56 protein-coding genes and 1 pseudogene (2 of these 57 running past the window's edge) are annotated in these 55,541 nt (G+C 68.3%); 27 read left to right on the top strand and 30 right to left on the bottom strand.

Annotation, left to right across the window (positions count from 1 at the left end):
* The 3 genes in view from GJG85_RS33525 to GJG85_RS33515 are tightly spaced (each overlapping or abutting the next) and all read right to left on the bottom strand, a layout consistent with a single transcriptional unit that may run on beyond the window.
* Positions 1-1,373, bottom strand: the 5' portion of a protein-coding gene (locus GJG85_RS33525) for a VTT domain-containing protein (RefSeq protein ID WP_089490353.1). Its footprint begins 826 nt before the window's first position; the window shows 1,373 of its 2,199 coding nt (coding positions 1-1,373); the start codon lies at positions 1,371-1,373; its stop codon lies beyond the left edge, outside the window.
* Complete coding sequence (locus GJG85_RS33520) at positions 1,370-1,708, bottom strand: hypothetical protein (RefSeq protein WP_089490354.1); 339 nt, start codon at positions 1,706-1,708, stop codon at positions 1,370-1,372. Before GJG85_RS33520 ends, GJG85_RS33525 begins: the two co-directional genes overlap by 4 nt.
* Positions 1,705-2,400, bottom strand: a complete 696-nt coding sequence (locus GJG85_RS33515; protein ID WP_050013960.1) for an MgtC/SapB family protein — start codon at positions 2,398-2,400, stop codon at positions 1,705-1,707. The genes GJG85_RS33520 and GJG85_RS33515 overlap by 4 nt, the downstream gene beginning before the upstream one ends.
* Positions 2,401-2,577: 177 nt before the next feature.
* Between GJG85_RS33515 and GJG85_RS33510 the strand changes: the two genes are divergently transcribed.
* Together GJG85_RS33510 and GJG85_RS33505 are read left to right on the top strand one after the other, a co-directional pair.
* The gene (locus GJG85_RS33510; RefSeq protein WP_089490355.1) at positions 2,578-2,820 is read left to right on the top strand and encodes a DUF6566 family protein; all 243 of its coding nucleotides are present in this window, start codon (positions 2,578-2,580) and stop codon (positions 2,818-2,820) included.
* Between the two features lie 91 nt (positions 2,821-2,911).
* Positions 2,912-3,619: a succinate dehydrogenase/fumarate reductase iron-sulfur subunit gene (locus tag GJG85_RS33505; RefSeq protein ID WP_050013958.1), complete on the top strand. Its 708-nt coding sequence runs from the start codon at positions 2,912-2,914 to the stop codon at positions 3,617-3,619.
* A gap of 35 nt (positions 3,620-3,654) precedes the next feature.
* Here the strand turns inward: GJG85_RS33505 and GJG85_RS33500 are convergent, their stop codons facing one another.
* From GJG85_RS33500 to GJG85_RS33480, 5 genes are all read right to left on the bottom strand, one after another.
* On the bottom strand, positions 3,655-4,707 hold the full coding sequence (locus GJG85_RS33500) for a Rieske 2Fe-2S domain-containing protein (protein ID WP_204384557.1): 1,053 nt from the start codon (positions 4,705-4,707) through the stop codon (positions 3,655-3,657).
* Positions 4,704-5,759: a Rieske 2Fe-2S domain-containing protein gene (locus GJG85_RS33495; RefSeq protein WP_204384556.1), complete on the bottom strand. Its 1,056-nt coding sequence runs from the start codon at positions 5,757-5,759 to the stop codon at positions 4,704-4,706. The genes GJG85_RS33500 and GJG85_RS33495 overlap by 4 nt, the downstream gene beginning before the upstream one ends.
* 12 nt (positions 5,760-5,771) lie before the next feature.
* Positions 5,772-6,866 carry a methyltransferase type 12 gene (locus tag GJG85_RS33490; protein WP_050013955.1) on the bottom strand — a complete coding sequence of 365 codons (1,095 nt, stop codon included), beginning with the start codon at positions 6,864-6,866 and terminating at the stop codon, positions 5,772-5,774.
* 13 nt (positions 6,867-6,879) lie between these two features.
* The gene (locus GJG85_RS33485) at positions 6,880-7,842 is read right to left on the bottom strand and encodes a class I SAM-dependent methyltransferase (protein WP_204384550.1); all 963 of its coding nucleotides are present in this window, start codon (positions 7,840-7,842) and stop codon (positions 6,880-6,882) included.
* A 580-nt stretch (positions 7,843-8,422) separates the two neighbouring features.
* A complete protein-coding gene (locus GJG85_RS33480) occupies positions 8,423-9,097 on the bottom strand; it encodes an HAD family hydrolase (RefSeq protein WP_050013954.1) in 675 nt (224 codons plus the stop codon).
* A 202-nt stretch (positions 9,098-9,299) separates the two neighbouring features.
* Here GJG85_RS33480 and GJG85_RS33475 point away from each other — a divergent pair, with 202 nt between their 5' ends.
* On the top strand, positions 9,300-10,484 hold the full coding sequence (locus GJG85_RS33475; protein WP_050013953.1) for a sugar transporter: 1,185 nt from the start codon (positions 9,300-9,302) through the stop codon (positions 10,482-10,484).
* 34 nt (positions 10,485-10,518) lie between these two features.
* Here the strand turns inward: GJG85_RS33475 and GJG85_RS33470 are convergent, their stop codons facing one another.
* The 5 genes from GJG85_RS33470 to GJG85_RS33450 all read right to left on the bottom strand — a co-directional run bounded on the left by GJG85_RS33470 (position 10,519) and on the right by GJG85_RS33450 (position 15,675).
* Entirely contained in the window at positions 10,519-11,688 is a 1,170-nt protein-coding gene (locus tag GJG85_RS33470; protein ID WP_235356223.1) for a helix-turn-helix domain-containing protein, read from the bottom strand.
* A gap of 167 nt (positions 11,689-11,855) precedes the next feature.
* The gene (locus GJG85_RS33465; RefSeq protein WP_089490360.1) at positions 11,856-12,983 is read right to left on the bottom strand and encodes an NAD(P)-dependent alcohol dehydrogenase; all 1,128 of its coding nucleotides are present in this window, start codon (positions 12,981-12,983) and stop codon (positions 11,856-11,858) included.
* 13 nt (positions 12,984-12,996) lie between these two features.
* On the bottom strand, positions 12,997-14,466 hold the full coding sequence (locus tag GJG85_RS33460) for a benzaldehyde dehydrogenase (protein WP_204384549.1): 1,470 nt from the start codon (positions 14,464-14,466) through the stop codon (positions 12,997-12,999).
* 298 nt (positions 14,467-14,764) lie between these two features.
* Complete coding sequence (locus GJG85_RS33455; protein WP_089490477.1) at positions 14,765-15,397, bottom strand: TetR/AcrR family transcriptional regulator; 633 nt, start codon at positions 15,395-15,397, stop codon at positions 14,765-14,767.
* An 83-nt stretch (positions 15,398-15,480) separates the two neighbouring features.
* Positions 15,481-15,675, bottom strand: a complete 195-nt coding sequence (locus GJG85_RS33450) for a hypothetical protein (RefSeq protein WP_050013949.1) — start codon at positions 15,673-15,675, stop codon at positions 15,481-15,483.
* On the opposite strand from GJG85_RS33450, the gene GJG85_RS33445 reads away from it, so the two are divergent.
* From GJG85_RS33445 to GJG85_RS33400, 10 genes are all read left to right on the top strand, one after another.
* Positions 15,674-16,567 (top strand): NAD(P)/FAD-dependent oxidoreductase, encoded by an 894-nt coding sequence (locus GJG85_RS33445; RefSeq protein ID WP_204384548.1) that lies wholly within the window; start codon positions 15,674-15,676, stop codon positions 16,565-16,567. The two genes, GJG85_RS33450 and GJG85_RS33445, sit on opposite strands and share 2 nt — an antisense overlap.
* A 96-nt stretch (positions 16,568-16,663) precedes the next feature.
* Complete coding sequence (locus tag GJG85_RS33440; RefSeq protein WP_050013947.1) at positions 16,664-17,527, top strand: class I SAM-dependent methyltransferase; 864 nt, start codon at positions 16,664-16,666, stop codon at positions 17,525-17,527.
* 257 nt (positions 17,528-17,784) lie between these two features.
* Positions 17,785-18,534, top strand: a complete 750-nt coding sequence (locus tag GJG85_RS33435; RefSeq protein WP_050013946.1) for a hypothetical protein — start codon at positions 17,785-17,787, stop codon at positions 18,532-18,534.
* 407 nt (positions 18,535-18,941) lie between these two features.
* Entirely contained in the window at positions 18,942-20,078 is a 1,137-nt protein-coding gene (locus GJG85_RS33430; protein ID WP_050013945.1) for a muconate/chloromuconate family cycloisomerase, read from the top strand.
* 51 nt (positions 20,079-20,129) lie between these two features.
* A complete protein-coding gene (gene catA, locus GJG85_RS33425) occupies positions 20,130-21,080 on the top strand; it encodes a catechol 1,2-dioxygenase (protein WP_050013944.1) in 951 nt (316 codons plus the stop codon).
* Positions 21,081-21,202: 122 nt separating this feature from the next.
* Positions 21,203-22,561, top strand: a complete 1,359-nt coding sequence (locus tag GJG85_RS33420) for a Rieske 2Fe-2S domain-containing protein (RefSeq protein WP_050013943.1) — start codon at positions 21,203-21,205, stop codon at positions 22,559-22,561.
* A complete protein-coding gene (benB, locus tag GJG85_RS33415) occupies positions 22,558-23,046 on the top strand; it encodes a benzoate 1,2-dioxygenase small subunit (protein WP_204384547.1) in 489 nt (162 codons plus the stop codon). Before GJG85_RS33420 ends, benB begins: the two co-directional genes overlap by 4 nt.
* Positions 23,047-23,086: 40 nt before the next feature.
* Positions 23,087-24,109 carry a benzoate 1,2-dioxygenase electron transfer component BenC gene (gene benC / locus GJG85_RS33410; RefSeq protein WP_089490365.1) on the top strand — a complete coding sequence of 341 codons (1,023 nt, stop codon included), beginning with the start codon at positions 23,087-23,089 and terminating at the stop codon, positions 24,107-24,109.
* Complete coding sequence (gene benD / locus GJG85_RS33405; RefSeq protein WP_089490366.1) at positions 24,106-24,882, top strand: benzoate diol dehydrogenase BenD; 777 nt, start codon at positions 24,106-24,108, stop codon at positions 24,880-24,882. Before benC ends, benD begins: the two co-directional genes overlap by 4 nt.
* A 109-nt stretch (positions 24,883-24,991) precedes the next feature.
* Positions 24,992-25,390, top strand: a complete 399-nt coding sequence (locus GJG85_RS33400) for a RidA family protein (protein ID WP_089490480.1) — start codon at positions 24,992-24,994, stop codon at positions 25,388-25,390.
* Positions 25,391-25,465: 75 nt separating this feature from the next.
* Here the strand turns inward: GJG85_RS33400 and GJG85_RS33395 are convergent, their stop codons facing one another.
* The 4 genes from GJG85_RS33395 to GJG85_RS33380 all read right to left on the bottom strand — a co-directional run bounded on the left by GJG85_RS33395 (position 25,466) and on the right by GJG85_RS33380 (position 31,267).
* Positions 25,466-26,272: an oxidoreductase gene (locus GJG85_RS33395; RefSeq protein WP_204384546.1), complete on the bottom strand. Its 807-nt coding sequence runs from the start codon at positions 26,270-26,272 to the stop codon at positions 25,466-25,468.
* Between the two features lie 33 nt (positions 26,273-26,305).
* Positions 26,306-29,446, bottom strand: a complete 3,141-nt coding sequence (locus tag GJG85_RS33390) for an efflux RND transporter permease subunit (RefSeq protein WP_204384545.1) — start codon at positions 29,444-29,446, stop codon at positions 26,306-26,308.
* Positions 29,443-30,567 (bottom strand): efflux RND transporter periplasmic adaptor subunit, encoded by a 1,125-nt coding sequence (locus tag GJG85_RS33385; protein WP_204384544.1) that lies wholly within the window; start codon positions 30,565-30,567, stop codon positions 29,443-29,445. The genes GJG85_RS33390 and GJG85_RS33385 overlap by 4 nt, the downstream gene beginning before the upstream one ends.
* A gap of 82 nt (positions 30,568-30,649) precedes the next feature.
* The gene (locus GJG85_RS33380) at positions 30,650-31,267 is read right to left on the bottom strand and encodes a TetR/AcrR family transcriptional regulator (RefSeq protein WP_050013935.1); all 618 of its coding nucleotides are present in this window, start codon (positions 31,265-31,267) and stop codon (positions 30,650-30,652) included.
* A 77-nt stretch (positions 31,268-31,344) separates the two neighbouring features.
* On the opposite strand from GJG85_RS33380, the gene GJG85_RS33375 reads away from it, so the two are divergent.
* Positions 31,345-32,805 (top strand): efflux transporter outer membrane subunit, encoded by a 1,461-nt coding sequence (locus tag GJG85_RS33375; RefSeq protein ID WP_204384542.1) that lies wholly within the window; start codon positions 31,345-31,347, stop codon positions 32,803-32,805.
* A 63-nt stretch (positions 32,806-32,868) separates the two neighbouring features.
* Positions 32,869-33,065, top strand: a pseudogene (locus GJG85_RS33370) (addiction module antidote protein); the annotation flags it as partial.
* Between the two features lie 107 nt (positions 33,066-33,172).
* Here GJG85_RS33370 and GJG85_RS33365 read toward each other — a convergent pair.
* The 5 genes from GJG85_RS33365 to GJG85_RS33345 form a co-directional block, all read right to left on the bottom strand.
* Positions 33,173-34,762: a cytochrome c gene (locus GJG85_RS33365; RefSeq protein ID WP_204384540.1), complete on the bottom strand. Its 1,590-nt coding sequence runs from the start codon at positions 34,760-34,762 to the stop codon at positions 33,173-33,175.
* Positions 34,753-35,154 carry a cytochrome C oxidase subunit I gene (locus GJG85_RS33360; protein WP_204384538.1) on the bottom strand — a complete coding sequence of 134 codons (402 nt, stop codon included), beginning with the start codon at positions 35,152-35,154 and terminating at the stop codon, positions 34,753-34,755. Before GJG85_RS33360 ends, GJG85_RS33365 begins: the two co-directional genes overlap by 10 nt.
* Positions 35,151-37,790, bottom strand: a complete 2,640-nt coding sequence (gene ctaD / locus GJG85_RS33355; protein WP_204384536.1) for a cytochrome c oxidase subunit I — start codon at positions 37,788-37,790, stop codon at positions 35,151-35,153. Before ctaD ends, GJG85_RS33360 begins: the two co-directional genes overlap by 4 nt.
* A gap of 13 nt (positions 37,791-37,803) precedes the next feature.
* Positions 37,804-38,865 (bottom strand): cytochrome c oxidase subunit II, encoded by a 1,062-nt coding sequence (coxB, locus tag GJG85_RS33350; protein WP_176016229.1) that lies wholly within the window; start codon positions 38,863-38,865, stop codon positions 37,804-37,806.
* A 300-nt stretch (positions 38,866-39,165) separates the two neighbouring features.
* Positions 39,166-41,004, bottom strand: a complete 1,839-nt coding sequence (locus GJG85_RS33345; protein ID WP_204384534.1) for a thiamine pyrophosphate-requiring protein — start codon at positions 41,002-41,004, stop codon at positions 39,166-39,168.
* Positions 41,005-41,173: 169 nt separating this feature from the next.
* On the opposite strand from GJG85_RS33345, the gene GJG85_RS33340 reads away from it, so the two are divergent.
* The 5 genes from GJG85_RS33340 to GJG85_RS33320 all read left to right on the top strand — a co-directional run bounded on the left by GJG85_RS33340 (position 41,174) and on the right by GJG85_RS33320 (position 44,379).
* Positions 41,174-41,557, top strand: a complete 384-nt coding sequence (locus tag GJG85_RS33340; RefSeq protein WP_050013928.1) for a DUF305 domain-containing protein — start codon at positions 41,174-41,176, stop codon at positions 41,555-41,557.
* Between the two features lie 151 nt (positions 41,558-41,708).
* The gene (locus GJG85_RS33335) at positions 41,709-42,449 is read left to right on the top strand and encodes an FRG domain-containing protein (RefSeq protein ID WP_050013927.1); all 741 of its coding nucleotides are present in this window, start codon (positions 41,709-41,711) and stop codon (positions 42,447-42,449) included.
* A 157-nt stretch (positions 42,450-42,606) separates the two neighbouring features.
* Positions 42,607-43,113 carry a low affinity iron permease family protein gene (locus GJG85_RS33330; protein WP_204384533.1) on the top strand — a complete coding sequence of 169 codons (507 nt, stop codon included), beginning with the start codon at positions 42,607-42,609 and terminating at the stop codon, positions 43,111-43,113.
* A 189-nt stretch (positions 43,114-43,302) separates the two neighbouring features.
* On the top strand, positions 43,303-43,782 hold the full coding sequence (locus GJG85_RS33325) for a BON domain-containing protein (RefSeq protein ID WP_050013925.1): 480 nt from the start codon (positions 43,303-43,305) through the stop codon (positions 43,780-43,782).
* Positions 43,783-43,896: 114 nt separating this feature from the next.
* Positions 43,897-44,379 (top strand): hypothetical protein, encoded by a 483-nt coding sequence (locus GJG85_RS33320; RefSeq protein WP_089490373.1) that lies wholly within the window; start codon positions 43,897-43,899, stop codon positions 44,377-44,379.
* Here the strand turns inward: GJG85_RS33320 and GJG85_RS33315 are convergent.
* Positions 44,354-44,827: an NUDIX hydrolase gene (locus GJG85_RS33315; protein ID WP_089490374.1), complete on the bottom strand. Its 474-nt coding sequence runs from the start codon at positions 44,825-44,827 to the stop codon at positions 44,354-44,356. The two genes, GJG85_RS33320 and GJG85_RS33315, sit on opposite strands and share 26 nt — an antisense overlap.
* 203 nt (positions 44,828-45,030) lie before the next feature.
* Complete coding sequence (locus GJG85_RS33310) at positions 45,031-45,231, bottom strand: hypothetical protein (RefSeq protein ID WP_089490375.1); 201 nt, start codon at positions 45,229-45,231, stop codon at positions 45,031-45,033.
* Positions 45,232-45,390: 159 nt separating this feature from the next.
* Here GJG85_RS33310 and GJG85_RS33305 point away from each other — a divergent pair, with 159 nt between their 5' ends.
* The 3 genes from GJG85_RS33305 (at position 45,391) to GJG85_RS33295 (ending at position 50,108) form a co-directional block, all read left to right on the top strand.
* On the top strand, positions 45,391-46,791 hold the full coding sequence (locus GJG85_RS33305) for an HlyD family secretion protein (RefSeq protein WP_089490376.1): 1,401 nt from the start codon (positions 45,391-45,393) through the stop codon (positions 46,789-46,791).
* Positions 46,792-46,876: 85 nt separating this feature from the next.
* A complete protein-coding gene (locus tag GJG85_RS33300) occupies positions 46,877-48,469 on the top strand; it encodes a DHA2 family efflux MFS transporter permease subunit (RefSeq protein ID WP_204384532.1) in 1,593 nt (530 codons plus the stop codon).
* 7 nt (positions 48,470-48,476) lie between these two features.
* The gene (locus GJG85_RS33295) at positions 48,477-50,108 is read left to right on the top strand and encodes an efflux transporter outer membrane subunit (protein ID WP_239469009.1); all 1,632 of its coding nucleotides are present in this window, start codon (positions 48,477-48,479) and stop codon (positions 50,106-50,108) included.
* A 63-nt stretch (positions 50,109-50,171) separates the two neighbouring features.
* Here GJG85_RS33295 and GJG85_RS33290 read toward each other — a convergent pair whose 3' ends face one another.
* A complete protein-coding gene (locus GJG85_RS33290) occupies positions 50,172-50,882 on the bottom strand; it encodes a response regulator (protein ID WP_050017807.1) in 711 nt (236 codons plus the stop codon).
* Positions 50,883-51,467: 585 nt separating this feature from the next.
* Here GJG85_RS33290 and GJG85_RS33285 point away from each other — a divergent pair.
* Together GJG85_RS33285 and GJG85_RS33280 are read left to right on the top strand one after the other, a co-directional pair.
* On the top strand, positions 51,468-51,800 hold the full coding sequence (locus tag GJG85_RS33285; protein WP_050017808.1) for a hypothetical protein: 333 nt from the start codon (positions 51,468-51,470) through the stop codon (positions 51,798-51,800).
* A gap of 23 nt (positions 51,801-51,823) precedes the next feature.
* Positions 51,824-52,045 carry a hypothetical protein gene (locus tag GJG85_RS33280; protein ID WP_050017809.1) on the top strand — a complete coding sequence of 74 codons (222 nt, stop codon included), beginning with the start codon at positions 51,824-51,826 and terminating at the stop codon, positions 52,043-52,045.
* Between the two features lie 22 nt (positions 52,046-52,067).
* Here GJG85_RS33280 and GJG85_RS33275 read toward each other — a convergent pair whose 3' ends face one another.
* The 3 genes from GJG85_RS33275 to GJG85_RS35150 all read right to left on the bottom strand — a co-directional run bounded on the left by GJG85_RS33275 (position 52,068) and on the right by GJG85_RS35150 (position 53,565).
* A complete protein-coding gene (locus tag GJG85_RS33275; RefSeq protein WP_050017810.1) occupies positions 52,068-52,634 on the bottom strand; it encodes a GNAT family N-acetyltransferase in 567 nt (188 codons plus the stop codon).
* Between the two features lie 140 nt (positions 52,635-52,774).
* Positions 52,775-52,996 (bottom strand): hypothetical protein, encoded by a 222-nt coding sequence (locus tag GJG85_RS33270; RefSeq protein ID WP_050017811.1) that lies wholly within the window; start codon positions 52,994-52,996, stop codon positions 52,775-52,777.
* A 65-nt stretch (positions 52,997-53,061) separates the two neighbouring features.
* The gene (locus GJG85_RS35150) at positions 53,062-53,565 is read right to left on the bottom strand and encodes an HPr family phosphocarrier protein (RefSeq protein WP_239469008.1); all 504 of its coding nucleotides are present in this window, start codon (positions 53,563-53,565) and stop codon (positions 53,062-53,064) included.
* A gap of 140 nt (positions 53,566-53,705) precedes the next feature.
* Here GJG85_RS35150 and GJG85_RS33260 point away from each other — a divergent pair, with 140 nt between their 5' ends.
* Both GJG85_RS33260 and GJG85_RS33255 read left to right on the top strand, forming a co-directional pair.
* Positions 53,706-54,047, top strand: a complete 342-nt coding sequence (locus tag GJG85_RS33260) for a zinc ribbon domain-containing protein YjdM (protein ID WP_006489167.1) — start codon at positions 53,706-53,708, stop codon at positions 54,045-54,047.
* Positions 54,048-54,128: 81 nt separating this feature from the next.
* Positions 54,129-54,965, top strand: a complete 837-nt coding sequence (locus GJG85_RS33255; protein ID WP_089490378.1) for a spermidine synthase — start codon at positions 54,129-54,131, stop codon at positions 54,963-54,965.
* Positions 54,966-55,041: 76 nt separating this feature from the next.
* On the opposite strand, the gene GJG85_RS33250 is transcribed toward GJG85_RS33255, so the two are convergent.
* The gene (locus GJG85_RS33250; protein WP_006489181.1) at positions 55,042-55,227 is read right to left on the bottom strand and encodes a ribbon-helix-helix protein, CopG family; all 186 of its coding nucleotides are present in this window, start codon (positions 55,225-55,227) and stop codon (positions 55,042-55,044) included.
* Between the two features lie 96 nt (positions 55,228-55,323).
* On the bottom strand, positions 55,324-55,541 hold the end of the coding sequence (locus GJG85_RS33245) for a YoaK family protein (RefSeq protein ID WP_089490379.1). 541 nt of this gene lie beyond the right edge of the window; only the last 218 of its 759 coding nucleotides appear in the window; its start codon lies beyond the right edge, outside the window; its stop codon occupies positions 55,324-55,326.

The following is a 55,541-nucleotide window of genomic DNA, read 5'->3' as shown; positions in this document are numbered from 1 at the left end:
TCGAGCACGATGTTCGGCCGTTCTCCGCCCGCGAACGCGTCGGCCACCGCCGCGGGCGTCGTACCGAGGTGCTCGGCCAGCAGCCGCTCGCGCATGCCGGCGATCGCCGCGCGAACGCGGGCATCGCCGGCCGCGACCAGCGCGATGCAGCATTCGGTGTCGAGCACCATCGAGCGGTTATTGAGGTTCGCGCTGCCGATCACGATGCATTCGTCGTCGACGATCGCGACCTTGCTGTGCACGTTCACGCACCCGTCGCCGAGCCCGTCGACGTGCGGATACAGCAGCCGGTAGCGGTCGAAGCGGTCGGCCGACGCGAGCGTCGCGTGCAGCCGCGCGCGCAGCACGCCCATCGTCGCTTCCTGCAGCCAGCCGCTCTGCACGCGCGGCGCGACGACCGTCACGTCCGGCCCGTGCGCGTCGGCGAGGCGCGCGGACAACGCTTCGCGCACCACCGCCGCGGTGAAGTACTGGTTCTCGACATACAGGTGCCGCTGCGCGGCGCGGATCGTGTCCTCGACGAGCGCGCGCACCTGGGTGACCGGCTCGCGGCCGCCGTGACGCGGCGCCGTATACGCGATGCCGAGCCGCACGTCGCGTACGTCGACGCGCGCGTCGGGCGGCCACGGATCGGGGTCGTCGGGCCGGTCGAGATGCCGCTGCGCGCGGATCGCGATCGGACGCCCGCACGCCTGCAGCCAGCGGGCACGTGCCTGTTCGCCGATCGCGGCGGCCGCGTCGCCGTCGAACATCGCGTGCACGTCGTGGAACGGCCCGTACGGCATGCCGTGCTCGTCGCGGCGGCGCGGGTCGTCGGCCGCATGCGCGGGCGTGTCCCAGCGGGCGCGCGTCAGGTCGAGGCCGCCGACGAACGCGAGCCGGTCGTCGATCACGACCAGCTTCTGGTGATGCGACGCGCCGCGCGGGTGCGCATCGTCGAGCCGGAACCGGATGCCGCGATGCGCGCGCCAGCCAGCCCGATACACGGGCGGCCAGTCGCGCTCCAGCGCGTAGATCATCGCAAAATCCCACGCGAGCACGTAGATGCGCAGATTGTGGCGGGCGGACGCGAGCGCGTGCAGGAAGGCCGCGAGCGTATCGGGCAACGTGTCGTCGGCGCCGCCCGGCGCGAGCCGCATCCGGCTGTCCACGTCCCAGCCGACGATGAACACCGTATGGCGCGCGCGCAGCAGCGCGGCGCGCAGCGTCGAGAAGTACGCGTCGCCGTCGACCAGCATCGCGAAGCGGTCCGCGTGGCGGATCGTGTCGCAGTTGCGCCCGCGTTCGAGCAGGCCGTGCCGCGAAGGGCCGTCCGCGGGCGCGGGGGCGACGCGCCGGTCGTCGGCGCGGGTCACGCGGTCCGCCACGATCATCGTGCGCCGACGTCCCGGTCGCCGTCGATCCGCTGCAACAGCGCGTCGCAGCGCGCGCGCAGCGCCTGCAATTCCGGCGAATGCGCGTCGAGCAGCACGCGTTCGCCGCTCTGCGGGTCGCCGTGCGTGATCGCGATGTCGTAGATCTCCTGCGCGATCGTCGCCGACGCGTGCGCGATCCTGATCCGGTCGAGCCACTCGCAGTCGGCGTGCCGGCACGCGAGCCACGCGCGCAACGCGCCGACCAGCTGGCTGGTCGTGAGCCACGCGCCGCCGCGCATGCGGGCAGCGAGCTGGCTCGTCACGAGATAGGAGAGCAGGTCGGTCTGGGTCACACGAAACTCCTTGACGAGGTGTCGGGTTGACAGGTCCGTACGCACGCGATGTTTTGCAGCGTTTCGCAGATCGCCGCGAATTCCGGCCCGCTCGTGCGCGAGAACGAGACGGAGATGTCGTCGGTGTCCGGATCGTCGTCCGACTGCTGGACGATGAACCGTTTCACGCGCACGCGGCCGGGGCCGAGCGCCTCGTGCAGCGTGCCGAGCGTCAGGCCGCCGCGTTCCGCCACGAGCAGCAGCGTGCGCTGCTGGCGCTGCGCGATGAAGCGGCGCTCGAGCGGCTTCACGCCCGCGAGGATCGCGAGCACGATCGCCGTCGCGCCGACCGACGCAACCACCATGCCGCCGCCTGCGGCGAGCCCGACGCCGGCCACCGCCCACAGGCTCGCGGCCGTCGTCAGCCCGCGCACCACTTCGCCGCGCAGCAGGATCGAGCCCGCGCCGAGAAAGCCGATGCCGGACACGACCTGCGCGGCGACCCGCGACGGATCGACCACGACGCCGTTCAGCCCGCGCACGTCCTCGAAGCCGAACGTCGACACCAGCATCACGAGCGCGGAGCCCACGCACACGAGCATGTGCGTGCGCAGCCCGGCGGCCCAGTTCAGGCGTTCGCGTTCGAGCCCGATCACGCTGCCGAGCAGCGCGGCCAGCAGCAGGCGTCCCAGCAATTCGAGGTGGCCGATCATGATGTGTATCCCATCCGGCCCTGCGCGAGGCGGGCGCGGTAACGGTTCGATGCGGAAAAGGGACGCAAGCAGCGTGCCGGCCGGGCACGGCGCGTGCGCACGAGGCCGGCGGCGCGCACGGCGATCATGCGGCGCGCATTTTTTTCATCGCCATCGCAGATAAGACAGGAGGCCACCGTGACACATCAACAGGACGCACAGGTTCGGGACCCGTATCGCGGCCACGAAATCCTGGTATGGGCAAGACCCAACGAGCGCGGCGCATGGCGCGACGAGGTACAGGTGTACGTCAACGGTGCGCGCATCGAGTTGATGGTACCGGAGGCCGTCGCCCCCGAATGGCTGACCGAGGTGGAGGCGCTGCGCGCGGGGCTCGAGCGCGGCCGCTATCTGGTCGACAAGCGCGTGGACGACGACTGACCGGCATGGCGCTTGCGGCGCCGCAGGCCGCGACAGCCGCCCCGCAGCATCTCGTCAACCCACCCATGCAGGCCCGCGCCGGGAGGAACCGATGAGCGATCCGCGTACCCTGCATATCTACCGCTACGACCCCGATCGCGACGCGCAGCCGTACCTGCAGCGCTACGAGATCGACGTGAATCCGGACGACCGCATGCTGCTCGACGTGCTCGGCCGCGTGAAACGCGACGACGAGACGCTCGCGTATCGCCGTTCCTGCCGCGAGGGGATCTGCGGGTCCGACGCGATGAACATCAACGGCAAGAACGGCCTCGCGTGCCTGACCAACATGCAGACGCTGCCACGCGAGATCGTGCTGCGGCCGTTGCCGGGGCTGCCGGTGGTGCGCGATTTGATCGTCGACATGACCGACTTCTTCAACCAGTACCACTCGATCCGGCCATACCTGATCAACGACACGACGCCGCCCGCGCGCGAGCGGCTGCAATCGCCGGAAGAGCGCGATCAGCTCGACGGGCTGTACGAATGCATTCTGTGCGCGTGCTGTTCGACGTCGTGCCCGAGCTACTGGTGGAACCCGGACAAGTTCGTCGGGCCGGCCGGGCTGCTGCAGGCGTACCGGTTCATCGCCGATTCGCGCGATCTGGCGACGGCGGAGCGGCTGGACGATCTGGAGGATCCGTACCGGCTGTTCCGCTGCCGGACGATCATGAACTGCACGGACGTGTGCCCGAAGGGGCTGAATCCGACGAAGGCGATTTCGGAGATCCGGACGATGCTGGTTAGGCGGACGGTTTAGCGCAAAGCGTCCCGAAGCGGAACCTCCGGCTCCCGCTATTTCTCGACGAACGCGTCCACATGCGTGGCACGCCGTTGCGCCGCTGCGCGACCCTCGGCCGGATAGAACTGCCGCGCCCATCGCTGAAACACCGGATACGGCCCGTCGCCTGCGACCGGTGTCCCGTAGCCCGTGTAGTCGCGATGGCTCCACACCATGATGTCTTCCTTGAACACCGGCACCAGCCACAGTCGATGCAGCAACCGGCCGAGCGCGGCGTAGACGATCCGCTGCACCGGGGCCGGCCACCGCGACAGCCACGAAAAGCGGAACGAGATGCCGTCCCGGAAGGTCCAGCGCAGCGGCGCGATCTGTACGCCGCACGCGAAGATCTTCGCTTCGAGGCCGATCGCCTTCATTTCATGGTCGGACGACACGCAGCCGAGCCCATGAACGCCGATCAGCGTGCTCCATCTGATGTTCTTCCATGCCATGTCCACCTGCATCGAAATGCGCGGGCCGTCGATCACGGGCGCATGCGGCTTCATGTCCTTCCAGCGATGTAGCGCGCCGAAATGCTCGAGATCGTAGCCGTTCTCCGGCAGGTTCTGCATCACGCCGCGCAGCGTGAAAGCCTGACCGACGGGCGCCGAGAAGCCGGTCATGTCGACTTCCGGCAGTTCCCACGTCGGCGCGAGGCCGTCGGCGTTCTGCCACACGAACACGAAGCCGTTCCATTCGCGCACGTGCCGGGTGCGAAGCGTCAGCGCTTGCCCGCCCTTCGTGCAGCCGGCGGTGGTGCGCCGGCCGTCGGGGCCATACGCGTAGTGATGGAACGGACAGACGATCTGCTCGCCGTCGACCACGCCGCCGTGGCCCAGATGCGCGCCCTGGTGCGGGCAATACGCGTCGACCGCACACGCGACGCCGGATGCCGTCCGGTACAGCACGACATCGCGTCCCATGAAAGGCGTCGTGAGCACGGTGCCGCGCTTCAACTCGCGGCTGAAACACAGCGCGAACCATCCGTCCGGATAGGGCAGCGGCGCGGTTTCGTCGACGGGGCCGGTTGCATGCATCGCGCGCTCCTGCATTGGCACGGCGTTCATCGCGCGAATTCCCGATCGGCGTGCGCGACAGCCGCCGGCACGGCGTCGCGTTGTCCGTCAGGCGCGTCGCCGCCGGAAGCCGGGTAGAACTGCGCGGCCCAGCGCCGGAACGTCATGATCGGCATCTCCCCGGCCATCAACGTCGGGCGCGCGTCGTAGTCGCGGTGATCCCAGATGCGCAGGTCGCGCTTGAATTGCGGCACGAACCACAACCGGTACGCGGCGCTCACGAGTATCTCGTGCACGGCCCGGCGCAGCGGCGACGGCCACGCCGACGCGCGTTCGACGCGCAGCGCCACGAATTCGCGGCAGGTCCAGCGATCGGCTTCGATCTGCGTCGGGAACAGCACGACCCGCGCATGCAGCCCGAGGTCCGGCAGTTCCATGCGCGCGGCCATGCAGCCCAGGCCGTGCATCGTGATATCCAGCAGCAGCCGTTGGCCGAGCAGCACGAGCGTCGAGCGCATCGTCATCCGGTGGCCATCGGCTTGCGGCGGCTCGAGCACCGGATTCGACCACCCGTGCACGGGGCTGAAATGGTTGACGTCGACGCCGTTCTCGGCCGGATTCTGCAGGCTTCCGTTCAGCGTGTGGCACTGGCCGCGCGGCCGCGAATAGCCGTCGAGGTCGAGTTCGGGCAGCGACCACGACGGCGGCGCGCCCGTACGGTCCTGCCATGCGAGCACGAGGCCGTTCCATTCGCACACGTGGCGCTGCCGCAGCGCGGTGGCGGGCGGCTTGCCGTCGCGCCCGGCGCGCACGCAGGTGCCGTCCGGCGCGAACGCGAGGTGATGGAACGGGCACACGATCTCCTCGCCGCGCACGACGCCGCCATGCCCGAGATGCGCGCCGAGATGCGGGCAATGCGGCGCGACCGCGCGAATCAGGCCGGATGCCGTTCGATACAGCACGACGTCCTCGCCCATGAAGCGCGTGACGACGAGTGCGCCGCGTTTGACGTCGCGGCTGTAGGCCAGCGCGAACCAGCCGTCCGGATAGCGATGTCGGGAAGCGGCCGCGGGTTCGGGCACAACAGGGATCGATGCGTGCATGCGCGTCTCCAGTCATCGGGGCGAAGCATGCCGGTCCGCCGCCGCGATTTCCTCGAGCGTCGGCAGTGGCGTCATCGCGACTTCGCCGCCGGCGAAGCGGCCGCCGCCGAGATCGTCGCCGTGGTAGCGGGTGCTGAACGCGTGAAATTCCGCGTTGCCCGCGCTCATGTAGCCCAGCTCCGTCACGTAGGCCTGCGCGTCGGGGTCGTCCGCCAGCGCGCCGGTCGCGACCGCTTCGCGCGCGTCGATCAGGCGGCCCTCGTTCGACGTGCAGAGTGCCGCGAGCCGGTCGAGCGCCGCCTGCACGTTCAACTGCTCGACGCGCATCAGGATCCAGACGGCATTGAATCGCTCGTGCGCGGAGCGTTCCTTGCGAAACGAAAACAGGTCGTTGACGAGGATCACCGAATCGATCGTCCTGTCCCGTGCGTCGGCCAGCGCCGCGTGTTGCGCGAGGCGCTGCTCCATGTCGATGTCGAGCGCGTATTCGGTGAGCAGCGTGATCCAGTGGCCGAAGCCCTCGACGCGGCGAAACGCCAGATAGTCGTCGAGCGACAGGCGCGATGCGTCGGTCGCCGTCGGATCGGCCTGCGTACGGATCTGGTCGCGGATGCATTCGACGAAGCGCTGCCAGAAGGCCGGGCGCGCGTCGCACCGGGTGCGCATCAAGCGCAGCGTGTCGTGCAGCAGTCGCGCGGCGGGCACATCGGCCGGCGGCGGCGTGCCGTCGACGGCCGCCAGAAAATGATCACGCAACGTGTCGAGCCCCGCCTGGTCGCCGGTGCGCGCCAGATGCGTGAACGCGTCGTCCATCAGCGTCGTGACGTTCATCATGCGATGAATCGTGTACACGCGATCGGGCCGCGCATTCGGGTAGCACAGGCTGCCATATGCGGGAATGCGCTGCGCGAGAAAACGGCGTGCCGCCGCGTCGCTGCGATAGTGCCGCAGGATGGTCGGATAGTCGTCGATCGCGAGCTGCTGCTCGATCGCTGCGTGCCGCGGGTGCCGGGCAACGGGCAGCGAGAGCCGCGGCAGCGGCAGCACCAGCGTGTGCGTCGCGCTCGGCGGGGCGCTGTCGGCGTGCGGCGTTCCGGATGCTTGCATGCGGATCTCCGGGTTACGCGTCCGGTTTGACCGCGACGATGCTGTAGGTCGACACCTTGTTCTTGATCAGCGCGACGGACCAGTTTTCGGCGAGCACGCGCAATTCTTCCAGCGTGTCTGGTGCGCGGTGCGGGAAATGGCGGTCGATGTTGGCCTTGGCGTCCATCAGCCAGCGCGCCACGTCGATGTTCGACGGCAGCACGCGCATGTCGCGGATCGCGAACCCGGCGTCGATCAGCACCTGCCTGAAATAGTCGGGCGTCTTCCGATGCTTGCACGCGATCCGGTCGATCTCGTCCGGCGTGTCGGACTCGTATTCGTTGAGTGCGACGTTGTACAGATTATCGGAGATGATCACCGACCCGCCGCCGCGCACGCGCGCATGCAGTGCGCGCATGGCTTTTTCGTACAGCGCGTTCGGGAAATGCGAGATCACGCCGCGAATGATCGCGAGATCGTACGGCGTCGCGGGATCGGGCAGTCGATCGACGTCCTGCGCGTTGCACTGATACAGGTTGATGCGTTCCGCGAGCCCGTGCTGCGCATGAAAGCGTGCGCAGTACTCGAGTTGCTCGCGACTGACGTTGATACCGTCGAGGCGCATGCAGCCGGGGAAGCGGCCGGCCAGATACTTGAGGATGTAGCCCCAGCCGCAGCCGATGTCGAGAATGCGCTCGACGCGTGCGGGAACGGGGTCGTCGAAGCCGGCGAGGCGAAGCTGGCGTTCGAAGTAGCGAATGCCCGATTCATCGAGCGAGATCGGCGGCGTGGAGCGCGGATCGTCGTAGACGCCGAACTGAAACAACAGGTACTCGCCGATCGCCTTGCGCCAGTCGTCCGGACTGCCGGCGTAGGTCGACTGCACTTTCTGCTCGTAGTCGCTCACCGTTTCGCCGTGCAGCACGCGGATAGGCAGCGCGGGCGCCAGGTGCGGCGCGCGCATGTCGGCGATTGGCTGTTCGCTGATCTGATTCATCGAAATCCTCGCGTCGTCCATTTCCGTCAAACCGGACAAAACAATGCCCGCCGATCGAGCGGGAGCGCACGCCTTCACGAAACGCCGGCGCGAAAATGCTCCGCGCCCGACACGTGCGATCGTGCGATTGAATGAATCGATGTAATGCTTCTGTAGAAGCGTTATGAAGGCGAAAGATCCGTGCGCATTTATAGGGCCCCGAATAAATGGCGGAAAGGGCGCGGTGACGCAGTATCGCGATGCAGGCCCCATATCATGCGCGGGACGTCTGGCGACGCGGGGTTGCGCCGGCTGGCCGGTTCGGCTCCGTATGCCGCTTGCGTTTTCACGATTCGGATACTGCGATCGTGAACCGGAAGCGAAGTGTATTCGTTATATGAGAGGCGATTCGTTTTTTCAAGAATCTTCCCGTCTGTTTTAAAAAGACGGGAAAACGGGCATCGGTAAAAAATATTTAAATCGCGATCGTCAATGGCGATTTGGATTGTTTTGATTCGATGAATCGAAACGGGGCAGTGGCGCCGCGAACGTGCGCGTGCGGCTGCCCGGCCGGACGCGGCCCGGCGCGCCCCGCCGGCGCCTACGGCCGTGCGGCAATCTCGTCGAGATGCCACAGCAGATCCGCCGGATCGTCGTACACGCGCAGCGCACCCGCGCGCTCCAGCTCGTCGCTGCCGTACCCGCCGGCCAGCAGCCCGACCCCCAGTGCGCGGCAGCGGCTCGCGGCGAGCATGTCCCAGATGCTGTCGCCAACCACCACCGTATGCTCGATCGGCACGTTCAGCTTCGCGGCGGCGGTCAGGAACAGGTCGGGGTCCGGCTTCGCATACTTCACCTGATCGCGCGTGACGACCACGTTCTTCGCCGGATCGACGCCGAGCGCCTCGAGATTGATCGCCGCGGTTTCCATCCGCCCGCTGGTCGCGATCGCCCAGCGAATGCCGGCGTTCGACAGCGCGGCCAGCAACTCGCGCGCGCCCGGCAGCGGCCGGACCTGCGCGCGCAGCCGCTGGTACGCAGCGGCGTGCAGCCGCGCGAGCCGCTCGACACGGTCGGCGTCGATGTCGCCGTCCGTCTCGCGCAACAGCTGATTCAGGAACAGGCCGCCGCTCATCCCGATCTTGCGATGGATGCGCCACACCGACAGTTCGATGCCTTCGGCATCGAGCGCTTCCTTCCACGCGAGGACGTGCTGATAGACGCTGTCGACGAGCGTGCCGTCGAGATCGAACAGAAATGACGTTTCAATGCGCATGTGAATCTCCTGGCCCGATGGCATTCGGGCAAATCGTCGGCAAAACCCAATTCGTCACATTATCGGCGCACGGCCGTGTCACCGCCATGTCCCGCGCCGCACGCGCCGCGCGCGGCGGCGGCGTGTCGAACGGCGCTGGTACAATCGCGCCGATGCGCCGGGCGGGCCGCCCGCGCGCGCCTAACCTTCGTCGAATCCCCGTATGGCAACCCCCGACGCCGTCAGTTCCGAGCAATCGTGGTGGGGCGTTCTGGCCCTCGCGCTTTCCGCCTTCATCTTCAATACCACCGAATTCGTGCCCGTCGCGCTGCTGAGCGCGATCGGCGACAGCCTGCAGATGCAGCCGACCGCCGTCGGCCTGATGCTGACGATCTACGCGTGGGCCGTCGCGGTCGTGTCGTTGCCGCTGACCTTCGTCACGCGGCACGTCGAGCGTCGCAAGCTATTGAGTGTCGCGCTGCTGGTGTTCGTCGGCAGCCATGTCGTGACCGGCTTCGCATGGAATTTGACGGTGCTGATGATCGGCCGGCTCGGCATCGCATGCGCGCATGCGGTGTTCTGGTCGATTTCGATCCCGCTCGCGGTGCGGCTCGCGCCGAGCGACCGCAAGAGCCGTGCGCTCAGCCTGATCGCGATGGGCTCCGCGATCGCGATGGTGGCCGGGATTCCGCTCGGCCGCGTGATCGGCGAGGCGTTCGGCTGGCGCGTCACGTTCCTGATCATCGCGGGCGCGGCGGGCGTCACGCTGCTGTTGCTGCGCGCCACGTTGCCGGTGCTACCGAGCCAGGGCGCCGGGTCGCTGAGCAGCATCGGCGTGTTCCTGCGCAAGCCGGCGCTGGTCGCGCTGTACGCGATCACCGTGCTCGTCGTGTCCGCGCACTTCACGTCGTACACGTACATCGAACCGTTCGTGCAGAGCGTCAACCACGCGAGCAACAGCCGGATCACGTACGTGCTGATCCTGTTCGGCGTCGCGGGCCTGCCGGCCGCGGTCTGCTTCAATCGCGTCTATCCGCACCGGCCCGACGATTTCCTGCTCGCGTCGATCGTCGCGTTGTCGGGCTGCCTGCTGATCCTGTTCCCGTGCGCGCTGAACATCGTTACGCTGTCCGTGCACACGCTGGTGTGGGGCGGCGCGATCGTCTGTTTCGGGCTGGCGATGCAGGCATGGGTGCTGAAACTGGCGCCGGAGGCGACCGACCTCGCCGTGTCGATCTACTCCGGGCTGTACAACGTCGGGATCGGCGCCGGCGCGCTGCTCGGCAACCATATCGCGGGAGACTTCGGGCTGCCGTGGATCGGCACGTTCGGCGGCGTGGTCGGCGCGTTCGCGGTCGGGATCGCATGGCTCGCGCTGCGGCTGCATGAACGGCGGGCAGTGGCTTAGTGCAATCGCCGGACGATCGGCTCATCCCGAATCGTCAACGCGACCCGTCGTGCCCGAGCCCCGCCGCATCGCGCTGCCGAAGTTTCGCGTATAGCGTCGTGCGTGAAATGCCGAGTTGCCGCGCGGCCGCCGACACGTTGCCGTCGTGCTCGTCGAGCGCGCGCCGGATCGCATCGAGCGATTGTTCGTGCAGGCTGGCGTTGGCGTGAGGGCGGCCCGCCGGCGCCGCGTTGCACACGTCCTCCGCGTCTTCGAGCACATCGGCGTCGCGCGTTGCGGCCGCGCGATCAAGCGGCGCGCGTACGGTGCGCACCCATACGTGGCTACCATCGTCGCGCGCGATTCGCTGCGGCGTGCGCGCCGGTGTCAGCAAACGACGCTGCTGCGCGGGCGTCGCGCCCGGAAATAGTTGCCGGAGATCGACCGGCGCCGCCGGCCCGGCGGGCGCGAGGTCGAGCATCTGGCGGGCCAGGCGGCTCACCGCGCGCACGCGGCCCGCTTCGTCGAGCGCGATGACGCCGGCGAGCGGCGTGCCGAGCCAGCGCGGATCGAATTGCACCTGCAGCAGATGGCAGTCGCGCAGCATCGCATAGAGCCGCTGTTCGGCGGACAGCGATGCGTGCCGGAATGACTCGCGCAACTGCGCGATATTACGCCTGCCGACGCCGGTGATATCGAGCGCGCCGATCACTTCGCCGTCGAAGCCGACCAGCGGCACCGCGAGACAGAACACCCGCGACAACTCGTCGAGATAATGCTGCGCGCCCGCGACGACGGCTTCGGCGCCGTCGTGAATCACGCAGCTCGGCGCGGTCGTGCCGATGTTCGGTTCGACGATCCGGCGCCCGGCGACGATCGGCGTCAGCAGCACGTCGTCGCATTGCGGGCTGCGGCGCGCATGGACGATCGTGCCGTGCGGATTGACGCACATGATCGTCCATTCGCTGCCGCCGAATGCGGCCCACAGCGGCTCGATTTCCTGCGCGACGCAGCGATGGAGCCGCCGATCCGCGCGCGATTCGTCGCGCTCGCGCTGCATTTCATAGCGGGCGGTTTGCCACGGCCGGAGCCCGGCGTCGCGCGAGCGCAGCCACGAGCGCGCGACGCTGGCTGGCAACGCCGTTTCCGGCAGCGGCTCGCCCGCGGCGAAGCGGGCGCGGAGCCGGTCGAGGTCGACCGGTCGTGCAGGGGATTCGGGGGCCATGTTCACGCTGCGCTCCATGTGGGTCGAAGGTTCGGGCGCGCGTGCCGCGCCGGCGTGTCGAGCGAATGCGTAATATAGCGCGGTGCCCGGAATGCGGCATTTGCCTTCCCCGAGGGCGCCCCACGTGCCGCCGCGACGCGTCGGCGGCACGCGCGGCGCCCGCGCGCTCAGTGCGGCAACCGCAGGATCGGCTTGAGCGTGATCCCCTTGCTGCTGTCTTCCGCCGCCTGGTTGATCTGGTCGAGCGGATAGAACTTCACCAGCCGGTCGAACGGAAACCGCCCTTGCAGATACAGCTGCACGAGCTGCGGAATGAACGTCTGCGGCACGCTGTCGCCTTCGACGATGCCGCGAATCGTGTGACCGCCGAGCAGCAGGCTGTTCACGTCGAATTCGGCTTTCGTACCCAACTTCGGCGCGCCGACCACGCCCATCGTGCCGCGCGAGCCGAGCGCGTCGATTCCTTGCGACAGCACCGCCGGCAGCCCGGTCGATTCGAGCGCGTAGTCGACGCCGCCGCCGGTGATCTCGCGGATCGCGTCGGCCACGTCGACTTCCCGGCTGTTGATCGCGTGCGTCGCGCCGAGCTCCAGCGCCAGCGCGAGCCGCGACGGCACGATGTCGACCGCGATGATCGTCGTCGCGCCCGCGATGCGCGCGGCCATCACGGCGCTCATGCCGACGGCGCCGGCGCCGAAGCTCGCGAAACTGCTGCCCGGGCGCACCGCGAGCGAGTTGATCACCGCGCCCGCACCGGTCTGGATCCCGCAGCCGAGCGGGCCGAGCAGTTCGAGCGGCGCGTCCTTCGGCACCTTGATCGCGTTGTTCTCGCGGGCGAGCGCATAGCTCGCGAACGACGATTGCGCGAAGAAATGATCGTGCAGCGGTTGGCCGGCTTCGTCGCGGATGGCCGTCTGCCCGTCCGCGTCGGCGCCGCCGAAATTCAGCGCGAAGAACTGCCGGCAATACGCGCCGTGACCGCCGACGCACGACGTGCAGTGGCCGCACGCGCCGTAGGTCAGCACGACGTGATCGCCGGCGGCGAGCGTCTTCACGTTCGGGCCGACCGCCTCGACCACGCCGGCGCCTTCGTGACCGAGCACGGCCGGCAGCGGCACCGGGTAGTACTGGTCTCGCACGATCAGGTCGGTATGGCACAGGCCGGTCGCGACGACGCGCACGAGCACCTCGTCTCCGCGCGGCGCGCGGATGCGGGCCGCTTCGATCGAGAAGGGCGCGCCGGCGGCGCGCGCGACGGCCGCGGTGACGGCGCGTGTGTCGTGTTCGGTGTACATGTCGGTCTCCTCGTCAAATCGGATACAGCGGCGCTTCGCCCTTGATCGTCAGCCACTGCCACTGCGTGAATTCCTCCCAGTTTGCCGTACCGCCGATGCTCGTGCCGTTGCCCGATGCGCCGACGCCGCCGAACGGATTGATCACTTCGTCGTTGACCGTCTGGTCGTTGATGTGCAACAGCCCGGTGTTCAACTGCTCGCCGATCCTCAGCGCGCGGCCGACGTCGGCCGACAGGATCGCCATCGACAGTCCGTATTCGGTTTGATTGGCGAGCGCGATCGCGTCTTCGTCGGTATCGAACGGCACGACGATCGCGACCGGCCCGAAAATCTCCTCGTCGAATGCCGGATTGCCCGGCGCGACGCCGCTCAGCACGGTCGGCTCGAAGAACAGGCCACGATGATTGCCGCCCGTCTCGACCCGTGCGCCCGCACGGCGGGCCGCGTCGACCACGCTCGCCGCATGGTCGCGTTGCGCGGCGTTGATCAGCGGGCCGAGGCCGACGTCGCCGCTGGCCGGATCGCCGACGCGCAGGCTTCGCGCCTTCTCGACGAGCTTCGCGACGAAGCGGTCGTGAATCGCACGCTGCACGAGCACGCGGCCGGTCGCCATGCAGATCTGGCCTTGGTGCAGATACGCGCCCCACGCGGTGTTCGCGACCGCGCGGTCGAGATCGGCATCGTCGAGCACGATCAGCGAATTCTTGCCGCCGAGTTCGAGCGATACCTTCTTCAGGTGGCGGCCCGCCGCTTCGCCGACCTTGCGCCCGGCCGCGGTGGAGCCGGTGAACTGGATCATCGCGACGTGCGGATCGGCGACCAGCGCCGCGCCGGCCGCGCCATCGCCGGGCAGTACGTGCAGCACGCCTTCGGGCAAGCCGGCGAGCTCGAACACGCGGGCGATCGCGACGCCGCCGCACACCGCGGTACGCGGATCGGGCTTCAGCACGACCGCGTTGCCGAGCGCGAGCGCCGGCGCGACCGCGCGTATCGCGAGATACAACGGGAAATTGAACGGCGAGATCACGCCGACCACGCCGCGCGGGCGGCGGCGCGCGAGCGACAGCCGGCCGGCCGCCGACGGCAGTACTTCGCCGGCCGCGCGCGACGGCAGCCCGGCTGCTTCGTGCAGCGCCTTGATCGTAACCGACGTTTCGAACGCTGCCTTCGCGCGGGTCGAGCCGCTTTCGCGCACGAGCCAGTCGACGATCGAATCGAAGTGCGTTTCGGCGACGGCCGCCGCGCGGCGCAGGACGGCCGCGCGCTCGTCGTAGGGCAGGGCGAACCAGGCGGGCTGGGTGCGGTGTGCGGTAGCCGATGCTTCGGCGATGGCTGCGGCGTCGGCGACGCCGATGCGGCCGAGCGCGTTGCCGGTTGCCGGTTCGATTACGTCGGCGGCGTGCGGGCTGGCGTGCCAGTTTCCATTGAAGGTCTTGCCGCGCCAGATGTCGGTGTCGAACAGTGCGGGGGTGTTGCTATCCATTTGCGCTCCTGGGGAAATTCGGATCGGCCGGATCGGGCGTGGGTTGGCGTCGATCGGCATGCGCGCGAGGGTAGGCAAGCGCGGGGAAGCGGGGCTATCCGGATTACTTCCCACGCGTGGGAGGCGCGTGGATCGGGACGCGTTTGCGATTCCGTGTGCGGAAATTGAACAGTTGTCGGGCCATTGCGCTCGCGCAATGGCCTCCCCGTCAGTCGTCCACGGATCATCCATCGGTTGCCCGGGGCGAACATCATCTGCAACTGCTGCGGGTTCGTCATCAAGCCGCGACAACGCACCGCTAGATGCCGCCGTGCGCGGCGATGAACATGGCGACGGCCGACCGGCAATAGGACTCGATTTCGTTGTCGTTCCGTGCGCTCGCCTCGTCGAAGCGCGCGACAAGCAGCAGATCGCATCCTTTGAAGAGCGCGCCAAACAAGCGGGCGGACCGGTGAGCATCGGGTACGTTCAGCATCGCTTTCGCGTGCAACTGACGCAACACGGCCTCGATTTGGGCAATGACATGGGCGGGCCCCGCTTCGTAATGGAGCTTGCTCAACGATCTTTGATTCGTCTTGTCGGCCAAAACCATGGCTTCGACGCTGCGGACGTCCGGGCTCAACAGCGTGCGAAGCAGCGATGATCCTACCGCCATGAGCTGATCTTCAGCCGAACCGGCGATGCCTTCGGTCAGGGTCTGCGGCGCAAACTGCTGGCAGTGGGCCGCCATGGCCGCGCTGAACAGCGCCTCCTTGCTCTCGAAGTGTCGATAGATGCTGAGCTTGGATATCTTCGCGCGCTGGGCGACCTTGTCCATGGTCGTCGCTTGAAAACCCAATTCCACGAAGAGTTCGCAGGCGGCGTCGACGATCGTCTGGCGAAGCGCGTCGTTGGCGGGCCGGCCGCGGCGGCCCTGGTTGCTTTCGGTCACGATCATTTCAGTACTTGACAGTATTCAAATCCATGCATTAGGATACCATTCAGTATCATAAATATGCAAGCCAAGGGTCGGTTTCAACCGGTCGTCCGAATCAGTTTCCCCGGCCGCCCGGCGATATCGAGCGGCATTGTCCGGCCGTTCAACACGGTGACGGCGACTGTCGCGCCGTTGCCGAAGCCCTGCTCGCAGCCCGTCTGGAGCGCGTATCGCTGGACGATATGGCGCACCAAGCCCAGCCCCTCCCACCAGGACACGGAGCCCATCACCATGAATGACGTCATCATCATCGGCGGCAGCTTTGCCGGCCTCGCCGCCGCGCTGCAGCTCGGCCGTGCCCGCCGCGAGGTCACCGTGCTCGATACCGGCCGCCCGCGCAATCGCTTTGCCGGTCACTCGCATGGCCTGCTCTGCCACGATCACAAGCCGCCGCTCGACATCCTGGTCGAGGCGCGGCAGCAGCTGTCGCGCTATCCGACGATCAAGCTGGTCAATGCCCGGGCGGAGAGCGTGTCTGGCGCGATCGACGATTTCTGCGTCGTCACCGACGATCACGAAAGCTTGAGGGCGCGCCGCCTGATCCTGAGCTATGGCGTCGCCGACCAGATGCCTGAGGTTCCGGGCTTTGCCGAAAGCTGGGGCACGTCCATCGTGCCATGCCCCTATTGCGACGGCTTTGAAGTCGCCGGCCAGCATTGGGGCCTCGTCTGGTCCGGACCGCAGTCGTACCAGTCTGCCAGGCTGTTCCGCGACTGGACTGACGCGTTGACGATCTTCACTGACGGTCATGACATCGCGCCCGATATCCGGGCCGATCTGGCGCGCCGCAACCTGTCTGTCGTCGATGGCCGGATCGTCGAGATCGCGCACCAGAACGGCCATATCGCCACCGTCAATCTCGACACGTGCCGCAACGTCGCGGTCGACGTCCTGTTCGCCCAACCGCGCAACAAGCCGTCCGCCAGCCTGCACGAATCACTGGGCCTCGCCACGGTCGATACGCCTACCGGCATCGTTCTCGCGGTCGACGAGCGCCGCCAAACCAGCATGCCCGGCATCTACGCCGCCGGCGACCTCGCCACGCCGTTCTTGCCCTCGGTCACCCAGGCATCATCGCAGGGCGCGATGGCGGGTATCTTCGCCCAGCAGTCGATGGTGGTTTGAGCGCACGGATTCCTGCTCTCGTTGCGTCGTCGCGTTCGAACAGGTTGACATGGATCGACGCGGCGAAAGGCGGATCGTCGGGTCAAGGAGAATGACATGGCAAAGCAAAGTGCTGATCAGGCGGGTGACTGGAATGGTCAAAGCGGCGAGCGCTGGGTCGCCAACCAGGCTCGGCTCGACGCTCTGGTGGCGGTGTTCGGGCAGGCCGCGATCGAAGCCGCCGCGCCCGCGACGGGTGAGCGCGTGCTGGACATCGGCTGCGGCGCGGGCGCGTCGAGTCTGGCGCTGGCTGCTCGCGTCGGCGCGGCGGGCCACGTGCTGGGCGTGGACATATCCGAACCGCTGATCGATCGAGCGCGCGCGCTTGCGCGCCACGATACGCCGGCCCTGTTTCAGGTGTCCGACGCCAGCAGCGCAGCGCTGCCCGAAGGCGCGTTCGACATTCTGTTCTCGCGTTTCGGCGTGATGTTTTTCCCCGATCCGACAGCGGCGTTCGCCCATATGCGACGCGCGCTCCGGCCGGGTGGCCGGGTCGCTTTCGTCTGCTGGCGCGGGGCGGCCGAGAACGATTGGATGCGACTGCCGGTGGGCGCGCTCAAGGACATCGTCCCGCCGAGTGCGCTGCCCGATCCCGACGCGCCCGGCCCGTTTTCGTTCGGCGACCGGGAGCACGTGGCGCGCATCCTGACGGCGGCCGGTTTCGCCGAGATCGTTATCTCGCCCTTCGACGCCGCCGTCCCATTCGGCGAGGGCGAAACGCGGGACGCCGCGATCGCCGACGCAGTGAGGATGACGCTCGAGGTCGGCCCGCTGTCGCGTGCGCTCGCTGGTCAACCCGACGACATCCGCGCCCGTGCCTCCGCCGCCGTTCATGCCGCCTTCGCGAGCCTCCCCGGCGAGGGAGCGGTATTGATCAACGGCGCTGCCTGGGTCGTCACGGCACGAAATCCGGCAGGCTGACAGGGATTAACAGGCGAGACGCGGCCGCTTGGTCGCGCCGGGCGTCGTTGGCCGCTCAGATGGATGTCCATTTCGAGCGCTGAACGAGCGCTCGCCTTGCGACAGGCAGATGGCCGGTTGCGAAGCAGAGCCGACGCCTGAGCGGCCTGCCGGCGGCGCATGCGACCGGCAGTTCGTGGCCGATTTTCGCCGACGTGATCAGGCTGAATCGCTACAATTGCCCCATCTGTCCCCTTCGACGGCATCGAATTCGAGACATGCTGACTTCCTATTTCTGGAGCGGCGACGCCATTCGCAGTCGACGCGTCAGTGACATCGTTCTATCAGGCACGGTCGACGTGCCGGTTCCTTCCGCACGGCTGCTCGCAGATTGGGAAAGAGAGACATCGTCGCGGCTCGTCCTGGAGCCGGGGGACGTCGAGGCAATGCCGTTGGCGCGAACGCAAGCGCGCTGGCCGGACTACAAGCGCTGCGTGCAGGCCATGTCCGACTGGACGGGCGCACTCGGACTGCCCAACGTGCTTGCCGCCAGTGACGTGGCCCTCATGGCCTGTCGTGGCGCGAGGTACCACCATGACGGCGCGCAATATGGCGGTGCGGCCTTCTGCAATCTCTTCCTGAGCGAGGACCGAGGGCTGGACTTGCATTTTCCCGCTACCGGCCATCGCATTCCGCTGACCCGGGGGACCGCTGTGATATTCGATACGGGCCAGCCTCATGGCGTCATTCAGCGCGGCAGTCGCGAATTTAATGCGGTCGACTTCGCGCCAGGCCGCGATTGCATCCAGATATTCCTGACCTGGGAGCTTCCCATCGAAGACGTCCATGTCGGGCAAGCGCTTGACGTCGTCTTCGACACTGCCCGTTCGACCTCGCTGCACCTGGATGAGGAACAAGTCTGGTCGAACGGCGCACCCGCCGCCGTGTGCCCGGCATCCGGTCGCTGGTATCGGCCCGGCGGCCGGTCGCACATACGACCGCTTGCCGACGCCTCATCGATGTCTTAGGGAGCATGTTTGCGTCAATGAGTGCAAGCGTGACGGCCTTCCGGTCGTTCGCCGAAACCGACGCCGACACCGAAGCCGACGGCCCGACGGCGGCCCACCGTTTTTTTCCCTCAGGAAAACCCTGATCGACTCGGCAGGCCGCCGGTTTTCAGCTCGTTTTCCCGCTGCCGCAAGCAGCCTCGGCAGGCCCCCGCCCAAACGATCCCCCGACCCCGCACAACCCGCTCCATCAACCCTCCCAGCCCGTCTGCCTACCCAAACAGGTATGGCGCACCGCAATATTTCGCATTCAGGGGGCGATTTCAATACCAATTAGGTATCGAAAATCCCGCCCAAAAGTATTGGACGCCCGATTTCCCCGCCGCGTATAAATCCGTTCCATGAACAGCCCCCACGCAGCGTGTCCCATGTCCTCCCCCACCATCGAACGCATCGAAACCCGTCTCGTCGACTTGCCGACGATCCGCCCGCACAAGTTGTCGGTGGCCACGATGCACGGCCAGACGCTGATGCTCGTGAAGGTGTTCTGCAGCGACGGCGTGACCGGTATCGGCGAAGGCACGACGATCGCCGGCATGGCCTACGGCCCGGAAAGCCCGGAAGCGATGAAGCTCGCGATCGATGCTTACCTCGCACCGGCGATCATCGGCCGTGACGCGACGCGCGTTCAGACGTTGATGGCGTTCGTCGGCAAGCTCGCGAAGGTCAACCATTTCGCGAAGAGCGCGCTCGAAACCGCGCTGCTCGACGCGCACGGCAAGCGTCTCGGCGTGCCGGTCAGCGAACTGCTCGGCGGGCGCCGCCGTGATCGCCTGCCGGTCGCGTGGACGCTCGCGTCGGGCGACACGGCCACCGACATCGCCGAAGCCGAACGGATGCTCGACCTGCGCCGCCACAACGTCTTCAAGCTGAAGATCGGCGCGAAGGCGCCGGAAATGGATATCCGCCACGTGGCCGAGATCAAGAAGGCGCTCGGCGAGCGCGCGTCGGTGCGCGTCGACGTGAACATGGCGTGGAGCGAAACGCAGGCCGCGCGCGCGATTCCGGCGCTGGCCGATGCGGGCTGCGAACTGGTCGAGCAGCCGGTCGCGTCGGCGGCGGCGCTGACGCGCCTGATGCGCCGTTTCCCCGTCGCGCTGATGGCCGATGAAATCCTGCAGGGCCCCGACAGCGCATTCGACATCGCAAAGCAGCACGGCGCGGACGTGTTCGCGATCAAGATCGAACAGAGCGGCGGCCTCTTCGCCGCGCAGCGCGTGGCCGCGATCGCGGACGCGGCCGGCATCGAGCTGTACGGCGGCACGATGCTCGAAGGCGCGTTCGGCACGGTGGCGTCCGCGCACCTGTTCGCGAGCGTCGCGAACCTGCAGTGGGGCACCGAACTGTTCGGGCCGCTGCTGATCACCGAAGAAATCCTGACCCAGCCGCTGGACTACAGCGACTTCGAACTGACCGTGCCGGACGGCCCCGGTCTCGGCATCGTGCTCGACGAGGACAAGGTCAGGCGTTTCACCCGCAACGGGCTGACGAACGTCGCGCGGTAGTCGAGCCAGGCAAAGACCGCCATCCCCCCCAATACACATGGAGACAGCATCATGAGCGTCAAAGTTTTCGATACCCGGGAAGTGCAGGATCTGTTGAAGGCCGCATCGAACGCGGGCGGGACTGGCGGAAGCGGCACGAACGGCGACGCACGCACGCAGCAGATCGTGCTGCGCCTGCTCGGCGACCTGTTCAAGGCGATCGACGATCTCGACATCACGCCCGACGAAGTGTGGGCCGGCGTGAACTATCTGAACAAGCTGGGTCAGGATGGCGAAGCGGCGCTGCTCGCGGCCGGCCTCGGTCTCGAGAAGTATCTCGACATCCGGATGGATGCCGAGGACGAGGCGATCGGCCTCGACGGCGGCACGCCGCGCACGATCGAGGGGCCGCTGTACGTGGCGGGCGCCCCGGTGCGCGACGGCGTCGCGAAGATCGACCTCGACGCGGACGACGGCGCGGGCCCGCTCGTGATCCACGGCACGGTGAAGGATCTCGACGGCAAGCCGGTGGCCGGCGCGCTGGTCGAATGCTGGCATGCGAATTCGCACGGCTTCTATTCGCACTTCGACCCGACCGGCAAGCAGAGCGACTTCAACCTGCGCGGTGCGGTGAAGACGGGCGCCGACGGCCAATACGAATTCCGCACGCTGATGCCGGTCGGCTACGGCTGCCCGCCGCAGGGCGCGACGCAGCAACTGCTGAACCGGCTCGGCCGACACGGCAACCGCCCGGCGCACGTGCACTTCTTCGTGACGAGCGATGTCCATCGAAAGCTGACCACGCAGTTCAACATCGACGGCGATCCGCTGATCTGGGACGACTTCGCGTATGCGACGCGCGAGGAGCTGATTCCGCCCGTGACCGACAAGACCGGCGGCACGGCGCTCGGCATGAAGACCGATGCGTACCAGGACATCGAATTCAACTTCGTGCTGACGCCGCGCGTACAGGGCAAGGACAACCAGATCGTCGACCGCCTGCGCGCCTCAGCCACGGCATAACCCGTCCGGCAGCACGGTGGCGCGCGTGCGTGCGTCGCCGCTGCTGGCCGGTCCCCCGAGATTCAACCGATATCGATGCGAGCGTGCTTGCAGGACGCGGCACGCGCATGGAAGGAGCCATCATGTCCGTCACGATCGACGCTACCAACGAACTGGATCACCTGCTGGAAACCGCCGTGCAGGATGACAAGGCGGCCGGCATTTTCCGCTGCCGCCGCGACATCTTCACGAACGCGGAGCTGTACGAACTCGAGATGAAGCACATCTTCGAGGGCAACTGGGTGTACCTGGCGCACGAAAGCCAGATTCCGGACAACAACGATTACTACACGACGTGGATCGGCCGCCAGCCGATCGTCATCACGCGCGACAAGGGCGGCGAGCTGCATGCGGTGATCAACGCGTGTGCGCACAAGGGCGCGATGCTGTGCCGCCGCAAGCACGGCAACAAGGGCAGCTTCACGTGCCCGTTCCACGGCTGGACCTTCTCGAACACCGGCAAGCTGCTGAAGGTGAAGGACGAGAAGACGACCGAGTATCCGGTGCAGTTCAACACGCACGGCTCGCACGACCTGAAGAAGGTCGCGCGCTTCGCGAACTATCGCGGCTTCCTGTTCGGCAGCCTCAACGCCGACGTGCTGCCGCTCGAGGACTACCTCGGCGAAGCGCGCGTGATCATCGACCAGATCGTCGACCAGGCGCCGAACGGGCTCGAAGTGCTGCGCGGCAACTCGTCCTACATCTACGAAGGCAACTGGAAGATGCAGATGGAAAACGGCTGCGACGGCTACCACGTCAGCACCGTGCACTGGAACTATGCGGCGACGATGAGCCGCCGCAAGGAGGACGGCACCAAGGCGGTCGATGCGAACAGCTGGAGCAAGTCGGTCGCGGGCGTGTACGGCTTCGACCACGGCCACATCCTGCTGTGGACCCAGACGATGAACCCGGAAGTGCGGCCCGTGTACCAGCACCGCGACGAGATCCGTGCGCGCGTCGGCGACGTTCAGGCCGATTTCATCGTGAACCAGACGCGCAACCTGTGCGTGTATCCGAACGTGTTCCTGATGGACCAGTTCAGCACGCAGATCCGCGTGGTGCGGCCGCTCGGCGTCGACAAAACCGAAGTCACGATCTTCTGCTTCGCGCCAAAGGGCGAGAGCGAAGCCGATCGCACGACGCGGATTCGCCAGTACGAGGATTTCTTCAACGTGAGCGGCATGGGCACGGCCGACGATCTCGAGGAGTTTCGTGCGTGCCAGGCCGGCTATGCGGGCATCACGGCGATGTGGAACGATCTGTCGCGCGGCGCGCCGCTGTGGATCGACGGGCCGGACGAGAACGCGAAAAAGATGGGGCTGAACCCGCGTATTTCGGGCGAGCGCAGCGAGGACGAAGGGCTGTTCGTGTGTCAGCACGAACACTGGGTGAACGTGATGCGCGATGCGCTGAAGAAGGAACGCGGGGAGGTAGCGGCATGAGCTTCGATTACCGGACGATTTGCGCGGCGCTGTATCGCGAGGCGCGCCTGCTCGACGATCGCGAGTGGGACGCGTGGCTGACCTGCTACACGGAGGACGTCACGTACTGGATGCCGGCGTGGGACGACGACGATCGGCCGACCGACGATCCGCAGCGCCAGGTCTCGCTGATGTACTACGCGGACCGCGGCGGACTCGAGGATCGCGTGTTCCGGATCAAGACCGAGCGCAGCGGCGCATCGACGCCCGAGCCGCGCACCAGCCACAACGTGACGAACGTCGAGGTGCTGGCCGAACGCGACGGCGAGGTCGACGTGCGCTACAACTTCCACACGCTGAACCACCGTTATCGCGTGACCGATCACTTCTTCGGCACGATGTTCGTCACGTTGCGCCGGGCGGGCGACGCACTGCTGATTTCGCACAAGAAGATCGTGCTGAAGAACGACTACATCCGGCAGGTGCTCGACGTGTATCACGTCTGACGCCCGTTGTTTTGCCATGAAAGGAAGTGGAGGTGACGCGATGTCCAGTTACAGGATTGCATTGAATTTCGAGGACGGGGTAACCCGCTTCATCGACTGCAAGGCCGGCGAGAAGGTGCTCGACGCAGCCTTCCGCGCGAAGATCAACCTGCCGATGGATTGCTCCGACGGCGTGTGCGGCACCTGCAAGTGCCGCGCGGAAAGCGGGCACTACGACCTCGGCGACGATTACATCGACGATGCGCTCACCGAGGACGAAAAGGGCGGCGGCCTCGTGCTGACGTGCCAGATGGTGCCGCACAGCGATTGCGTGATCGCGGTGCCGACGTCGTCGGTCGCGTGCAAGACCGGGCAAAGCAGCTTTGTCGCGACGGTCACGAAGGTCGAGCAGCACAATGATGCGGCCGTCGTGCTCGAACTCGACGTCGGCGCGAATGCGCCGGCGTTCCTGCCGGGCCAGTACGTGAACATCGGTGTGCCGGGCAGCGGCCAGCATCGGTCGTATTCGTTCTCGTCCGCGCCGGGCGACGCGAAGGTCGGATTCCTGATCAAGAAGATTCCGGGCGGCGTAATGAGTACGTGGCTCGCATCCGCGAAGCCCGGCGACACGCTCGAACTGCACGGGCCGCTCGGCAGCTTCTATCTGCGCGACGTGCAGCGGCCGCTGCTGTTCCTCGCCGGCGGCACGGGCCTCGCGCCGTTCCTGTCGATGCTCGACGTGCTCGCGCGCAGCGGGTCGCAGCAGAAGGTGCACCTGATCTACGGCGTGACGCGCGATCTCGATCTCGTGCTGGTCGACGCGATCGAAGCGCTGGCGGCGAAGCTGCCGAACTTCAGCTTCGCGACGGTCGTTGCCGATTCGGCGTCGAACCACGCACGCAAGGGCTGGGTCACGCAGCACATCCCGGCCGACGCGCTGAACGACGGCGACGTCGACGTGTATCTGTGCGGGCCGCCGCCGATGGTCGATGCGGTGCGCCAGTATTTCGACGATGCAGGCGTGAAGCCGAACAGCTTCCACTACGAGAAGTTCACCCCCAACGTCACGGCAAAGGCGGCATGACCATGCAACGATTCTCCGGCAAGGTCGTCGTCGTCACCGGCGCGGCGCAGGGCATCGGCCGCGGTGTCGCGCTGCGCGCGGCGGCCGAGGGCGGCAAGGTGCTGTTCGTCGATCGCGCGGATTTCGTCGCCGACGTGGCGGCCGAAGCGACCGGTGGCGAGACGGCCGGCTTCGTCGCCGATCTCGAGACGTACGAAGGCGCGCATGCGGCGATGGCATACGCGGTGCAGACGTTCGGCGGCATCGACATCCTGATCAACGGCGTCGGCGGCGCGATTCGCATGCGGCCGTTCGCCGAGTTCGAGCCGGCGCAGATCGACGCGGAAATCCGCCGCTCGCTGATGCCGACGCTCTACGCGTGTCACGCCGTGCTGCCGCACCTGATCGCGCGCGGCGGCGGCACGATCGTCAACATCTCGTCGAATGCGACGCGCGGCATTCGCCGCGTGCCGTATTCGGCGGCGAAGGGCGGCGTGAACGCGCTGACGTCGGCGCTCGCGATGGAGTATGCGGAACACGACATCCGCGTCGTCGCCACCGCGCCGGGCGGCACCAGCGCGCCGCCGCGCCGCGTGCCGCGCAATGCGGCCGGCGACACCGAGCAGGAACAGGCGTGGATGGGCGAGGCCGTACGGCAGGTGACCGAATCGACGTACTTCAAGCGCTACGGCAGCCTCGACGAGCAGATCGCGCCGATCCTGTTCCTCGCGTCGGACGAGGCGAGCTATATCACCGGCACGGTGCTGCCGGTCGCGGGTGGGGATACGGGTTGAGGGGCGCGCCTGCCGATTTGCTGTGCTTCACAGTGCACGCGCTGCTGCCGTGCGCACGACAACGATCACGTAACCGGTCGGCGCGGCAAACCCGGCCATGGAGACACTCATGAGCAAACGCGAAGCGATCATCCCGGCCGGCATGGAGGCCGTGTACGAAAAAATCGGCTATGCGCCGGGAGTGAGGGTCGGCGATACGCTTTACATATCCGGCCAGATCGGCCGCGACGCCGCGATGCAGCGGGTCGAGGATCGCGAAGCGCAGATCGTGCAGGCGTTCGAGAATCTGAAGCACGTGCTGGAGGCGGCCGGTGCTTCGTTCGACGACGTCGTGGACCTCACGACGTTCCACACCGACATGCGCGACCTGCCGCTGTTCATGCAGGTGCGCGACCGCTATTTCCATGCGCATCCGCGGCCGGCATGGACGGCCGTCGGCGCGCACATGCTCGGCGGCGCGCCCGGTTATATCGTCGAGATCAAGGCGGTGGCGGTGCTGCGGCGGTGATCGACGGGTATCGTTGCGAGGGAACCGTCCTTGCGGCCCCCTTGCGACGATAAGGCGCTTGCATCGATCGTCCCGTCACCCGAGCCGGAATTTCTTGCGCAGGCTCGAATCGACCGGGCCGGCCGGCATGAAGCGCCGCAGCGTACGCAAAAGCGATGCCTCGCCGCTCGGCGCGCGTCGCATGCGCCACGCGCCGAGCGCGGCCTCGACAATGGTGCTCGCCACCCCGTCGGGCTCGGGCGCAGCTTTCACGTTGTCGACGACCGCGCGCGCCGCAAGCGTCCGTTCGCGGTCGTAGTCGGCGATCTTCGCGCTCGCGCGCGGCGCATTGACGTCGAGGCTGGTCCGCGTAAACGACGGTTCGACCAGCGTCGCGCGAATGCCGAACTGGCGCAGCTCGTGATCGAGTGTTTCGGTCAATCCCTCGACCGCATGCTTGGACGCCGCATAGAGGCCCATGTACGGCGCGGGCAGGAACCCGAGCACCGAACTGACGTTGACGATGCGTCCGCCGCGCCGTGCGCGCATGTGCGGCAACACCGCCTGCACCGTGCGCAGGATGCTGAACACGTTGGTGTCGAACAGCGCCGCCGCTTCGACCACCGACGTTTCCTCCACCGCGCCGATCAGGCTCGTGCCCGCATTGTTGACGAGCACGTCGATACGCGCGGCGCGCTCGACGATCGTACGGATTCCGGATTGAACGGACGCATCGTCGCGCACGTCCATCTCGATCAACTCGACGCCGGCGACGGGCGCGGTTCGGGCAATGCTGCGCACGGTACCGAACACCCGGCACCCGCGTCTGGCGAACTGCTCTGCGGTGGTGCGCCCGATGCCCGAAGACACGCCCGTCACGACGACAACGGTAGGGTTCGACATGATTGTTTCCTTCGAGTATGAATGGTGGGCGCGTCAGTTGCGTGCGTCGAGCGCGGCCGCGAGCGTGGAGTCGGTCAGTGACGCCGGTTCGGGTTCGCCGCGATGCGAGCCGGCGGCACGACCCGGCCCGATCCTGAACCAGATCGCGTACATCGCCGGCAGGAACACCAGCGTGAGAATCGTGCCGGCGAACGTGCCGCCGATCAGCGTGTACGCGAGCGTGCCCCAGAACACCGAATGCGTGAGCGGAATGAACGCGAGCACGGCCGCCATCGCGGTGAGGATCACCGGCCGCGCGCGCTGCACGGTCGCCTCGACGACCGCATGGAACGGATCCAGCCCGGCCTGTTCGTTCTGATGGATTTGCCCGATCAGGATCAGCGTGTTGCGCATCAGGATTCCCGACAGCGCAATGAGCCCGACCAGCGCGTTGATGCCGAACGGCTGCCCGAACAGGATCAGCGTCGGCACCACGCCGATCAGCCCGAGCGGGCTCGTCATGAACACCATCACCATCGCCGAGATCGAGCGCACCTGGAAGATGATGATGACGAGCGTGATCGCGAGCATGATCGGGAACAGCGGCAGCATCGCCTTCGTCGCCTTGCCGGATTCCTCGATGGAGCCTGCTTCCTCGATCCTGTAGCCGCTCGGCAACCGCGCGACGATCGGCTGAAGCTGCTTCGTGATCGCGGCCGATACGTCCGGCGGCTGCAAGCCGTCGGCGATGTCGCCGCGCACCGTGATCGTCGGCACGCGATCGCGCCAGCGCAGGATCGGCTCTTCCATCCGTACGTCGACCTTGCCGACCTGCGACAGCGGAATGCGCTGCCCGTTCGCGCCGGCGAGCGTGAAGTCGTCGAGCCGCGCCGGGTCGAGCCGCGCGTCGCCGCCCGAACGCGCGACGACCTGCACGGTCCGGATATCCTCGCGCACCGCGGTGACGGGCACGCCGGTCAGCAGGAACTGCAGCTGCTGCGCGACCGCGCTGGACGTCAACCCGACCGCCTGCAGGCGATCCTGCTGCAACGTGAAATGCAGCGTCGGCGCGCGCGTGCCCCAGTCGGCATTGACCGTGCGCATCATCGGGCTGCCGTTCATCACCTGCCCGACGTCGGACGCGATGCCGCGCAGCGTGTCCGGATCGGGGCCGGTGACGCGATACGCGACCGGGAACGGCGAATACGGGCCGAACACGAGCTGCGTGACGCGCACGCGCGCTTCGGGCGCAAGGCCGTCGGCGACGGCGCGGCGCAGGCGCGCCTTCAACGCGTCGCGTTCGTCCTGGCTGTCGGTGCGCACCACGATCTTCGCGAACGACGGATCGGGCAGCTCCGGCCCCATCGCCAGATAGAAGCGCGGCGCGCCCTGGCCGACGTACGCGGTGACGATCCGCGCTTCCTTCTGCTTCGCGAGCCACGCTTCGACTTTCGACGCGGCGGCGCTCGTTTGCGAAATCGACGTGCCGTACGGCATCTGCACCTCGACGAGCACCTCGGGGCGATCGGAGATCGGGAAGAACTGCTTCTTGACGACCGCCATGCCGAGAATGGCGAGTACGAACAGGCCGACGACGGACCCCGCGACCAGCCATTTACGCGCGATCACGCGCGTCAGCAGCTGGCGGAAGCGGTTGTAGCGCGGCGTGTCGTAGATCGCGTCGTGGCCGCCTTCGATCTTCCTGAACTCGGGCAGCATCTTCACGCCGAAATATGGCGTGAACACCACCGCCACGACCCACGACGCGATCAGCGCGATCCCGACGATCCAGAACATGTTGCTCGTGTATTCGCCGGCGGTGGAGCGCGCGAAGCCGTTCGGCATGAAACCGACCGCGGTCACCAGCGTGCCGGCCAGCATCGGCGCGGCCGTGTGGCTCCACGCGTAGGCCGACGCGGCCACGCGCCCGTAGCCTTCCTCCATCTTCACGACCATCATTTCGATCGCGATGATCGCGTCGTCGACGAGCAGCCCGAGCGCGAGGATCAGCGAGCCGAGCGTGATGCGGTCGAAGTTCTTGCCGGTGGCGGCCATCACGACGAACACCACGGCCAGCGTCAGCGGCACGGCCGCGGCGACGACGAGTCCCACGCGCCAGCCCATGCTGACGAAGCTCACCAGCATGACGACGAGCAGCGCGGCGAAGAACTTGACCATGAACTCGTCGACGGCCGAGCTGATGTTCACGGATTGATCGGTGACCTTGGTCAGGCTCATGCCGAGCGGCAGTTCGCGGTTGATCGCGCCGACTTCACCGTCCAGCGCGCGGCCGAGGTCGAGCCCGTTCCAGCCGTCGCGCATCACGATGCCCAGCAGCAGCGCGGGTTCGCCGTTGTTGCGGATCATGAACGTCGACGGATCTTCGTAGCCGCGCTCGACGGTCGCGATGTCCGACAGCTTCAGCGTGCGGCCCTGCGAGACGATCGGCGTGTCGCGGATCTTCTGCAGCTTGTCGAACGCGCCGTCCACGCGAATGAAGATCTCCGGCCCGCGCGTCTCGACGGAGCCGGCCGCCGTCAGCACGTTCTGGCCGTTGAGCGCCGCGAATACGTCCTGCGGGCTCACGCCGAGCGTCGCGAGCCGGTCGTGCGACAGCTGCACGTAGATGCGCTCGGCCTGCTCGCCGATGATGTCGACCTTCTTCACGCCCGCCACGTGCAGCAGCCGCTGACGCAACGCTTCGGCGTCGCGCACCAGCAGGCGCTGCGGTTCGCCCCTGGCCTTCAGCGCGAACAGCGCGAACGTGACGTCCGCGTATTCGTCGTTGACCATCGGGCCGATCACGCCGGCCGGCAGGTTGGTCGCCTCGTCGCCGATCTTTTTCCGTGCCTGATAGAACTGCTCCTGCACTTCAGACGGCGGCGTGCTGTCGAGCAGCGTCAGCGTCGTGATCGCGAGGCCCGGACGCGTATAGGTTTCGGTACGGTCGTACCAGCGCAGCTCCTGCATGCGCTTTTCGATCTTTTCGGCAACCTGATCGTGCATTTCCTGCGCGGTGGCGCCCGGCCATGCGGTGATGACGGTCATCACCTTGATCGTGAACGCGGGATCTTCCGCGCGGCCCAGCTTGAAGAACGACACGAGGCCGGCCAGCGAAATCAGGCAGACCAGGAACAGCGTGATCGCGCGCTCGCGCACGGCGAGCGCGGACAGGTTGAAGCGGCGTTCGCTCACGGCCGTGCTCCTTCGCTCGCGATGGTGGCGGCCGGCGCAGACACGCGGACCGCTTCGCCTTCGTGCAGCAACTGCGCGCCGAGTGCGACGACGCGCTCGCCTGGCTTGAGCGTGCCGTCGCCGGACACGCGCGCGCTGTCGTCGTCGAGATGCTCGACCTTGACCGACCGCCACGCCACCTTGGCCGGTTCGCCGGCGACGACCCACACGCCGGGCCCGTTGCCCGCGTCCAGCAGCGCACCGATCGGTACCTGCATGCCGCGTGGCGAAGCCGTGCGCGCGTCGTCCGCGATGCGGATCGTGACGGTCGCGCCGAGCGGCGCATTGGCCAGCGCGCCCTGCAGCACGTAGCGCGCTTCGAAAGTACGCGTTCTCGCATCCGCGGTATCGGAAAGCTGGCGCAGCGTCGCGGGGACGCCGACGTCCGGCTTGCCGAACAGCCCGGCCTGCGCGAGCGACCCAATCGCCGGGCGCAGGGTTTCCGGCAGCTGGATCACGGCCTCGCGGCTGCCGGCGTGCGCGAGCCGCACCACCGGCTGCCCCGCGCTAACGACCTGACCGGGCTCCGCGAGCGTTTCCATCACCACGCCGTCGCCGTCCGCGACGAGTTGCGCATAGCCGGTCGCATTGCGCGCGACGTCGGCGTCGGCCTCGGCGGCGCTCAACTGCGCTTTCGCGGCATCGGCCGCGGCCTTGGCCTGGTCGTACGCGGATGCCGATATCGCACCGGTGCCGCGCAGGTCGCGGTAGCGGGCTTCGTCCTCGGCGGTCTGCCGCGCGCGGGCCCGTGCGGCGGCGACCGCCTCGTCGCGGGCGCGCGCCGCGAGCTTCAGGTCGACCGGGTCGAGCCGCATCAGCGGCTGGCCGCGCCGCACGGTTTGCCCGGTATCGACGAGCCGCTCCAGCACCTTGCCGGCTACCCGGAAGCCGAGATCGCTCTGCACGCGCGCGGCGACGGTTCCGGTAAACGAGCGGGACGCGGGGACGGCCGCCTGCACGACGGCGGTGCGCACGAGCGGCGCGTCCGTGCGCGGATCGGACGGCGCTTTTCCGCTGCAGGCGGCTAGCGCGACGGGCAGTGCGGAAGCGACTGCGAAGAAAGCGAGGCGACGCCGAACCATGAAAGACCCAGTGATGAAGTGATCGGGGCTTTCATTGTGTATCTAGTGACCAATATAGTCAATGGTCACAAATGGGAGCACATCACGGTGCGAGGCTTCGGAGGACGAGGCTGGACAGTTGGGCGGGCGCGGCGTCGGTCGTGTCGAGGTTGTACTGCAGCAGCAGCGGGTTCAGGTACGGCCGCATCACGAGGTAGATCGCGGTCGCGGTTTCGTCCAGCGGCGTCTTGCGCTCGAACTCGCCGTTTTGCCGGCCTTCCTGCAGGACGTCCTGCAGCAGCTTCTGCACGCGCGCCTCGTAGGCCTGCACCGACGGCCAGTTTTCGGTGGCGGCCGACGCCGCGATGTCGTACAGCTTGCGGTCGCGGAAAAACAGCCGCAGGCTCGCCTCGGTGAAGACCTTGAACATCCGCCGCAGCTTTTCGGTAGGCAGTTCGGCCTCGGCGACAGCCGCGCGCACGTCCGTCTCGATCTCGTGCAGGCAGTGCGCGCAGATCATCTCGCCGATCGCCTGTTTCGACTCGAAGAACTTGTAGATATAGGCCTTCGAGAAGCCGATCGCCTTCGCGAGGTCCGACACGGTCGTCTTTTCGTAGCCGTACCGGCTGAAGTGCTCGGTGGCGGCGGCCACGATCTGGTCGCGGACGTCGTGGTCGGCCGGGCCGCGCGCGGGCGCCGGGGAAGGGTCGATTTTTTTCATGGGCTGCAACGGACGGGAATGGACAACGAGTGACTATTTGGTATTATAGTCACTACCGGATTCTTGCTAAAGCCCACATGCTACCCAAACCCATCGTTGCCGCGGCGCTGGCCGCCATCTTGTCGGCGGGGTGCGCCGTCGGTCCCGACTATGTGCGGCCGGACGTGGCGATGCCGCAGCAGTTCCAGGGTCAGCGCGCCGTGGACCAGCGCCACGCGGCGGCCGACGCCGACCTCGCGACGTGGTGGACGGGCTTCGGCGATCCGCAACTGACGCAATACATCACGCTGGCGCTCGCGCAGAACCTCGATCTTGCGCAGGCCGCGGCGCGCGTCGAGCAGGCGCGCGCGGGGCTCGGTGCGGCGAACGCGGCGCTGCTGCCGTCGGGCAATGTAAGCGGGCAGGCCGCGCGCGTCTACCAGTCGGTCGAAACGCCGTTGGGGCGCGTGTTGAATTCAACACCCGGTTTCGACCGTCATGGCAACGACTACGAGGCCGATCTCAACGCGAGTTGGGAACTGGACGTATTCGGCGGGTTGCGCCGCGGCCGCGAAGCGGCGCTCGCCGATTATCAGGCATCCGAAGCGGCGGCGGTCGCGACGCGGCTCGCCGTCGCCGCGCAAACCGCGGACACCTACATCACGATTCGCGGGTTGCAGGGCCGCCTCGACGTCGCGCGGCGCCAGGTGCGGACCGAGCAGGATCTGCTGTCGACGCTCAACCTGCTCTATGGAAAGGGCCTCGCGGCGGAGCTTCAGGTGAGGCAGGCCGAAGGCGCGCTCGCGCAGGTACGCGCGACGGTGCCGGTGCTCGAAGCGGCGCTGGACGCGGCGATGAATGCGCTCGACGTGATGCTCGGCGCGCAGCCCGGCACGCATCGCGCAGAATTGCTCGCCGGCGGCGACGTGCCGGTTGCGCCTCGGATTGCGGCGACGGGCACGCCCGGCGAACTGCTCCGGCGCCGGCCCGACCTGATCGTCGCCGAGCGGCGCGTGGCGGCGTCGAACGCGCGCATCGGCGTGGCCATCGCCGAGTATTACCCGAAGTTTTCGCTGAGCGGGCTGATCGGCAGCGCGACGACGATGGGCGCCGGCAACCTGTTTGCCGGCGGCGCGACCCAGGCGGCGGGCGTGCTCGGCCTGCGCTGGCGCCTGTTCGACTTCGGCCGGATCAATGCGCAGATCGCGCAGGCCAAAGGGCAGGATGCCGAAATGCTGGCCGCGTATCGGCTCGCGGCGCTGCACGCGACCGAGGACGTCGAGAATGCCTTCTCGGCGCTCGTCAAGCGGGACGAGCAGGCAGCCATTCTCGGCGACGGCGTGAATTCGCTCGGCCGCGCGCGGACCGCATCGTTCGCGGCTTACCAGAAAGGGGTGGTCAGCCTGATCGAGGTGTTGCAGGCCGACGAAGGCCTGCTGCGCGCATCGGACGAACGCGTGCAGGCGCGAACCGAAGCGGCGCGCGCGGCGGTCGCGGCGTTCAAGGCGCTTGGCGGTGGGTGGCAGGCGCCGGAAGCGCAGGCTGTTGCGAGCCGGTAGCGGAACGGACCGATGGCCTTCGACCCGGTCGGCAGCGCCGCGATCAGCACCGGGGGATTGAAGATGAAAATCAGCGAACTGGCCGAATTCGATGGCTCGAAGTACCTGAAGGACGAAGAAGCGATTCGTCACGACCTGGCGCAGGCGTTCGAAGATGGGGATCCTCGACTGATCCAGGCCGCGCTGGGAATGTCGCGAAGGCGCGCGGCATGACGGCGCTGGCGCGCGAGTCCGGTGTGAAGCGTGAAGCGCTCTACCGCGGCGGCCCACGGCTGATATCGTCAGGGCCGGGCTGAAACATTCGTGCCGGGCCGGTCCGCATTGATCCGGCCGGCATCGCAGGGGAAGCCCCGCGAGCAGCACGCCGCTACCGCTTGATCGCCCCCCGCAACCGCCTCACATCCTGCTCCGACACCGGCGCTGCCCGATTCTCCCACGCCCCGCGCACGTAGCTGACCACCGCCGCGATCTCGCCGCTCGTCAGCGCGCCGCGCATCGCCGGCATCCGCTGCACCGGCCCCGGCTTGCCTGGCGTGGGCCGCGCACCTTCGACCACGATCCGGATCGTGCTCGTCGGATCGGCCGCGAGCACGATCGAACTGCCCGCGAGCGCCGGCCCGCGATCGGGTACGCCTTTACCTTCGGCGCCATGGCAGCGTGCACAGAACCCCGCATACACGCCGGCCCCCGGCGCCTGCTGGCCGCCTTCCGGACGCGGGCCGGCAACCGTCAGCCGCGGCACGCCCACGCCCAGCGGATTCGTCGCGGCAGTCGGTTGCGCAGGCAACGACTTGAGGTACACGGCGATCGCACGACGATCGTCCTCCGTCAGCAACGCCGTGCTTTCGCCGACGACCGGCGCCATCGCGCCGAACACCGCGCCGCGCGCCGCATGACCGCTGCGCAGGAACGCGGCGATGTCGTCGGCCGACCACCGGCCGAGGCCGCCCGGAACCGCGCCGGTCAGGTTCGGCGCGAACCAGTGGTCGTTGATGCCGCCGGTCAGGAACGCGGGGCTGCGTTCGTCGTAGCCGCGTTCGTTGTAGGCCGGCCCGCGCGGCGTATGGCACGCGCCGCAATGGCCGAGCCCCTGTACGAGATACGCGCCGCGATTCCATTGCGCCGATTGCGACGGCTGCGGCGTGAACCGGTCGCGGTTCGCGAACACGAGGCTCCACAGCCCGAGCGCCCAGCGCTGGTTGAACGGAAACGGCAGTTGCGTGAGTTTCGCCGCATTCGCGGACGGCGCGACGCCGCGCATGAAATACGCATACAGCGCGCGCACGTCGTCGTCGCTCAGGTGCGCGAACGACGGGTACGGCATGGCCGGATACAACCGGCTGCCGTCCGCGCGCACGCCGCGCCGCATCGCATCGTCGAATTGCCGTAGCGTGTAGTGGCCTATGCCGTGCGTCGGGTCCGGCGTGATGTTCGGCGCATAGATCGGCCCGAACGGCGAATTCACCGGCTGGCCGCCCGCGTACGGCGTATGGTCGGCCGCGTCGTGGCACGCGGCGCAATCGCCGGCGAGCGCGAGATAGCGGCCGCGTGCGAGCGTCGCGGCGTCGGCGCTCGCGGCCGCCGCCGCGATTATCGGGCGGCGGGCAGTCGAGGCAGACGCAGCATCGGGCGGCGGAGTGGGCGCCGCGGACGATGTCGCATCCGCCACTGACGCGTCCCGGTCGCGTGACAGCCGACGGTCGTCCTTCACGCGAGCGGACATTGACGCGCCGGCATCGGCCGCCGACGCGCGAATCCGCACGAACCGCCAGCCCGATGCGGGCTCGGGCGCTTCCGCCGCCGACGCGGCGTCGGCCGTGTCGCCGGCCGCGGCCGCGTTGTCGTCGCGCTGCATGTCGCATCCGCCGAGCGCGATGCATACCGCAAACGCGACACCCGCGCGCTGGCCCAGAACTCGGAACGGGAACGGAAACGAAGCGAACGGGATCAGCGCCATGGACTGCAAGGCCCCACGAAAGCGGTGACGATCCCCGTAAACACCAGACCGATCACGAAACCGAGCGCCGCGAGTATGCCGCAGCGCGCGAGAAAGCGCGTACTGCCGTCGCGCGTCGCGGCATGCGCATCGGCATCGTGCCGGTGCCGCCACGCGTGCGCGAGCCAGGTCGCGCAGGCCGCGGCCAGCGCGAACGCGCCCGCGGCGATCAGCGCGAGCCACACGCCGACGTGCGCCCAGCGCGGCGCGGCCTGCGCGACACCGAGCGGATAGCACGCGGTGGACGCGAGCGTCTCCGACACCAGCATTTGCGCGAACCACAGCGCGGGCGCGCCGACGAGGCCCGCCGCGATCGCGAGCAACGGTGTCCACGCGCGTCGTGCATCGCTCATCCCGTGCCCCTCAGCCAGAACGGCGACACATACAGCGCGGTGAAGATGAACAGCCACACGATGTCGACGAAGTGCCAGTAGAACCCGCCGACCGTCAGCGCGACGCGTCGCTCGCGGCCGAAGAAACCGGCGGCCGTCCACGCGGCGAGCAGCGCGAGGATCGCGAGACCGGCCACGACGTGCGCGAGGTGGAACCCGGTGATCGTGAAGTAGAGGCTGCCGTACAGGTGCGCGGTCGGGCCGTACGGGTGATCGCGCCATTCGTGCAACTGAACGAGCGCGAACACGGTGCCGAGCACGAGCGCGACGACGAGCAGCGCGACCGCGCGCGCCTGCCGGCCGGCCCGCACCGCGCGCTCGGCGAGCCACACGAACACGCTGCTCGACAGCAGCACGACCGTGTTGGCGGCCGCGAGCCCGATCTTCGGCATCCCTTCGGGCGGCCACGGTGCGGACCACTGCGACTGCAGGTAGAAGTAGCAGAACAGCAGGTAGCCGAACAGTCCGGCCTCGGTCATGATCAGCGTGAGCATGCCCCACCAGCCGCCCGCGCGTTCGCCGCAACTGCCGACCGGCAGCGGCTCGATGCACGCGGCCGGCGCGGCTGCCGGCGCCGTCGCCGACGGCGGCTCGTCCGGATGACGCCCGGCGGCCGCGGCAGGCGCCTGCGTGTCGGCGCGGACCGGCAGGCGCGCGCGTTGTCCGAGTTCGCGGCGCGGCCACAGCCACGCGGCGATCGCGATCGCGCAACCGGCGACTGCCACGCACACGAGCGTCGGCGAGCGCGCGAGCATCGCCGCGAACACGGCGGTCGCGAGCAGCGCGAGCACGAACGGCATGCAGCTGTCTTCGGGCATCTTCAGGATCGCGCTCGGCGCGGCGGCGAGCGGCGTGACCGCGAGCGCCTCGCGCCCATCGGCGAGCCGGTAGCCGACCCGCAGGCTGGTGCGCGCCGGATCGTCGCGCGTTTCCCACAGCGGATGCCGCGACGCGACGAGCGGCAGCACCGCGAAGTTGTACACGGGCGTCGGCGACGCGACCGACCATTCGAGGCCCGCCGCGCCCCACGGATTCTCGCTGGCGCGCACGCCGCGCCGCGCGCTCACCAGCGCGTTGACGACGAACATCACGATGCCGATCCCGAACACGAACGAGCCGATCGTCGTCAGCAGGTTCGACGTGTCCCAGCCCATCCCGGACGGATAGGTATAGATGCGGCGCGGCATCCCGAGCAGCCCGGAAATATGCATCGGGAAGAACCCGAGATTGAAGCCGACCAGCACGACCCAGAAGGTCAGCTTGCCGACGCGCTCGTTCATCATCCGCCCGGTGAATTTCGGGAACCAGTACGCGACGCCGCCGAGCACCGGAAACACGTTGATGCCGAGTAGCACGTAGTGCAGGTGCGCGACGACGAAGTACGTATCGGTGAGCTGCCAGTCGAGCGGCACGGCCGCGGTCATCACGCCGGACACGCCGCCGATCACGAACATCAGCACGAAGCCCGCGAAATACAGGAACGGCGTGCGAAACACGGGGCGGCCGGTCCAGATCGTCGCGATCCATGCGAACACCGCGACCGCGCTCGGAATCGAGATCAGCATGCTCGCGGCGCCGAAGAACGCGAGCGCGAGCGGCGCGATGCCCGTCGCGAACATGTGGTGGACCCACACCTCGAAGCCGATCAGCATCGTCGCCACCGTCGATACCGCGACGGCCTCGTATGCGACGAGCGGGCGTCGGCAGAAGGTCGGCAGCGCGTCCGACACGATCCCCATTGCCGGCAGCACGACCACGTAGACCCACGGATGCGCGAACATCCAGAACAGGTGCTGCCACAACAGCGGACGGCCGCCGTGCGCGACGTCGAAGAAATGCGTGCCGGCATTGCGGTCGAGCCACAGCAGCAGGAATGCGAGGCTCACCGACGGCACCGCGACGAGGTTCGCGACCGACGCGGTCAGCGTGCCCCACACGATGATCGGCACCCGGTCGATCGACATGCCGTGCGCGCGCATCCGCAGCAACGTGACGACGAAGTTCGCGGCGCCGCCGGTCGTCGAGATGCCGAGCAGGATCATCCCGAGCGCGTAGATGTCGATGTTCGCGCCGGCGCTGTAGTCGAGCGACGTGAGCGGCACGTAGTTGAACCAGCCGCCGTCCGGCACCGCGCCGAGCGGAAAGCTCGCGTACAGGAACAGCCCGGCGAACAGGAACGCCCAGTACGAGAACGCGTTCAGCCGCGGAAACGCCATGTCGCGGGAGCCGAGCATCAGCGGCCACAGATAGTTCGCGAAGCCGGACAGCACGGGCAGCGCGTACAGGAAGATCATCGTGACGCCGTGCATCGTGAACAGCGAATCGTATTGCGCGGGCGTGAGCAGCGTCGCGTTCGGCCGCGCGAGCTGGATGCGCATCAGGAGCGCCTCGACGCCGCCGAGCAGCAGGAATGCGAACGCGGTGACGATGTAGCGCAGCCCGATGCGCTTGTGATCGACGGTGCCGAGCCAGCCGCGCCAGCCGGGTTCCGATTCCCACAGCTCGGCCAGCGCGCGCTCGTGCGCGGAACCGGGCGGCGCGTCGCCGAGATCGGGTACGCGGCTGAGCGGGGCGGGCGTGTCGCGGGCAATGGCCATCGGCATCCTCGGTTCAGTGCAGCGTCGCGAGATACGCGGAGAGATCGTCGGCGTCGCGCGGCGCGAGCGCGATCGACGGCATCAGCGATTGCGGCTTGATTTGCTGCGCATGCGCGATCCAGCGGCGCAGGTTGTCCGGCGTGTTGTCGAGCGTGCCGGCCGCGAGCAGCCGGCGCGTGCCGACGTGCGTGAGATCGGGGCCCGCGTCGCCCGTCGCGTCGGTGCCGCGCACCGCGTGGCAGCCCGCGCAGCGCGCGGCGAACACGCGCTGGCCGCGTCGTTCGGCGCCGGCGCTCGCCGTGGGTGCCTGGGCCGGTTGGCGCTGCGCGGCGAGCCACGCACGAAACGCGTCCGGCGGCTCGGCCACGACTTCGAACGCCATGTGCGCATGCTGCGCGCCGCAGTATTGCGAGCATTGGCCGCGGTAGATGCCCGGCCGGTCGGCCTGCAGCCATTGGCGGTTGGTCTGGCCGGGAATCGTCTGCGTCTTGCCGGCGAGTTGCGGCACCCAGAACGCATGGATCACGTCGGCGCTCTTCAGTTCGATCGCGACGGGCTCGCCCACCGGAATACGGATTTCGTTCGCGGTGACGAAGCCCGGGCCGTTCGCATCGTCCGGATAACGAACGGCCCACCACCAGTCTTGCGCGGTGACGACGATCGTCAGCGCGGGCGGACGCGGCGGCGCCGCGATCGCGCCCAGCACGCGCAGCATGTACACGAGCGCGCCGAACAGCAGCAGGATCGAGATCACGGTGCCCACGGTCACGATCGTCAGCCCGCTGCCGTAGCCGCCGCCCGCCTGCGCGCGACGACGAAACAGCGCGATCAGCAGCAGCACCGCGATCGCGACGCACACGAACGAGCACAGCGCGAGCAGCGCCCAGCCGAGCACGAAGACCGGCTGCGCGGCGGGGCCTGCCGCGTGGATCACGTACGCGAGCGGCAGCGGCGCGGCCGGATTGCCGGGCTCGGCACGCTCGGCGGCCGCGCGCGCGACGATCGGCGCGGCCGCCCAAGCGAACGGTGCGATGCATGCGATATGACGCGTGTTCCTGGACAGCGGGACGAGCAACGCGACTCCTTGCCGCATTCGGCGGCGTGACGACAACCGTTCGCGGCAGAGCAAGTTTCGTGCGCGCGCGGCTCGCACGTATGCAGTCGTGCGGGGGTGCGGAATGCCGCGCGCAACGGCCGGTGCGTCACAGCCGGCTTGTAAATCGAGTGACGCGTTTTTACGCGCGCGTGTGGCGGGCGGAAGGTCGTTTGCTGTGCGGATCAAGTTCCGGAACGGCGCGACAGCGACAGCGGCGGCGTGCCGGCCATCATCGCAAAACGCCAGAACCGACCGTGAACGTCGCGCCGTCCCGCGGCCTTACGATTCGCCTTTCCCGTCCTTGCTGCCCTTGCCGGCCTTGTCGCCGTGGTCGCCCGGCAGCACGGCCGACAACACCTGCCGCGCGGTCTCGACGATCACGTTGCCCTCGCGCGGGTCGCCCCTCACCAGCGTTTCGGCGAAATGCTTCGCCTGCTGCAGCGTCACGTGCGGCGGCAGCGGCGGCACCTCCGGGTCGCTCTTCACTTCGAGCACGACCGGCCGGTCGGACGCGAGCGCTTCGTCCCACGCGGCGCCGAGCTGTTCCGGATCGTCGACGTAGATACCCTTGAGGCCGAGCAGCGTCGCGAAGCGGTAGTACGGCACGTTCGGGATCTGCTGCGACGCGTCGAACTTCGGGTCGCCTTCTATCACGCGCTGCTCCCACGTGACCTGGTTCAGGTCCTCGTTGTTCAGCACCATGCAGATCCAGCGCGGATCGGGCCACTGGCGCCAGTATTTCGCGACGGTAATCAGCTCGGCCATGTTGTTCATCTGCATCGCGCCGTCGCCGACCATCGCGATCACCGGGCGCACCGGATGCGCGAATTTCGCGGCGATCGCGTAGGGCACCGCGGCGCCCATCGACGCGAGCCCGCCGGACAGCGAGCCCATCATCCCGCGCCGCATCATCAGGTCGCGCGCATACCAGTTCGCGCAGGAGCCCGAATCGCTCGTCAGGATCACGTCGTCGGGCAGGCGCGGCGACAGCTCGGTAAACGCGCGCTGCGGATTCACGCCGCGCCCGGCGCTCGCCTTCGCGGCCGCGCGCGCCGCGAGCGTGTCGTGCCAGTCGCGGTTCCATTTCGCGATCCGGTCGCGCCACGTGGTGTCGCGCCGCTCGTTCAAGAGCGGCAGCAGCGCGCGCAGCGTCTCGGCGCTGTCGCCGACCAGATTGACTTCCATCGGGTAGCGCAGGCTCAGCATGTCGGCCTTCAGGTCGATCTGCACGCCGCGCGCCTGGCCTTCCTTCGGCAGGAATTCCGAATACGGAAAACCGGAGCCGACGACCAGCAGCGTGTCGCATTCGGTCATCAGCGCGTAGCTCGGCTTGGTGCCGAGCAGCCCGATCGAGCCGGTGACCCACGGCAGGTCGTCCGGCAGCGCGGCCTTGCCGAGCAGTGCTTTCGCGGCGCCCGCGCCGAGCTTGTCTGCTACCGCGATCACTTCGTCGGTCGCCTTCAGCGCGCCGGCGCCGACCAGCAGCGCGACTTTCGAGCCCGCGTTGAGCACGTCGGCCGCGCGTCGCAGGTCGTCCGCATACGGCACGACTTTCGGCGCGGTATAGCCGACCCCCGAATGCACGGTGCCGTGCGCGCGTTTCGGCGGCGCGTAGTCGAGTTCCTGCAGGTCGTTCGGCAGCACGAGCGCGGTGACCGCGCGCGCGCCGAGCGCGGTGCGCACCGCGCGGTCCACCAGATGGCGCACCTGGCCCGGCACCGTCGCAAGCTGAACGAATGCGCCTGCAACGTCCTTGAAAAGCGCCGGAAGATCCACTTCCTGCTGGTAGTGGCCGCCGAGTGCCGCGCGCGCCTGCTGGCCGACGATCGCGAGCACCGGCATGTGGTCGAGCCGCGCGTCGTAGAGGCCCGTCACGAGGTGCGCGGCGCCCGGGCCCGACGTCGCGACGCATACGCCGAGCTCGCCTGTAAATTTTGCATGCGCGGACGCCATGAAGGCCGCCATCTCCTCGTGGCGCGCCTGGATGAATTCGATCTTGCCGTCCGCGCGGTTCAGCGCGCCGAAAAATCCGTTGATGCCGTCGCCCGGGTAGCCGTAGATGCGGCGCACGCCCCAGTCGTACAGCCGCTCGACGATGAAATCCGCCACTGTCGCCATGCCGTTTCTCCTTGGTCCCGGATGAGCCGATGCGAGGCGGCCGCGCAAGGCACGTGCCGCGCTGCGTGCGTCGGGCACATCGGTTGCCCGCCTGTGGCCGATACGACGTGTGCTGACGAGCGAGGATGCCGCACGCGAACCGTTCACTTTCTTGTCGAGGAATCGTCACATGTCTGCATTCAACCGTTCGTTCATACGCCGCGGTGCAGCCTGCGCGTTGCTGGCCGCGTGCGCAGCGGCGCTGCCCGTGGCGGCACAGTTGCGTCCTCCCAATCCCGCCAGCGTGCCCGACACGTCCACGCAGGCGTTCAAGCGCGCCGACCGCAAGATGATGGAAGCGATGGATAGCGCGCCATACACGGGCGACGCCGACCGCGATTTCGTCGCGCACATGGCGCCGCATCACCAGGGCGCGATCGACATGGCGCAGGTCGAGCTCAAATACGGCAAGGACCCGACGCTGCGTCAGCTCGCGAGCCGGATCGTCGCCGCGCAGCGCGACGAGATCGCGCTGATGGAGCGCTGGCAGAGGGAGCACGGCACGACGCGGTGAACCGCGATGCGACACGGAGATACGCAGGGCGATACGCAGCCGGCCGTCCCGGCCGTTCCGCGGCCGGCGAGCGGCGATGCAAGCGCCGATCCCGGACCCGCGCCGACGCAATGGCCGCGCGCACGGGCAGCCGCGGCAGGAGGCACGATGCATGGACGATAAGCGTGCGGCCGAAGATCGCGCGATCGACAGCGTGGCCGACTACATGGCCGTGATCGGCGCGCAGCGGCAGACGATGGCGCTGCGGCTGTTTCGCGGCCAGTGCAACGCGGGCTGGCCGCTCGTGCCGGGTATTGCGCGGCAGCGCGCGTCGCCCGACGTCGAAGCGCGGATGCTCGACGAATTCACGCGGCGCGCGCTGCCGCATCTCGAACCCGGACAGAACCTCGATGCGTGCGACTGGCTCGCGCTCGCGCAGCAGCACGGGATGCGCACGCGCTTGCTCGACTGGTCCGGCAACGCGCTGGCCGCGCTGTGGTTCGCGGTCAGGCGCGCGAGCGAATCGGGCGGAGACGGCGTGGTGTGGTGCCTGTCGCACGACGCCGACGACATCGCGACCGCCGCCGAACGGCGCGCGCCGCTGGAGGTCACGCGCACCAAGGTGTTCCGGCCGCGTCACGTGATGCCGAGGATCACCGCGCAGGACGGCTGGTTCACGATCCACCGTTATGACCCGCGTGGCGAGCGCTTCGTGCCGCTCGACGAGGACGCGGACCTCGCCGGCCGCCTGATGCGGATCGTCGTGCCGGGCGGCCGGTTCGCGACGATCCGGCAGGAGTTGGCCGGCGTCGGCGTGAGCATCGCGACGATCTTTCCGGATCTCGACGGCATCGCGCAACTGACCGACACGCGCTATTTCCCGGACGACGAGGACACGCACACGCCGCAGTAAACCCCGCGCGGGCCGTGCGGCCGGGCACGCGCGATGCTTGTCTCGACGGCGCGCACACGGGACCGAACCCCAAGTCCCCAGCTTGCGACCGGTTCGCGGCGGGCGGCAAGGCGGCTCATGCGCGCATTCAAACAAACGATCGAATCCGGAGGCTTTCATGCGCGAACCCCACGAACCCCCGAGCGGCCGTCGCGACAAGGCGTGCGAGCCCGGCGCCGGTTCCCGGCCGGCCGGGAACACCGTCACCCGCGCGTTCGAACGCTTTGCGTCGGGCGTGACCACCTGGGCCGGCTCGCCGGTGGCGTTCGGCAGCGCGGTCGCCATCACCGTGCTGTGGCTCGTCAGCGGGCCGCTGTTTCACTACTCCGACGCGTGGCAGCTCGTGATCAATACCGGCACCACGATCATCACGTTCCTGATGGTGTTCCTGCTGCAGCGCAACCAGAATCGCGACAGCGTGGCGTTGCACCTGAAGCTCGACGAACTGCTCGCGGTCACGCGCGCGGCGAGCGACCGGCTGATCGGGATCGAGGATGCGTCGGAGGAAGAATTGCGCGCGTTGGCGCAGACCTACGTGGAAATGGCGCAGCGGGCGGCCGAGCGCGGCGACGACGAGCCGGGCGGGACGCGCGCGGAAACGGCCGACACGCCGTCCGAATCCTGATCGTCGGATCTCCCGATCTTCCGGTCTCCCGGTCGAGCGATGCGCGGCCCGATGATTTTTCAAACGCTTGTCGTTTCCGGCGCCGCGTCGCGGCGCGACCGCGTGCACGCGCTGCCTGCAGCGGGGAACGGCACGTGCTGCACACCGAGACGAAGCCCGGTCGTTCCGGGTATTGCGTATGGTGCTTCCATGAACTCCAGAACTCCTTCGAATCCGCTGTTGAATATTGCGGTGGCCGTCGCCTGCGGGGCGGCCGCGATGTACTTCCTCGATCCGTCGTCCGGCCGGCGTCGTCGCGCTTATCTGCGCGACAAGGCGGCCGCGGGCCGGCACGGCGTCACCGATTACGCGAATACGCAGGTGAAGCGTGCGGCCGACCATGCGCGCGGCGCGATCGCCGGCCTGCGGGCCGACTGGCTCGCGGGCGATGCGAACGACGTGCAGGTCGCCGAGCGCGTGCGTGCGGCGCTCGGCCGGCTCGTCGGTCGCCCGCGCGACATCGACGTCAGCGTCGAGCACGGCAACGTGTGCCTGACCGGACAGGTCGAGGAGGCCGAACGGCAGGCGCTGATCGACGGCGTCGCCGCGCTGCACGGCGTGCATCACGTCGAGGACGCGATGGGCGCGCGCAGCGAATACAAGGCGTCGCCCGACGGTCATTCGCACTGACGCGGCCGCGGCTGCCCGCACTGGCGGGGGGCCGGCGAACGAGTACGACACGCATTCGGCGCACGCACGGCTGCCGGTACGACGGCAGCCTGGCGCCTCAACCGGAGCAAGCCCATGACCGACCGCCAGCCCCCCGATACGACGCCCCCGCATCCGGAGCCCGGCGCGCACGACGCGCTCGAACACCTGCTCGGCAGCCTGCATCGGCACGGCTTCCTGCGCTTCGCGAACGAGGTCGTCAGCGCGAACGCGCGACTCGCCGACACGTTCGTCGACGCGCTCGACAAGTCCGGCATGCAGAGCGGCATGCAGAATCTCGCGATGCTGGTGACGGCGCTGTCGCGCATTCCGCCGGAACAGTTCGGTCGCGCCGCGTTCGCGGCGGCCGACGCGCTGCATCACGTCGGCGCGTGGCAGCCGGCGCAGCACGAGCATGTCGCGCCCGGCGTGCGCGGCATCTATCGCCTGCTGCACGACGCGGCGCTGTGGGATGCGTTGACGCCGCTGCTCGAAGGGCTGAAAGTCTTCGCGCAAGGGCTCGCGCGCGATCCGCAGTCGCCGGTCGCCGGGCTCAACGAGACGACGAAAGGCGCGTGACCGCGTCCGGTTGCAAGCCGCTGGCGATGCACAGGCCCGCGAACTGACGGATGATGCGCTGGGTCGGCGCGCTCGCCGGCCAGTGCGATACCGCGTCGATGCCGACCCAGCGGCACAGCGCGATTTCGCGGCCCGGGCACGCGTGCGCGCCGCGCGGCAGACTCGCGACGAACACGTGATGGCGCTTCACGCTGCCGTCCACGTAGAAGAAATACGCGAGTTCGAGATCGACAAGTCCCGTTTCCTCCCGAAGCTCGCGATGCGCGGCGTCGAGTGCCGATTCGCCGCGCCGGATCACGCCGCCCGGCAGCGTCCAGCGCGACGATCGCCCGCGCGCGACCAGCAGCACGCGCCGGTTGCGAACGCAGACGATCGTGGCGCGTTCCTTCGCCAGCGGCGCGAGCGGCACCGCGCGGACGGGGAAATCGGACGGGTCGGGTAGCGTCATGCAGGGCAGGGGGTGGGTGATTGAAAGATCCATGCGCCTGTGCCGCAACGTGCGTTCCTGCGTCGCCGTCGCGCGGGGCGGCGTGTGGACGATTCGGGCGAACGTGTCGATCGTCGCCCGCGAATTTTCAACGGCTTGTCATTTCTGCCGCCGTCCGGTGCGGCCCCTTCGGGACGGCGGGCGGGCCGCGCGAGGCGCGGCGATCACGTGCGGCCGTGTTCGCCGGATGGCGGACGATGCGGCGACGTGCCGTTTTCCTTCCCGGCCGGCTTGCCTTCGGCGGGGTCGTGCGCGCTGCGTGGCGGCGGCGTGGTCGTGCCGCGGCGCTTGCCCTCGGGGCCGGGCGTGCTGTCGCCGCGATCTTCGTCGCGTGTGTCGGTGTCGAGTGAGGTCGAGCGTGTCATGGTTCGAGCGTCCTGTCGGGGCGGTTGAAGCGTACGCAGCGCGCATCGGGCGTGCCGCGGTCGAACGCAGCCCGTTGCCGGGCCCGCTGTTTGCTTGATCGCGCGCTTGAGGTCGGCGCGGGCAATGACGCCCGCGCCCGCCGCCTGGAGCTCCGTTTCATGCCCGATGCGATCTTGTGCCCGTTATCCGTTCGTCAGCGATTCGGCGTCGCGTTCCGGCGCGCGTCGACGCCCGGACGGGACGGCGCCGGCGCGCCGGACGCGCTTGCGCCGGCGATGGCCGGCGTCGTACCGTCGACGCCGCTGCGGGTGCCGTGGCCGGCGTTCGAGCGCCGGCCGCCCGCCGTCGCGCGGGCGGGCGACGGCCAGTCCGGCGCCGGCGGCTCGGGCGCCGCGCCGGGCGGCAACGGCGAGCGGCCGACCGACGCGCCGGGCGGCGGTGGCGGCGACCACCATCCGCACGACGATCGCGGCGGCCGCACCGGCGGCGACGGAGATGGCAACAACGGCGAAGGCGAACGCAAGCGGCCCGGCAAGAAGCCGCTGATCATCCTCGGCGCGGTGGTGTTCGTGCTGCTCGTCGGCGGGCTCGTGTGGTGGTTCGCGACGCGCAACCAGGAAAGCACCGACGATGCGTACACCGACGGCAACGCGGTCGCGGTCGCGCCGCACGTGTCCGGCTACGTGACGCGGCTGGCGGTCGACGACAACACGTTCGTGCGGCGCGGCGACGTGCTCGTCGAGATCGATCCGCGCGACTACCGCGCACAGGTCGACGCCGCGCAGGCGCAGCGCGGTCTCGCACAGGCGCAGCTCGATGCGGCGCGCGTGCAGCTCGACATCGCGCGTGTGCAGTATCCGGCCCAGTACCGGCAGGCGCGCGCGCAGATCGAATCCGCGGAAGCCGCGTACCGGCAGGCGCTCGCCGCGCAGGCGCGGCAGCGCGCGGTCGATGCGCGCGCAACCTCGCAGCAGGCGATCGACGCGGCCGACGCGCAGCGCGCGACCGCCGACGCGAACGTCGCGATGGCCCAGGCGCAGGCGCGCACCGCGAGCCTCGTGCCGCAGCAGATCCGGCAGGCCGAGACGGCCGTCGAGGAGCGCCGCCAGCAGGTGCTGCAGGCGCGCGCGCAGCTCGAGACGGCCAACCTGAACCTGTCGTACTGCGAGATGCGTGCGCCGTCCGACGGCTGGGTCACGCGGCGCAACGTGCAACTGGGCTCGTTCCTGCAAGCGGGCACGTCGATCTTCTCGATCGTCACGCCGCGCGTGTGGATCACCGCGAATTTCAAGGAGTCGCAGCTCGAGCGGATGCGCGTCGGCGACCGCGTCGACGTGTCGGTCGACGCGTATCCCGATCTCGATCTGCACGGCCACGTCGACAGCATCCAGCTCGGCAGCGGCTCGCGCTTCTCCGCATTCCCGACCGAGAACGCGACCGGCAATTTCGTGAAGATCGTGCAGCGCGTGCCGGTGAAGATCGTGCTCGACGGCCCGCTGCCGAACCGTCCGCCGCTCGGTCTCGGCCTGTCGGCCGTGCCGACCGTCCACCTGAAATGACCGGCCGCCGTGCCGCGACCGGTGTCGACCGGAGCGATCCGATGCCCGATACCCGCATGCCGTTCTTGCCTGACGAGGCCCGCCGATGAACCGGCCACCCGAGCGCAGCGGCGCATCCGATGGCACGTGGCGTCCCGCCGCGAACCCGTGGCTCATCGCGATCGTCGTCACGCTCGCCGCGTTCATGGAGGTGCTCGACACGACGATCGTCAACGTCGCGCTGCCGCACATCGCCGGCACGATGTCGGCGAGCTACGACGAGGCGACCTGGACGCTCACGTCGTATCTGGTCGCGAACGGCATCGTGCTGCCGATCTCGGGGTTCCTCGGACGCCTGCTCGGCCGCAAGCGCTACTTCCTGCTGTGCATCGCCGCGTTCACCGTGTGCTCGTTCCTGTGCGGCGTCGCGACCAACCTCGGCGAACTGATCGTGTTCCGCGTGCTGCAGGGGCTGTTCGGCGGCGGGCTGCAGCCGAACCAGCAGTCGATCATCCTCGATACGTTCCCGCCCGCGCAGCGCAACCGCGCGTTCTCGATCTCGGCGATCGCGATCGTCGTCGCGCCGGTGCTCGGGCCGACGCTCGGCGGCTGGATCACCGACCATTTCTCGTGGCGCTGGGTGTTCCTGCTCAACGTGCCGATCGGCGCGCTGACCGTGCTCGCGGTGATGCAGCTCGTCGAGGATCCGCCGTGGCGGCGCGGCGCCGAAGGCGGGATTTCCATCGACTACATCGGCATCGGGCTGATCGCGATCGGGCTCGGCTGCCTGCAGGTGATGCTCGATCGCGGCGAGGACGAGGACTGGTTCGGCTCCAACTTCATCCGCGTCTTCGCCGTGCTGTCCGCGCTCGGGCTGGTCGGCGCGACGCTGTGGCTGCTGCGCACGAAGAAGCCGGTGGTCGACTTGTCGTGCCTGCGCGACCGCAATTTCGCGCTCGGCTGCGTGACGATCGCGACGTTCGCGGCCGTGCTGTACGGCAGCGCGGTGATCGTGCCGCAGCTCGCGCAGCAGCGGCTCGGCTACACGGCGACGCTCGCGGGGCTCGTGCTGTCGCCCGGCGCGCTGCTGATCACGCTCGAGATTCCGCTCGTGAGCCGGCTGATGCCGCACGTGCAGACGCGCTATCTGGTCGGGTTCGGCTTCGTGCTGCTGTGCGTTTCGCTGATCTATTCGCGCACGCTGGTGCCGGACATCGACTACACGCACCTGATGATGATCCGCTGCGCGCAGTCGCTCGCGATCGGCTTCATGTTCGTGCCGATCACGACGCTCGCGTACCTGACCGTGCCGCAGCGGCTCAACGACGACGCGTCCGCGCTGTTCACGATGTTCCGCAACGTCGCGGGCTCGATCGGCATCTCGGTGTCGACCGCGCTGATCCGGGAGCGCACGCAGGCGCGCATGGCGCATCTGTCCACGCACATGTCGACGCTGTCGCAGAACTTCCAGGATGCGCTGCAGGAGAACGCGCGCGCGGTGGGCGCGTTGACGGGGGCGCCGCCGTCATCCGCGCTGCAGACGGCCACCGGGCGGCTGTACGAGACGTTCATCGCGCAGGCGACGATCCTCGCGTATATCGACGTGTTCGCGATCCTCGCGGTGTTTTGCGCGTTCAGCATTCCGCTGACGTTCCTGTTCTCGCCGGCGAAGGCCGCTGGCGGCGCGGGAGGGCATTGACATGCGCATGCATCGGAACAATCGTCGCCGCCACCTGATTCGCCCCATCGTGTGCCGCGCGGTGACGCTATTCGCGGGATGCGCGATCGTCGCGGGCTGCACCGTCGGACCCGACTACCAGCCGCCGCAAGCGGACGTCCCGGACACCTGGCATGCGATGCGGGCGGACGGGCAGGCGGCCGCCCCCGCGTCCGGCGTCGCCGCACGGTCGTCGCCGACGGTCGACGCCGATCCCGATCCGCGCTGGTGGCGCGCGTTTGGCGATCCACTGCTCGACCAGCTCGTCGAGCGCGCGGCGCACGACAACCTCGACGTGCAGGCCGCCGTGCTGCGCATCGTGCAGGCGCGCGCGCAGGTGCGGGCCGCTGCCGCACAGGGCTTGCCGGACGTGCGCGCGAACGCGAGCTACCAGCGCGAGCAGCTCGGCCTGAAAGGCATCGTCGAGGAGCAGGGTATCGACCAGCGCGTCGATCGTCTCGGCGCGCCGGGCTCGCCGCTCGACCGGTTCGGGCCGGGCACCGGCGAGAGCATGCAGCAAGGCGCGCGCGGCGCGCTCGATGCGCTCGAATCGCCGGTCAACCTGTGGCAGGCCGGGTTCGACGCATCGTGGGAGCTGGACCTGTTCGGGCGCGTGCGCCGCTCGGTCGAAGCGGCCGGCGCGCAGACGCGCGCGGCGGTCGCGGGCCGCGACGATGCGCTGCTGTCGCTCGAGGCCGAAGTCGCGCAGACCTATCTGCAACTGCGGGGCGCGCAAGCGCAACGCGCGCTGGCCGACGACCTGCAACGCGCGCAGCGCGAACTGGTCGACCTGACGCGCGAGCAGGCCGCGCACGGTCTCGCGAGCGATCTCGACGTGCGCAGCGCCGAGGCCCGGCTCGCGCAGATCCGCGCGCAACTGCCGCAGTTCGACCAGCAGATCGTGCTGCTGCGCAACGGTCTCGCGTATCTGGCCGGCGGCGCGCCGGGCGCGCTCGACGACTGGCTCGACGCGCCGCGCGCGTTGCCGGACGTGCCGCCGACCGTGCCGGTCGGCCTGCCGTCGACACTCGCGCGCCGACGCCCCGACATCCGTCGCGCGGAGGCCGAGCTGCACGCGGCCACCGCCGACGTCGGCGTCGCGGTCGCGCAGTTCTATCCGGACATCTCGTTGACCGGGCAGGTCGGCCTGCGCGCATCGCACGTGCGCGAACTCGCGCACTGGTCGCACCTGTTCTATGCGTTCGGGCCGGCCGTATCGCTGCCGATCTTCTCCGGCGGGCAGCTCGTGTCGAACCTGCGGCTGTCGCAGGCGCGCCAGGCCGAAGCGGCGCTCGCTTACCGGCAAGCCGTGCTCGTCGCGCTGCGCGACGTCGACAATGCGCTGGCCGTGTACCGCACCGACCAGGCGCGCGCGGCCGCGCTCGACGACGCGGTGCGGGCCGAACAGGGCGCGCTGGATCTCGCGCGCGATCGATACCGGAAGGGCTTGTCGCCGTTCCTCGACGTACTGGACGCCGAGCGGCAATGGTCGGAGGGCCGGCAGCAGGCCGAGCAGGGCGCGTTGCAGACGACGACCGATCTCGTCGCGCTGTACAAGGCGCTCGGCGGTGGATGGCAGGCCGGACCGGATACGGATACCGGTACGGCACGGGCGCAGTAGCCCCGAGCGCGCGCCGAGCATCGCGGGCCGCGCGCTACGCAGCTCGTCCGCTCACGCGCGGCCTCAATCCCACGCGTGCTTGCTGAACTGATAGCCCTTCGAGCGGATGGTCTTGATCCGTTTCGGTTCGTTCGCATCGTCGCGCAGCTTGCGGCGCAGCTTCGAGATGCGGCCGTCGATCGAGCGATCGAGGCCGTCGAACGCGATGCCGCGCAGCAGCAGCGTCAGGTCTTCCCGGCTGACCACCTCGCCGGCGCGGCACGCGAGCGCCCACAGCAGGTCGAATTCGGTCGACGTCAGGCGCGGCATGCTGCCGTCAGGAAGATGCACGCGGCGGTCGGTCCGGTCGATGGAGAACTTGCCGAACACGTATCGCTGCGGCGAATCCGGCACGGGGTCGCCCGTCGGCGCGCGCGTACGCCGCAACTGCGCCTTGATCCGCGCGAGCAGCAGGCGCGGCTCGACCGGCTTGCGGAGAAAGTCGTCCGCGCCGAGTTCCAGGCCGAGCAATTCGTCGAACGGTTCGTCGCGGCCCGTCACCATGATCACGATGCCGTCGTAGTGCATGCGCGCCTCGCGGCAGATCTCGAAGCCGTCCTTGCCCGGCAGATTGACGTCGAGCAGCACGAGGTCGGGGTGGCTCGCGACGATCGCCGGCACCGCGCCGGCGCCGTCGAACAGCGTATCCACCAGGTAATGATGCTTGCGCAGGTAATCGGCGATCAGCGCGGACAGCGGGACGTCGTCTTCGACGAGCAGGATTCGGATGGGCATCGCTAAACGAAGGGGCAAACGGGAAGGTGGCGAGCGGTCAGGCCCAGTCCGAGCGCGTCGTAGCCGAAGCGACGTGGATGATACTGCGCAACATTCCAATGGAATGTGGTGAATTCTGAATCGTTCGGTGAGCTTAGCTATGGGGGAATCGCCGCTGCCGGGTGAAACGCAGGGGGTGGGCGGGGCAGGGCCGCGCGCGGCCGAAACGGGTCGATGCGAGATCCGGCGCGGCGCTCGCGACGATGCGCGAGCAGGCATCCTTCAGACGAAAACGTTTGCGCCGATGCGCTGTCGCGAACGTCGTTCGCACTGGCCGAACCCAGGCCAGGCAAGGTTAGTCGACATATCATTACAAAATATTACCGACGTCCCGGCATCCTGCTCCCTACAATTCCCGAACCTGACTGACGCGCCTCGCATCGTGCGATCGCCGCTGGTTCCCGAGCGCGTCGACGGCCGGTTTCGACGGCACGTCGCGTCATGCTGCTCGGGTGCGGAACCGGCTGCGCGTGGGTCGAATCGACGCCGCGCCGGCTCCCGACGGGCCCGCAAGCGGACAGTACGAATCATTCACGGGGAAACGAAATGACGCCGTTGCAAGTCGTCCAGCGTCTCGATGCACTCACGCACGCGATCGAAGCCGCGGTGGCGCGTGCCGACTGGAACGAGGCCGTCCGGGCCGCCGAGATGCGTTCGGCGTTTATCGTTGCGCTTGCACCCAATCAACCGGCCGCGGTCGTGTCGGCGCTGATGAAGGTGCAGGAGATGGACGTCAGGATTTCCACGGTCGCGCGCGACACGCTGGAGGCGCTCATCGCGGAGGGCTGGCAAGCGTTGCATGAAACCCGCTTGGCAACGAACGCACTGAGGGCGCAGCAGCGGTTGCCCGATCCGGGCGCGGCGGCTACGCGACACTAAGACTCGCTTCCTTCGGTGGTGGAATGAAATTCAAGAAACGCACCGGTCACGTCGATGCAACGCGGTGGTTCGCCGACGGCGACCATGAACGGGTGGAGCGCCGTCACGGCGGGTGGGCGGTCGCGACGCCGGAAGGCTGGCGTTCGGTGAAGCCGGGCGACTGGATCCTGCGCGACGAATGCGGTAACTGCTGGCCGATGGACGACGGCCTCTTCATGCATTGCTACGAACCGGTCGCCGACTGACTCGCCCGCCGGTTCGCCCAACCTATCGACGCTTGCGCGAAAACATCAGCGACTCCGCGTCGTTGAAGCGGATGCGCTGCGGCGCGCCGTAACCGGCTTTCTCCGCGACCCGGATCGACGCGACGTTGGTCGGCGCGATCAGGCACACGCTGCGCTCGAATCGCTGCTGCGCGTCGAGCCATGCGAGCGCGGCCGCGAGCGCCTCGGTCGCATAGCCGTTGCCTTGCGCCCACGTCGCCAGCGCCCAGCCGGCCTCCGGCACGCCACGAATCGACGGCTCGATGTTGCGGTGGAAATCCGCGAAGCCGAGATCGCCGACATACCGGCCCGACGCCTTTTCCCGAATCGCCCAGTACCCATAGCCGAGCAGCGGCCACAGCCCGCGATACGCGAGCATGCGCATCCACGAGTCGCGCGGCGTGGAAGGCGTGCCGTTGAAGATGTGCGCGACGACGCCGGGCTCCGCCCACATCGCGGCGAGCGCGTCGAAGTCGCCGAGCGGGTGGCCTTCGAGGATCAGGCGTGGCGTGTCGAGAACGGGCGGGGACGAGACGGGTGGCACGGCGCTGATTGTCATCGGGCGTTCCATGAGGAAAGGACGGCGACGCAGGGCGCCGCGCTTGGGTCCCGTACGATACCGCGTAAACGGCGATGCGGACGCAATTCCCCGCCCGCATCGGGGTAGGCATGCGCATCGCGCGGATGGCCGGGGTTCGGCGGTGGCAGGGGTTACTTGCGGCTTTTCAGAAAGGAGCGCCCTTCGGCCGTGATCGACGCGCCGGAGCGCCCGTGCGCGGGATGGCTGACGAACCCGGCGTTGACGAGCTCCCGCGCGATCGACCAGCCGAGCGCCGGCGCGTCGCGGCCGTAGCGAACATCGGCGAGGCGTTCGAGCGCCCAGATCGCGGAGGCCGACAGGTTGGGGGTGTTGGGCGTGAGAGTCTCGTTCATCGCTTCCTCGTGAAATGGCGTTTCGGGATGGACGGCGCGTGGCCGCGGGATCGGCGGCGCACGCGTCAGCGTGCTTGCAGCAACGGCAGCAGCGCGTGCAGCGCCGCTTCCTCGTCGGGGCCGGTGGCGAGCACCTGCGCCGACGTGCCGCCGTGAACCTGCAGCGACGCGATCGCGCCGCTGTCTTTTGCGTTGCTGCGGTGCCCGTTCGCGATCAGCTGGATGTCGCTGTCGAAACGGCGTGCCGCGTCGACCGCCGCGTCGCGCGCGGCGCGGCCGCGATTGCGGTTCCATGCGGGGCCGATTTCAACGTACACAACGGTTGCCACGATGCTGGAAAGCATCCGGACAGGTGGGCGGGGCGGTGCACGACATGCACGGTGCACGGTTGCGCACGTGTTGCGGACATCGGGCGGCCGGCATGTCACGATTTCCCGCAGGGTCGCGGGGCGCCGGCCGGGCGGATTGCGCGCGCCATTCGGCGCGAACGTGCCGACATCCGCTGCGAAGGCGCATTCAAGTTCGCGGATTGTCGGAAGTGGACGATTATAATGCATCCGCCAGATCATGTGAATTGCATTATAATGCCGTGTGCGCCGATGCCGGCCCGCCGCACTGCCGGCGGAGCGAGTCGCCGCGCCTCCGGGCGCGCAACGTGCTCGCCCGGCATCGTCGATCGACCCGAACCCCTCCCCGAATGGAAGCTGCAATGAACGCCCCTGCCTGCCCGCAATGCGCGATGGAAAACACTTACCCGGACGGCGCGCTGACCGTGTGCGCGGACTGCGGCCATGAATGGTCGGCCGACGCCGGCGCCGAGGCCGGCGACGAACCGGCGGGCGACGTCGTCAAGGACGCGAACGGCAACGTGCTGTCCGACGGCGATTCGGTCGTGCTGATCAAGGACTTGCGCGTGAAGGGTTCGTCGATCACGCTGAAGATGGGCACCAAGGTCAAGAGCATCCGGCTCGTCGGCGGCGATCACGAGGTCGACTGCAAGACCGACATGGGCGGCTTCATGCTGAAGGCGTGCTACCTGAAGAAGGTCTGAGCGCACGGTCCAGGCGACCGTTGCATCCGCGTTTTCATTCGCTGCTTTTTCAGCCGCTGCTTGTCAACCGATTACCCGCACATGGCCGAGGATCGAACTTCCTACGACGCGTTCGTCAGGTTCCTGGCGACGCCGCTGAACGACGGCCGGCCGTTCGTGCTGGAGACGCAGCACGCGGTCTCGCTGCACTTCGATCATCTCGGCACCCAGAGCTTCATGTCGCTGCGCGATCCGGTGCGGCTCGCGCTCGGCTATACGCGCGTGATGATGGGCTTTCTGCTGTTGCAGGCCGAGCCCGCGCACATCTGCATGCTCGGGCTCGGCGGCGGGTCGCTCGCGAAGTACTGCTACCGCCACCTGCCCGGCACGTCGATCGACGCGGTCGAGATCAATCCGGACGTGATCGCGCTGCGCGACGTGTTCAGGATTCCTGCCGACGACGCGCGCTTTCGCGTGGTATGCGCCGACGGCGCCGATCATCTGGAGCGGGCGGATGTGCGCACGGATGTGATCCTGCACGATGCATTCGTCGCCGACGGTATGCGCGGCCGCTGTACGGGCGGCACATTTCTCGATGCGTGCCGCGCGCGCTTGAGCGAAGCCGGCGTGCTCGCGATCAACTTCATGGACGACGATTCGGCATTGCCGCAGCACCTCGAGCAGTTGCGATCGGTATTCGGCTCGTCGTATGCGCTGGTGCCGTGCGGCGACGACAACAACTTCGTTGCATTCGCATGGAAGGACGGCAGCCGGCTGCCGTCGCTGCGTATCCTGCTGGAGCGGGCGCTTGCGTGCCCGCAGGCGGGAGAACTGAAGCTGGCCGCCACCGCGAGGCGCATGAAGCACGGCGAGGGCATCGATCCGCGGCGGCTGGTGTGGCGTGCGCAATCGCACGAACGTTGGGAGATCGGCGCGTGATGGTGACGGAGGTGGCGGCGGCCGTGGCTACCGCGCCGACGCCGCGCGCCTTTGCGGCCGCGCTTACTTCACGCGCTTACTTCACGCGCTTGCCGATCGCGCTGCGAGTCTTGTACGTGACGCCGTGCCGGTCGAGATATTCGCGGATCAACTGCCGCACGACTTGCGACGGCGTAAGATCCTGCTCCGCGCAGAGCATCTCGAAGGCTTCCTTCTTCGCGGGATCGATCAGGACGGTCAGGCGGGCGGTTTTCGTTTCCATGACGGGGCGAGAGTGATCAGTATGTTAATCAAATTATAATCGATGCGCTGTCGGCTCGAGCTCCGGAAGCGCCCAAGTGCCGCCCGTGGCACACGATCAGCGCTTGGCGCGCAGCAGCGCGAACAGGTCGTCGAGCACCGGCACGATCGCGAGCGTGACGAGTACCGCGGCGAGCGGCACGGTCGATACGTAGCCCACGTGCTTGAAGCCGATGGCGCCGGCCAGGCCGCCGACGAAGAACGACGCGAGCATCGTCGCGTGTATCCTCAGTTTCGAACGGTTGGCGATCACCGCATGCGCGTCGACGTCGATGG

The sequence above is a fragment of the Burkholderia sp. MS389 genome (assembly GCF_016899425.1).
Classification (GTDB): domain Bacteria; phylum Pseudomonadota; class Gammaproteobacteria; order Burkholderiales; family Burkholderiaceae; genus Burkholderia; species Burkholderia sola.
The sequence above is the reverse complement of the archived record's forward strand: the minus strand, read 5'-3'. Positions and strand labels throughout refer to the sequence as shown.

Coding starts and splice junctions, on each gene's coding strand:
- GJG85_RS33515 (WP_050013960.1), bottom strand. CDS start 2,400: ATGATCGGCCACCTCGAATTGCTGGGACGCCTGCTGCTGGCCGCGCTG.
- GJG85_RS33505 (WP_050013958.1), top strand. CDS start 2,912: ATGAGCGATCCGCGTACCCTGCATATCTACCGCTACGACCCCGATCGC.
- GJG85_RS33500 (WP_204384557.1), bottom strand. CDS start 4,707: ATGAACGCCGTGCCAATGCAGGAGCGCGCGATGCATGCAACCGGCCCC.
- GJG85_RS33495 (WP_204384556.1), bottom strand. CDS start 5,759: ATGCACGCATCGATCCCTGTTGTGCCCGAACCCGCGGCCGCTTCCCGA.
- GJG85_RS33490 (WP_050013955.1), bottom strand. CDS start 6,866: ATGCAAGCATCCGGAACGCCGCACGCCGACAGCGCCCCGCCGAGCGCG.
- GJG85_RS33485 (WP_204384550.1), bottom strand. CDS start 7,842: ATGAATCAGATCAGCGAACAGCCAATCGCCGACATGCGCGCGCCGCAC.
- GJG85_RS33480 (WP_050013954.1), bottom strand. CDS start 9,097: ATGCGCATTGAAACGTCATTTCTGTTCGATCTCGACGGCACGCTCGTC.
- GJG85_RS33475 (WP_050013953.1), top strand. CDS start 9,300: ATGGCAACCCCCGACGCCGTCAGTTCCGAGCAATCGTGGTGGGGCGTT.
- GJG85_RS33470 (WP_235356223.1), bottom strand. CDS start 11,688: ATGGCCCCCGAATCCCCTGCACGACCGGTCGACCTCGACCGGCTCCGC.
- GJG85_RS33465 (WP_089490360.1), bottom strand. CDS start 12,983: ATGTACACCGAACACGACACACGCGCCGTCACCGCGGCCGTCGCGCGC.
- GJG85_RS33460 (WP_204384549.1), bottom strand. CDS start 14,466: ATGGATAGCAACACCCCCGCACTGTTCGACACCGACATCTGGCGCGGC.
- GJG85_RS33445 (WP_204384548.1), top strand. CDS start 15,674: ATGAATGACGTCATCATCATCGGCGGCAGCTTTGCCGGCCTCGCCGCC.
- GJG85_RS33450 (WP_050013949.1), bottom strand. CDS start 15,675: ATGGTGATGGGCTCCGTGTCCTGGTGGGAGGGGCTGGGCTTGGTGCGC.
- GJG85_RS33440 (WP_050013947.1), top strand. CDS start 16,664: ATGGCAAAGCAAAGTGCTGATCAGGCGGGTGACTGGAATGGTCAAAGC.
- GJG85_RS33435 (WP_050013946.1), top strand. CDS start 17,785: ATGCTGACTTCCTATTTCTGGAGCGGCGACGCCATTCGCAGTCGACGC.
- GJG85_RS33430 (WP_050013945.1), top strand. CDS start 18,942: ATGTCCTCCCCCACCATCGAACGCATCGAAACCCGTCTCGTCGACTTG.
- catA (WP_050013944.1), top strand. CDS start 20,130: ATGAGCGTCAAAGTTTTCGATACCCGGGAAGTGCAGGATCTGTTGAAG.
- GJG85_RS33420 (WP_050013943.1), top strand. CDS start 21,203: ATGTCCGTCACGATCGACGCTACCAACGAACTGGATCACCTGCTGGAA.
- benB (WP_204384547.1), top strand. CDS start 22,558: ATGAGCTTCGATTACCGGACGATTTGCGCGGCGCTGTATCGCGAGGCG.
- benC (WP_089490365.1), top strand. CDS start 23,087: ATGTCCAGTTACAGGATTGCATTGAATTTCGAGGACGGGGTAACCCGC.
- benD (WP_089490366.1), top strand. CDS start 24,106: ATGACCATGCAACGATTCTCCGGCAAGGTCGTCGTCGTCACCGGCGCG.
- GJG85_RS33400 (WP_089490480.1), top strand. CDS start 24,992: ATGAGCAAACGCGAAGCGATCATCCCGGCCGGCATGGAGGCCGTGTAC.
- GJG85_RS33395 (WP_204384546.1), bottom strand. CDS start 26,272: ATGTCGAACCCTACCGTTGTCGTCGTGACGGGCGTGTCTTCGGGCATC.
- GJG85_RS33385 (WP_204384544.1), bottom strand. CDS start 30,567: ATGGTTCGGCGTCGCCTCGCTTTCTTCGCAGTCGCTTCCGCACTGCCC.
- GJG85_RS33380 (WP_050013935.1), bottom strand. CDS start 31,267: ATGAAAAAAATCGACCCTTCCCCGGCGCCCGCGCGCGGCCCGGCCGAC.
- GJG85_RS33375 (WP_204384542.1), top strand. CDS start 31,345: ATGCTACCCAAACCCATCGTTGCCGCGGCGCTGGCCGCCATCTTGTCG.
- GJG85_RS33365 (WP_204384540.1), bottom strand. CDS start 34,762: ATGGCGCTGATCCCGTTCGCTTCGTTTCCGTTCCCGTTCCGAGTTCTG.
- GJG85_RS33360 (WP_204384538.1), bottom strand. CDS start 35,154: ATGAGCGATGCACGACGCGCGTGGACACCGTTGCTCGCGATCGCGGCG.
- ctaD (WP_204384536.1), bottom strand. CDS start 37,790: ATGGCCATTGCCCGCGACACGCCCGCCCCGCTCAGCCGCGTACCCGAT.
- GJG85_RS33345 (WP_204384534.1), bottom strand. CDS start 41,004: ATGGCGACAGTGGCGGATTTCATCGTCGAGCGGCTGTACGACTGGGGC.
- GJG85_RS33340 (WP_050013928.1), top strand. CDS start 41,174: ATGTCTGCATTCAACCGTTCGTTCATACGCCGCGGTGCAGCCTGCGCG.
- GJG85_RS33335 (WP_050013927.1), top strand. CDS start 41,709: ATGGACGATAAGCGTGCGGCCGAAGATCGCGCGATCGACAGCGTGGCC.
- GJG85_RS33330 (WP_204384533.1), top strand. CDS start 42,607: ATGCGCGAACCCCACGAACCCCCGAGCGGCCGTCGCGACAAGGCGTGC.
- GJG85_RS33325 (WP_050013925.1), top strand. CDS start 43,303: ATGAACTCCAGAACTCCTTCGAATCCGCTGTTGAATATTGCGGTGGCC.
- GJG85_RS33320 (WP_089490373.1), top strand. CDS start 43,897: ATGACCGACCGCCAGCCCCCCGATACGACGCCCCCGCATCCGGAGCCC.
- GJG85_RS33315 (WP_089490374.1), bottom strand. CDS start 44,827: ATGACGCTACCCGACCCGTCCGATTTCCCCGTCCGCGCGGTGCCGCTC.
- GJG85_RS33310 (WP_089490375.1), bottom strand. CDS start 45,231: ATGACACGCTCGACCTCACTCGACACCGACACACGCGACGAAGATCGC.
- GJG85_RS33305 (WP_089490376.1), top strand. CDS start 45,391: ATGCCCGATGCGATCTTGTGCCCGTTATCCGTTCGTCAGCGATTCGGC.
- GJG85_RS33300 (WP_204384532.1), top strand. CDS start 46,877: ATGAACCGGCCACCCGAGCGCAGCGGCGCATCCGATGGCACGTGGCGT.
- GJG85_RS33295 (WP_239469009.1), top strand. CDS start 48,477: ATGCATCGGAACAATCGTCGCCGCCACCTGATTCGCCCCATCGTGTGC.
- GJG85_RS33290 (WP_050017807.1), bottom strand. CDS start 50,882: ATGCCCATCCGAATCCTGCTCGTCGAAGACGACGTCCCGCTGTCCGCG.
- GJG85_RS33285 (WP_050017808.1), top strand. CDS start 51,468: ATGACGCCGTTGCAAGTCGTCCAGCGTCTCGATGCACTCACGCACGCG.
- GJG85_RS33280 (WP_050017809.1), top strand. CDS start 51,824: ATGAAATTCAAGAAACGCACCGGTCACGTCGATGCAACGCGGTGGTTC.
- GJG85_RS33275 (WP_050017810.1), bottom strand. CDS start 52,634: ATGGAACGCCCGATGACAATCAGCGCCGTGCCACCCGTCTCGTCCCCG.
- GJG85_RS33270 (WP_050017811.1), bottom strand. CDS start 52,996: ATGAACGAGACTCTCACGCCCAACACCCCCAACCTGTCGGCCTCCGCG.
- GJG85_RS35150 (WP_239469008.1), bottom strand. CDS start 53,565: ATGATCTGGCGGATGCATTATAATCGTCCACTTCCGACAATCCGCGAA.
- GJG85_RS33260 (WP_006489167.1), top strand. CDS start 53,706: ATGAACGCCCCTGCCTGCCCGCAATGCGCGATGGAAAACACTTACCCG.
- GJG85_RS33255 (WP_089490378.1), top strand. CDS start 54,129: ATGGCCGAGGATCGAACTTCCTACGACGCGTTCGTCAGGTTCCTGGCG.
- GJG85_RS33250 (WP_006489181.1), bottom strand. CDS start 55,227: ATGGAAACGAAAACCGCCCGCCTGACCGTCCTGATCGATCCCGCGAAG.